Annotated in this window: 50 protein-coding genes and 2 pseudogenes (2 of these 52 cut by a window edge); 33 read left to right on the top strand and 19 right to left on the bottom strand. The window is 58.1% G+C overall.

The features are described 5' to 3' along the window. On the top strand, positions 1-22 hold the 3' portion of the coding sequence (locus BVU99_RS13760; RefSeq protein ID WP_025303158.1) for a TerC family protein. 1,523 nt of this gene lie to the left of the window's left edge; 22 of the gene's 1,545 nt are visible here — the last part of the coding sequence; its start codon lies beyond the left edge, outside the window; it ends in the stop codon at positions 20-22. A 16-nt stretch (positions 23-38) separates the two neighbouring features. Here BVU99_RS13760 and BVU99_RS13765 read toward each other — a convergent pair whose 3' ends face one another. From BVU99_RS13765 to pabB, 4 genes are all read right to left on the bottom strand, one after another. Continuing rightward, positions 39-1,625: an EAL domain-containing protein gene (locus BVU99_RS13765; protein ID WP_025303157.1), complete on the bottom strand. Its 1,587-nt coding sequence runs from the start codon at positions 1,623-1,625 to the stop codon at positions 39-41. Between the two features lie 268 nt (positions 1,626-1,893). Beyond that, positions 1,894-3,258 carry an L-serine ammonia-lyase gene (gene sdaA / locus BVU99_RS13770; RefSeq protein ID WP_043143577.1) on the bottom strand — a complete coding sequence of 455 codons (1,365 nt, stop codon included), beginning with the start codon at positions 3,256-3,258 and terminating at the stop codon, positions 1,894-1,896. A 446-nt stretch (positions 3,259-3,704) separates the two neighbouring features. Continuing rightward, positions 3,705-4,283, bottom strand: a complete 579-nt coding sequence (locus BVU99_RS13775; RefSeq protein ID WP_025303155.1) for a CoA pyrophosphatase — start codon at positions 4,281-4,283, stop codon at positions 3,705-3,707. After that, positions 4,280-5,653 (bottom strand): aminodeoxychorismate synthase component 1, encoded by a 1,374-nt coding sequence (gene pabB / locus BVU99_RS13780; RefSeq protein ID WP_043143602.1) that lies wholly within the window; start codon positions 5,651-5,653, stop codon positions 4,280-4,282. The genes BVU99_RS13775 and pabB overlap by 4 nt, the downstream gene beginning before the upstream one ends. Positions 5,654-6,178: 525 nt before the next feature. Here pabB and BVU99_RS13785 point away from each other — a divergent pair. Together BVU99_RS13785 and BVU99_RS13790 are read left to right on the top strand one after the other, a co-directional pair. Further along, positions 6,179-7,180 carry a glycosyltransferase gene (locus BVU99_RS13785; protein WP_099817281.1) on the top strand — a complete coding sequence of 334 codons (1,002 nt, stop codon included), beginning with the start codon at positions 6,179-6,181 and terminating at the stop codon, positions 7,178-7,180. A 70-nt stretch (positions 7,181-7,250) separates the two neighbouring features. Next, positions 7,251-7,490: a YoaH family protein gene (locus tag BVU99_RS13790; protein ID WP_025303152.1), complete on the top strand. Its 240-nt coding sequence runs from the start codon at positions 7,251-7,253 to the stop codon at positions 7,488-7,490. 34 nt (positions 7,491-7,524) lie between these two features. Here the strand turns inward: BVU99_RS13790 and purT are convergent, their stop codons facing one another. Further along, positions 7,525-8,703, bottom strand: coding sequence for a formate-dependent phosphoribosylglycinamide formyltransferase (purT, locus tag BVU99_RS13795; RefSeq protein ID WP_049209168.1), 1,179 nt, complete (start codon positions 8,701-8,703; stop codon positions 7,525-7,527). Positions 8,704-8,949: 246 nt separating this feature from the next. Here purT and cspC point away from each other — a divergent pair, with 246 nt between their 5' ends. The 5 genes from cspC (at position 8,950) to yebF (ending at position 11,879) form a co-directional block, all read left to right on the top strand. Continuing rightward, a complete protein-coding gene (cspC, locus tag BVU99_RS13800; RefSeq protein WP_004927572.1) occupies positions 8,950-9,159 on the top strand; it encodes a cold shock-like protein CspC in 210 nt (69 codons plus the stop codon). A 147-nt stretch (positions 9,160-9,306) separates the two neighbouring features. Beyond that, a complete protein-coding gene (dbpA, locus tag BVU99_RS13805) occupies positions 9,307-10,689 on the top strand; it encodes an ATP-dependent RNA helicase DbpA (RefSeq protein WP_043143580.1) in 1,383 nt (460 codons plus the stop codon). A gap of 88 nt (positions 10,690-10,777) precedes the next feature. Continuing rightward, positions 10,778-11,101, top strand: coding sequence for a YebG family protein (locus BVU99_RS13810; protein WP_025303149.1), 324 nt, complete (start codon positions 10,778-10,780; stop codon positions 11,099-11,101). 39 nt (positions 11,102-11,140) lie between these two features. Beyond that, on the top strand, positions 11,141-11,449 hold the full coding sequence (gene yqfB / locus BVU99_RS13815; RefSeq protein WP_004927562.1) for a N(4)-acetylcytidine aminohydrolase: 309 nt from the start codon (positions 11,141-11,143) through the stop codon (positions 11,447-11,449). Positions 11,450-11,519: 70 nt separating this feature from the next. Further along, on the top strand, positions 11,520-11,879 hold the full coding sequence (yebF, locus tag BVU99_RS13820) for a protein YebF (protein WP_049209172.1): 360 nt from the start codon (positions 11,520-11,522) through the stop codon (positions 11,877-11,879). A 56-nt stretch (positions 11,880-11,935) separates the two neighbouring features. On the opposite strand, the gene BVU99_RS13825 is transcribed toward yebF, so the two are convergent. The 5 genes from BVU99_RS13825 to mdtH all read right to left on the bottom strand — a co-directional run bounded on the left by BVU99_RS13825 (position 11,936) and on the right by mdtH (position 16,629). Then, positions 11,936-12,499, bottom strand: coding sequence for a lipoprotein (locus BVU99_RS13825; protein WP_025303147.1), 564 nt, complete (start codon positions 12,497-12,499; stop codon positions 11,936-11,938). Between the two features lie 152 nt (positions 12,500-12,651). Continuing rightward, entirely contained in the window at positions 12,652-14,292 is a 1,641-nt protein-coding gene (locus BVU99_RS13830) for an AarF/UbiB family protein (protein ID WP_089195965.1), read from the bottom strand. Positions 14,293-14,326: 34 nt separating this feature from the next. Further along, positions 14,327-14,974 (bottom strand): glutaredoxin 2, encoded by a 648-nt coding sequence (gene grxB, locus BVU99_RS13835; RefSeq protein WP_099817156.1) that lies wholly within the window; start codon positions 14,972-14,974, stop codon positions 14,327-14,329. Positions 14,975-15,101: 127 nt separating this feature from the next. Then, positions 15,102-15,350: a hypothetical protein gene (locus BVU99_RS13840; RefSeq protein ID WP_043143592.1), complete on the bottom strand. Its 249-nt coding sequence runs from the start codon at positions 15,348-15,350 to the stop codon at positions 15,102-15,104. 73 nt (positions 15,351-15,423) lie between these two features. Continuing rightward, entirely contained in the window at positions 15,424-16,629 is a 1,206-nt protein-coding gene (gene mdtH, locus BVU99_RS13845; RefSeq protein WP_043143594.1) for a multidrug efflux MFS transporter MdtH, read from the bottom strand. A 346-nt stretch (positions 16,630-16,975) separates the two neighbouring features. Between mdtH and rimJ the strand changes: the two genes are divergently transcribed. From rimJ to murJ, 4 genes are all read left to right on the top strand, one after another. After that, the gene (gene rimJ / locus BVU99_RS13850) at positions 16,976-17,560 is read left to right on the top strand and encodes a ribosomal protein S5-alanine N-acetyltransferase (protein ID WP_089196531.1); all 585 of its coding nucleotides are present in this window, start codon (positions 16,976-16,978) and stop codon (positions 17,558-17,560) included. Between the two features lie 9 nt (positions 17,561-17,569). Next, on the top strand, positions 17,570-18,217 hold the full coding sequence (locus tag BVU99_RS13855; protein ID WP_099817157.1) for a YceH family protein: 648 nt from the start codon (positions 17,570-17,572) through the stop codon (positions 18,215-18,217). Continuing rightward, positions 18,210-19,130: a Gfo/Idh/MocA family oxidoreductase gene (locus BVU99_RS13860; RefSeq protein WP_060447818.1), complete on the top strand. Its 921-nt coding sequence runs from the start codon at positions 18,210-18,212 to the stop codon at positions 19,128-19,130. Before BVU99_RS13855 ends, BVU99_RS13860 begins: the two co-directional genes overlap by 8 nt. A gap of 106 nt (positions 19,131-19,236) precedes the next feature. Beyond that, a complete protein-coding gene (murJ, locus tag BVU99_RS13865; protein ID WP_043143599.1) occupies positions 19,237-20,772 on the top strand; it encodes a murein biosynthesis integral membrane protein MurJ in 1,536 nt (511 codons plus the stop codon). A gap of 61 nt (positions 20,773-20,833) precedes the next feature. Here the strand turns inward: murJ and argS are convergent, their stop codons facing one another. Next, positions 20,834-22,564 (bottom strand): arginine--tRNA ligase, encoded by a 1,731-nt coding sequence (argS, locus tag BVU99_RS13870; protein ID WP_025303138.1) that lies wholly within the window; start codon positions 22,562-22,564, stop codon positions 20,834-20,836. An 830-nt stretch (positions 22,565-23,394) separates the two neighbouring features. Between argS and BVU99_RS13875 the strand changes: the two genes are divergently transcribed. After that, entirely contained in the window at positions 23,395-23,961 is a 567-nt protein-coding gene (locus BVU99_RS13875; protein WP_025303137.1) for a VOC family protein, read from the top strand. Here the strand turns inward: BVU99_RS13875 and BVU99_RS13880 are convergent. Next, positions 23,958-25,106, bottom strand: a complete 1,149-nt coding sequence (locus BVU99_RS13880) for a PatB family C-S lyase (RefSeq protein WP_043143038.1) — start codon at positions 25,104-25,106, stop codon at positions 23,958-23,960. The genes BVU99_RS13875 and BVU99_RS13880 overlap by 4 nt on opposite strands. 101 nt (positions 25,107-25,207) lie before the next feature. Here BVU99_RS13880 and cutC point away from each other — a divergent pair, with 101 nt between their 5' ends. From cutC to radC, 5 genes are all read left to right on the top strand, one after another. After that, entirely contained in the window at positions 25,208-25,966 is a 759-nt protein-coding gene (gene cutC / locus BVU99_RS13885) for a copper homeostasis protein CutC (protein ID WP_043143046.1), read from the top strand. Positions 25,967-26,260: 294 nt separating this feature from the next. Continuing rightward, entirely contained in the window at positions 26,261-27,460 is a 1,200-nt protein-coding gene (locus BVU99_RS13890) for a site-specific integrase (protein ID WP_099817158.1), read from the top strand. Then, positions 27,457-28,527, top strand: coding sequence for a PDDEXK nuclease domain-containing protein (locus tag BVU99_RS13895; protein ID WP_099817159.1), 1,071 nt, complete (start codon positions 27,457-27,459; stop codon positions 28,525-28,527). The genes BVU99_RS13890 and BVU99_RS13895 overlap by 4 nt, the downstream gene beginning before the upstream one ends. A gap of 392 nt (positions 28,528-28,919) precedes the next feature. Continuing rightward, entirely contained in the window at positions 28,920-29,969 is a 1,050-nt protein-coding gene (locus BVU99_RS13900; RefSeq protein WP_099817160.1) for a hypothetical protein, read from the top strand. A 338-nt stretch (positions 29,970-30,307) separates the two neighbouring features. Beyond that, a complete protein-coding gene (radC, locus tag BVU99_RS13905; RefSeq protein ID WP_099817161.1) occupies positions 30,308-30,817 on the top strand; it encodes a DNA repair protein RadC in 510 nt (169 codons plus the stop codon). Positions 30,818-30,880: 63 nt separating this feature from the next. Here the strand turns inward: radC and BVU99_RS13910 are convergent, their stop codons facing one another. Beyond that, positions 30,881-32,518 carry a hypothetical protein gene (locus tag BVU99_RS13910; RefSeq protein WP_197770122.1) on the bottom strand — a complete coding sequence of 546 codons (1,638 nt, stop codon included), beginning with the start codon at positions 32,516-32,518 and terminating at the stop codon, positions 30,881-30,883. 96 nt (positions 32,519-32,614) lie between these two features. Then, a complete protein-coding gene (locus BVU99_RS13915) occupies positions 32,615-33,802 on the bottom strand; it encodes a dsDNA nuclease domain-containing protein (protein ID WP_099817163.1) in 1,188 nt (395 codons plus the stop codon). 709 nt (positions 33,803-34,511) lie between these two features. Between BVU99_RS13915 and BVU99_RS13925 the strand changes: the two genes are divergently transcribed. Both BVU99_RS13925 and BVU99_RS13930 read left to right on the top strand, forming a co-directional pair. After that, positions 34,512-35,339: a DUF932 domain-containing protein gene (locus tag BVU99_RS13925; protein ID WP_099817164.1), complete on the top strand. Its 828-nt coding sequence runs from the start codon at positions 34,512-34,514 to the stop codon at positions 35,337-35,339. An 82-nt stretch (positions 35,340-35,421) separates the two neighbouring features. Beyond that, positions 35,422-37,491, top strand: a complete 2,070-nt coding sequence (locus tag BVU99_RS13930) for a ParB/RepB/Spo0J family partition protein (protein ID WP_099817165.1) — start codon at positions 35,422-35,424, stop codon at positions 37,489-37,491. 257 nt (positions 37,492-37,748) lie between these two features. Here BVU99_RS13930 and BVU99_RS13935 read toward each other — a convergent pair whose 3' ends face one another. Further along, complete coding sequence (locus BVU99_RS13935; protein ID WP_099817166.1) at positions 37,749-38,621, bottom strand: DUF4238 domain-containing protein; 873 nt, start codon at positions 38,619-38,621, stop codon at positions 37,749-37,751. Continuing rightward, entirely contained in the window at positions 38,608-38,913 is a 306-nt protein-coding gene (locus BVU99_RS13940; RefSeq protein ID WP_099817167.1) for a helix-turn-helix transcriptional regulator, read from the bottom strand. The genes BVU99_RS13935 and BVU99_RS13940 overlap by 14 nt, the downstream gene beginning before the upstream one ends. Before the next feature lie 616 nt (positions 38,914-39,529). Between BVU99_RS13940 and BVU99_RS13945 the strand changes: the two genes are divergently transcribed. From BVU99_RS13945 to BVU99_RS13990, 10 genes and pseudogenes are all read left to right on the top strand, one after another. After that, a complete protein-coding gene (locus BVU99_RS13945) occupies positions 39,530-40,291 on the top strand; it encodes a DUF2285 domain-containing protein (protein WP_099817168.1) in 762 nt (253 codons plus the stop codon). A gap of 110 nt (positions 40,292-40,401) precedes the next feature. After that, positions 40,402-40,563, top strand: a pseudogene (locus BVU99_RS13950) (DNA-binding protein); the annotation flags it as partial. Beyond that, positions 40,517-42,637, top strand: a pseudogene (gene trbE, locus BVU99_RS13955) (conjugal transfer protein TrbE); the annotation flags it as partial. The pseudogenes BVU99_RS13950 and trbE, both read left to right, overlap by 47 nt. Further along, a complete protein-coding gene (gene trbJ / locus BVU99_RS13960; protein WP_099817169.1) occupies positions 42,634-43,395 on the top strand; it encodes a P-type conjugative transfer protein TrbJ in 762 nt (253 codons plus the stop codon). The pseudogene trbE and the gene trbJ, both read left to right, overlap by 4 nt. Positions 43,396-43,405: 10 nt before the next feature. Continuing rightward, positions 43,406-44,785, top strand: a complete 1,380-nt coding sequence (gene trbL, locus BVU99_RS13965) for a P-type conjugative transfer protein TrbL (RefSeq protein ID WP_099817170.1) — start codon at positions 43,406-43,408, stop codon at positions 44,783-44,785. Positions 44,786-44,809: 24 nt separating this feature from the next. Then, positions 44,810-45,514: a conjugal transfer protein TrbF gene (trbF, locus tag BVU99_RS13970; RefSeq protein WP_099817171.1), complete on the top strand. Its 705-nt coding sequence runs from the start codon at positions 44,810-44,812 to the stop codon at positions 45,512-45,514. Then, positions 45,511-46,524 (top strand): P-type conjugative transfer protein TrbG, encoded by a 1,014-nt coding sequence (trbG, locus tag BVU99_RS13975; RefSeq protein ID WP_099817172.1) that lies wholly within the window; start codon positions 45,511-45,513, stop codon positions 46,522-46,524. Before trbF ends, trbG begins: the two co-directional genes overlap by 4 nt. Before the next feature lie 2 nt (positions 46,525-46,526). Beyond that, positions 46,527-47,825: a TrbI/VirB10 family protein gene (locus BVU99_RS13980; protein WP_099817173.1), complete on the top strand. Its 1,299-nt coding sequence runs from the start codon at positions 46,527-46,529 to the stop codon at positions 47,823-47,825. Beyond that, the gene (locus tag BVU99_RS13985) at positions 47,822-48,082 is read left to right on the top strand and encodes a DUF2274 domain-containing protein (protein ID WP_099817174.1); all 261 of its coding nucleotides are present in this window, start codon (positions 47,822-47,824) and stop codon (positions 48,080-48,082) included. The genes BVU99_RS13980 and BVU99_RS13985 overlap by 4 nt, the downstream gene beginning before the upstream one ends. A gap of 270 nt (positions 48,083-48,352) precedes the next feature. After that, entirely contained in the window at positions 48,353-50,131 is a 1,779-nt protein-coding gene (locus BVU99_RS13990; protein ID WP_099817175.1) for a hypothetical protein, read from the top strand. Between the two features lie 111 nt (positions 50,132-50,242). On the opposite strand, the gene BVU99_RS13995 is transcribed toward BVU99_RS13990, so the two are convergent. Then, the gene (locus tag BVU99_RS13995; protein ID WP_099817176.1) at positions 50,243-51,424 is read right to left on the bottom strand and encodes a HEPN/Toprim-associated domain-containing protein; all 1,182 of its coding nucleotides are present in this window, start codon (positions 51,422-51,424) and stop codon (positions 50,243-50,245) included. Positions 51,425-51,548: 124 nt separating this feature from the next. Here BVU99_RS13995 and BVU99_RS14000 point away from each other — a divergent pair, with 124 nt between their 5' ends. After that, entirely contained in the window at positions 51,549-52,358 is an 810-nt protein-coding gene (locus BVU99_RS14000; protein WP_099817177.1) for an integrase, read from the top strand. A 323-nt stretch (positions 52,359-52,681) separates the two neighbouring features. Here BVU99_RS14000 and BVU99_RS14005 read toward each other — a convergent pair whose 3' ends face one another. Then, entirely contained in the window at positions 52,682-54,502 is a 1,821-nt protein-coding gene (locus BVU99_RS14005; RefSeq protein ID WP_099817178.1) for an exopolysaccharide biosynthesis protein, read from the bottom strand. A gap of 437 nt (positions 54,503-54,939) precedes the next feature. On the opposite strand from BVU99_RS14005, the gene BVU99_RS14010 reads away from it, so the two are divergent. Both BVU99_RS14010 and BVU99_RS14015 read left to right on the top strand, forming a co-directional pair. Beyond that, positions 54,940-55,344, top strand: coding sequence for a hypothetical protein (locus tag BVU99_RS14010; protein WP_025303133.1), 405 nt, complete (start codon positions 54,940-54,942; stop codon positions 55,342-55,344). Beyond that, positions 55,341-57,302 (top strand): FKBP-type peptidyl-prolyl cis-trans isomerase N-terminal domain-containing protein, encoded by a 1,962-nt coding sequence (locus BVU99_RS14015; protein WP_099817179.1) that lies wholly within the window; start codon positions 55,341-55,343, stop codon positions 57,300-57,302. The genes BVU99_RS14010 and BVU99_RS14015 overlap by 4 nt, the downstream gene beginning before the upstream one ends. 36 nt (positions 57,303-57,338) lie before the next feature. On the opposite strand, the gene cmoB is transcribed toward BVU99_RS14015, so the two are convergent. After that, positions 57,339-57,671 carry the end of a tRNA 5-methoxyuridine(34)/uridine 5-oxyacetic acid(34) synthase CmoB gene (gene cmoB / locus BVU99_RS14020; protein ID WP_025303131.1) on the bottom strand. Its footprint extends 639 nt past the window's final position, so 333 of the gene's 972 nt are visible here — the last part of the coding sequence; its start codon lies off the right edge, out of view; the stop codon is at positions 57,339-57,341.

Here is a 57,671-nt window from a genome sequence, read left to right on the forward strand (position 1 = left end):
TGACGAGCCGACGCAGTCGTAACCCTCCCGCCGGGGGCTCAGGCCTCCGGCGGATCCTCTTCCGCTTTCCTGACGCGCGATTCGTACTGTTGCAACCACAGCGGGAAAACGTGGATCGGCATCGGCTTGGCGAAATAATACCCCTGCAGGGCATTGACCTCGCGTGAGCGCAGATAGTCGGCCTGTTCCTCCGTTTCGACCCCCTCTGCCACCAGTTTCAGCTTCAGCCTCTGCGCCAGCGTAATGATGGTGTCGGTCACCGTGGCGTTGACCGCGTCGGTGCCGATGGCCGCGGTAAACCCGCGGTCGATCTTCAACACGTCCGGGCTGAGGTTTTTCAGGTAGCTCAGCGAGCTGTGGCCGGTGCCGAAATCGTCGATAGCCAGCATGATCCCCATGTCTTTCAGCGTGCGAATCTGGTCATACTGGATCGCCGACAGCGCGGTGCGTTCGGTCAGCTCCAGCATCAATGAGGGCATCGGATGTGCCGGCAGCCAAATCTGGCGGATATCGTCGATGATGTTGAGCGTTTTAAAATGCTCGGCAGCAACGTTAATGCTGATGTAGAAGGACGGTCGTGGCGGGAACAGCTGCAGATTTTCCGTCACGGTGTTCATCAGATAGCGAGTGAGCGGAATGATGAGGTCATGCTGCTCGGCCAACGGAATAAACACGTCTGGCGAGATCCACCCCTGCCGCTTCTTTTTCCAACGCAGCAGCATCTCTACGCCGGCACAGCGCCCGGTATCGCTGTGAATGATCGGTTGGCAGTAAACGCGGAACTCCCGATGGGTAATGGCATGGCCAATGTGGTAAGACAGGCTCATGCGGTTAGCGGTGAGCAGGTAGACCACATAGGCCGCCAGCAGGCTGATCAGCAGCGCCAGCGGGATATGGCGCGGCAGTGCGGAAAACGCCAACATGCCGACCTGCGGGCCGAACAGCGAAATCGAGAACGGGTAACGCTCGGAACCGGCGGTGTAACGCAGATCGTTGGTCAGGGTGTCGCGGCGCAGGATTTCGCGGCGCCCGTATTCCAGGCTGCTGTCGGCTACGTTCAGCACCATGCGCTGAACATAAGGCTCCTGGGGTTCGAGTAAAAAGTTCGATAACAGCTCGATATTGAAGACGTGCAGCACGCCGCTGCTTCTATCGCCGGGGGAGGGTGTCCACATCACCAACGTGGGCAGTCCTTTGCTCACCGCCAACGAAGGGCGCAGCGCCAGCCTGACGTTGCTGTTGACGAAAATCGGCAGCACTGCAGCCAACTGATAATGTCGGGCGCCAAACAGACTGGAGCAGTAGATGATGCCATTTTTTACCAGCAGCATGGCGCGCAGCGCCTGATTTTGCGCGGCGCGAAAGCGCAGGGTCGATGAGACGTTCTCGCAGGGTTGTTCCAGCATGTCCATACTGCGTTCCGCCTGCAGCTGCGCGGGGGACAACAGCTGGTCAATTTTGCCGACGGTGCGGGTGGCCAACGTTTGCTGGCTCTGCTCGATGCTTTTGACCTCTTGATAGTAACGGGTATACAGCGATACCAACAGAATAGCCACGCCCACCGCTCCGGCCAGCAGCCAACGGTAGTAACGATATTGGGACGCGGCGAGGTGGGTCATCAACATCCGGTAAATCCTTGTTCGGTAATCCAGCTCCGAGTCACAGTCAGGCCACAGCTCCTTAAGTTGCGCTCGGCTAATTCTAGCCTGAGGTTATACAAGATTGATGGTAACTCAGTAAATTATTTCGATTTGGCAAAACAGAAGGTCAATTTGCAGGCTAACCGCTGGATCGATGAGAAAAATGCAGGATATTTTCTGGTGACATTGTCACTAAAAACGGTCAATGAATTGATTGCCCATAAAAAACCCCGCCGGGCGGCGGGGTTGTCTGTCAGTCGCATTGCACCTTGATTGCCAGGCCACCGCGTGATGTTTCTCGGTATTTGGCGTTCATATCTTTGCCGGTTTCGTACATGGTCTCGATCACCTTATCCAGCGAAACGCGCGGTTCGCTGGTGCGGCGCAGAGCCATGCGGGCGGCGTTGATCGCCTTGACCGAGGCGATGGCGTTGCGCTCGATGCACGGCACCTGTACCTGGCCGGCGACCGGGTCACAGGTCAGCCCCAGGTTGTGTTCCATGCCGATTTCCGCCGCCACACAGACCTGCTCAGGGCTGCCGCCCAGCAGTTCAGCCAGGCCTGCGGCCGCCATGGAGCAGGCCACGCCGACTTCGCCCTGACACCCGACTTCGGCGCCGGAAATGGACGCGTTCATCTTGTACAACGCGCCGATGGCGCCCGCTGCCATAAAGTAACGGATGTAGATATCCGGGCTGACGGACTCGATAAAGTGATCGTAGTAAGCCAGCACCGCAGGCACGATGCCGCAGGCACCGTTGGTCGGCGCGGTGACGACGCGGCCGCCGGCGGCGTTTTCTTCGTTAACCGCCAGTGCGAACATGTTGACCCAGTCGATCACGTTCATCGGATCGTTGGACAGTTTGTCCGACGCCACCAGCATGCGGCGCAACGCGGAAGCACGGCGCGGTACGCGCAGCGGCCCCGGCAGCACGCCTTCGGTGTTCAGACCGCGATCGATACAGGCTCGCATGGTTTGCCAGACGTTGCCGAAGTAGGTTTCGATCTCTTGCTTGCTGTGCAGCGCCAGTTCGTTCTGCATCACCATGCCGGACAGTGACAGCCCGGTCTCGCGGCAGTGGTCGAGCATTTCGCGCGCGGAGTTGAATGGATAAGGCATTTGCAGCTCTTGCTCGGCGTCCTTACCGAAGTTCTCCTCGTCGACGATGAAACCGCCGCCGATGGAGTAATAGGTCTTGCTGTACACTTCTCTATCGCCGGCGAAGGCGTGGATTTGCATGCCGTTCTCGTGCAGCGGCAGGTTGTCGCTGCGGAAGACCATGCCGCCGTCGCGTGGGAAATCGACTTCATGCAGGCCGTTGGCCAGCATCAGGCGTTGACGTTGTTCTACATCGCGAATAAAGCCAGGAATGCTATCGATATCGACGGTGTCCGGCATGTTGCCGGCCAGGCCGAGAATGATGGCGATATCGGTATGGTGACCTTTACCGGTCAATGAGAGTGAGCCGTAAACGTCTACGGCAACACGCGTGATAGAAGGCATCAGGCCTTTATTTACCAGATCGTCGACAAACTGTTTGCCGGCTTTCATCGGTCCAACCGTATGAGAGCTGGACGGGCCGATGCCGATCTTAAACATGTCGAAAACGCTAATCACGCTAAAACTCCTTAAAGAGACGTATTGTTATGGCTGCGGCGGTTAAAAACCGCGCAGGGAACAGCGATATTGTAAAAGGGCCGTGCGGGTTCGGCTGCCTTTTTCGCATGAAATTAAATAATCCGTGGTGTCGCTTTTTTTACTGATTACCCAGGGCGAACCCTTATGCGAGGTATCCGCTTTCGCCCAAGCTCCATTAGCGGTAATCGCGCCAGCTTTCCGTGCTGAACGCCGCCGGCTTAATCCCTGTTTCTACAGTGGTTTATCTCGGACGGTGGTATTTTACAGGTATTTCGTAAGGTTTAAGAGAGGGTTTACAGTTTTTTTAAAACCATTCAATCGGAACGGTAGTTGAAAAAGCGTTCAAATGAAGTGATTTCGATCGCTTTACCGGCAGCGGAGGCCGTCGGCCATGCCAGATTGCGAGTCAGATCACGTAATATGGGCTAAATACTGACCTGCTGCGCCAGACGCCGAATGATGGCTGCGGTCAGCCCCCAGATAAACTGGCTGTGATACCAGGAGAGGTAAATGCGGTGCGTATGGCCGGCGCGATGAATATCCAGCGGATAGTAACGCGACAGGGTCAGCGCTTCCCTCAAGGGCATCTCGAACACGTCCGCCACTTCACCCTCATTGGCGTGGAACTGCACATCCGGCGAGACCAGGCCGACGATGGGCGTGACCTGAAATCCGGTGCTGCTGTCGAGCGGCGCCATTTGGCCGAGGACGGTCACCGCCTGCGGTGGTATCGCCACTTCTTCCTGCGCTTCTCGCAGCGCCGTGACGATCGCCGACCCGTCTTCGGCATCGGTTTTACCGCCGGGGAAGGCCACCTGGCCGGCATGTTTGCGCAGCGAGTCGGCGCGGCGGGTCAACAGCAGCGTCGGCTCTGCGCGGCAGACGATCGGGATCAGCACCGCCGCCGGGCGCACATTGTGCGAGATCTGCGCCGCCTGGGGCAGCTGCAGTTGAAAACGGCTGATAAAGGCGTGCAGTGAGGCCGGTGTGTTCGATGGGATCACGACAGGGCACACTCCCCAAGCTGCGGCAGAATACGGCCAACCTTGTCAAAGGTCTCCTGGTATTCCGCCTGCTCCTGGCTGTCCGCCACGATGCCGCCACCGGCGGAGCAGTGGATGCGGCCGTTTTCGGTGACGAGCGTGCGGATGGTGATATTGGTGTCCATGGTGCCGCAGGCGCTTAGGTAACCGATACTGCCGCAATAGGCATTGCGGCGCTGCGGCTCCAGCTCTTCGATGATTTCCATCGCCCGCACCTTGGGCGCGCCGGTGATCGAGCCGCCGGGGAAGCAGGCGCGCAGCAGTTCGGCCGCCGAGGTCTGTTCCGGCAGGGTTGCGGTGATAGTGCTCACCAGGTGATGCACGGCGGGAAACGGCTCCACGGCAAACAGTTCCGGCACCCGTACGCTGCCAGGCTGGGCGACGCGGCCGATATCGTTGCGCAGCAGATCGACGATCATCAGATTTTCAGCGCGATCCTTGGGGGAATCGGCCAAACGGCGAGCCTGAGCGGCGTCCTGTTCCGCGTCCGCCAGCCGCGGCAGCGTGCCCTTGATCGGGCGGGTTTGGATGCGCTGCTGCTCCAGCCACAGGAAGCGCTCGGGAGAGACGCTCAGTACGCTGTTGTGCGGAAGGCGCAGGAAGGCCGAGAACGGCGCGCGGTTGCAGGCGCTCAATCGACAGAAAGCCTGCCACTCATCTCCCTGATAGTCGGCGGAGAACCGTTGCGCCAGATTAATTTGGTAACAGTCACCGCTGCGCAGGTAGCGCTGAATACGTTGGAATTTCTCGCCGTATTGCCGCCGGCTCATATTGGCGCGCCAGTCGCTCAGCAGCGTGAAAGGGCGTTCTGTCGGCGCGGTTTGGCTATTGAGCCAGCACCAGCGCTGTTCCACGTCGCCATAGCTGAGCAGCGTCAGGGTTTGCAGCCGGTGATCGGCGATCAGCGCCCAGTCATAAATGCCCACCGCCATGTCCGGCAAGGCGAGGTCGGCTGCGGCCAACTGCGGCAAGCTTTCCACCCGCCGCCCGAGATCGTAGCCGAACAGCCCCAGTGCGCCGCCCTGAAATGGCAGATCCGGGTTAAACGCCGGTTGCCAACCTTGCGCCACCAGGTGTTGCTGCAGCAGGGAGAATGGATCTTCCTTCGACTGAATAGTGACGCCGTCACTTTCTATTTTCGTGCTGGCGCCCTGGGTGGTGAGCGTAACGCACGGCTGCGCGACCAGGATGTCGAAGCGGTTATGCGAATGGTCGGCGAAGCCCGAATGCAGCAGCATCGCCCACGGGTGGGTTGAAATCGGGGCGAAAAGCGTCATCAGGGCACTGCGGCTGTAGGGCAAAGATTTTATGTTTGGGGCGGTTACGCTCATGAACGTCAATAAACCTGGCTGTGAGGACGGCGATATCTGGCGGCTAGTGTGCCATAGACGGCCATGGCATGCATGTTTTGCCATGCGAGACATGCAGCACACCTCACATAAACGGTAGTTCAATAAACCTGAAATAAGGCATTTTTTGCGCCATTGTTTATACTTCGATATGTTAAAAATTTAACGTCAAAATAACTGGAAGCATTTTTCACCGAGGGCGCAAGACCCGAGAAATATAAAGGCAACTCGTTAATTTCACACTTTTATTGTTGCTCGCTGTTATTAAGCGGGCGATGCGAAACGGTTTTGCCTGTGTTTTTTACGGTGGCCGTCTTGTGAAAGTTATTCCTTGTTGTGGAACGCTTTTCTTGTAGAAAGCATGAAAAGACAAACAAGATGAATCTTATTTAGCCTGCGGCGGAAATGTGAATGTTTGCGTCATATTTCGCTCGGGCGCTGAAGCGATTTCTATTTTTCAAAAAAATAAAATTATCATTTTGTTACATTATTATTGAAGAGCTGCCTATGTCGTTAATGCTGAGCGTCATCGTCCCGATGCACAATGCGGGGGAGTTATTGGAGCCGTTCCTGGTCTCGCTGCTGGCCCAGCGCGAGCAACGGTTGGAGGTGATCATCGTCAACGATGGTTCCACCGACGGTTCGGGAGAGATTGCGCACCGTTACGCGGCGGTGCATCCGCATATTCGCGTGATCGATCAAGCCAATGCCGGCGTTTCTAATGCACGTAATGCCGGGCTCGCCGTTGCCCGAGGTAAATATGTGGCGTTTCCGGACGCCGACGATTTATTGGCGCCCGAGATGTATTCCACGCTGTTGGAACAGGCAGAACGACACCAATTAGACGTGATGCAATGTAATGGTGAACGCTATTTTACCAGCCAAGACGAATTACAGCCGATTTTTCCCGAGGCGCGTTTACGCACTACCGACGTTATCACTGGCGTTCAGTGGTTCGAACGTGCATTGAAGTCGCGAAAGTTTATTCATGTTGTATGGCTGGCAATATATCGCCTCGATTTTATTCGCCAGCATCGGCTTTATTTTGAGCCGGGGTTGCATCACCAGGATATTCCCTGGACGACGGAAGTCATGTTTAATGCCAAACGGGTCAAATATTTAAGCACGCCGCTGTACCGGCAACGGGTGCACGACAAGTCGATCAGTAACCGTCGTCGCACCGGCAAAGCGAACGTAGAGTATCAGCGTCACTATATGAAAATCGTCGAAATGCTGGAGCGGCTCAACCGGCGCTATCCGGGCACTGTCGCCATTCGTCCCGCTTTCCATTGGCAAATCACCCGTGAGGCGTTGGGCATTTGTCACAGTATCCGTCGTGAGCCGGATCCGGCCGCCCAGAGTCAGATTACCGAAGAGTTCTATCAGCGCGGCATCGACAGAGCGATGTTCGCCAATACGCGCGGCCTGAAGCAGGGGTGGCATGTCATGCTGTGGCGGCATCGCCTGAAGCAGTGGCGCAGCGATAACGGCTGTTCGCAACCGGCCTGAGCCACAAGACGTTGGGATCCGTCGCGTTAGCGCGTATACTCGCTCTCCCTTTTGCCGGAGAGAACGACACATGCATGCAGGTATGCCATTACTGAGCCACGCGGAGCAGCAGGAAGCGGCGGATCGCATCCATCAGCTGATGGAACAGGGCATGAGCAGCGGTGAGGCCATTGCTCGCGTTGCGCAGGAAATTCGTGAGCAGCATCAGGGCGCTCAGGTTGCGGTGCTGTTCGATGACGAAGACGAGCAGCAGGATGCCGCACCGGAGGCGTCGCGGGATGACGATGCTGAAGAAGACGAAGACTATTGATGTTATCGGGGCCGCGCAAGCGGCCCCGTGAGTGTCAACCGTTGACCACCACTGCGGTGGCGGCCTGTTTCGCTTGTTCCACCGCCTGTTCCGTGGTGTCCGCCGTCGCCAGCGCTACACCCAGGCGGCGCTGGCCGGCGATTTCCGGCTTGCCGAACAGACGCAGCTGGTTGTGCCCGCGCAGCGCGTTTTCCAATCCGCTGAAGCGCACATCGGTGCTGGTGAGCTGTGGCAGGATCACCGCCGAAGCGGAAGGGCCGAACTGGCGGATAGCGCCGATCGGCAAACCGAGAAACGCGCGCACGTGCAGGGCGAACTCAGACAGATCCTGTGAGATCAACGTAACCATGCCGGTATCGTGCGGGCGTGGCGACACTTCGCTGAAGATCACGTCGTCGCCGCAGACGAACAGCTCCACGCCGAACAGGCCGAAGCCACCCAGGGCTTTCACCACCTTCTCCGCGATAGCCTGAGCACGGCTCAGCGCCGTAGCCGACATACGCTGAGGCTGCCAGGATTCGCGATAATCTCCGTCTTCCTGACGATGGCCGATCGGCTCGCAGAAATGCACGCCGTCCACGGCGCTGATGGTCAGCAGTGTAATTTCAAAATCAAATCTTACCAGCCCTTCGACGATCACCCGGCCACCACCGGCACGACCACCCTGTTGGGCGTAATCCCAGGCGCTTTGCAGCTGTTCGGGCGTGCGGATCAGGCTTTGGCCTTTGCCGGAGGAGCTCATCACCGGTTTGACGATGCACGGGTAGCCGATGTGTTCGACCGCCTGCCGGAAGGCGATTTCACTGTCGGCAAAGCGGTAGCTTGAGGTGGGCAGAGCGAGCTCTTCCGCCGCCAGACGGCGGATGCCTTCACGGTTCATCGTCAGGCGGGTGGCTTCGGCACAGGGCACCACGCGGTGGCCCTGGCGTTCAAGCTCGACCAGCATGGCAGTGGCGATCGCTTCGATTTCGGGAACGATATAGTCAGGCCGCTCTTGTTCGATAACGGCTTTCAGCGCGTCACCATCCAGCATATTGATGACGTGGCTGCGGTGCGCCACATGCATGGCGGGGGCGTCGGGATAGCGATCGACGGCGATCACTTCCAGACCGAGGCGCTGGCATTCAATGGCGACTTCTTTACCCAGCTCCCCGGAGCCGAGCAACATAACGCGGGTGGCGGAAGGGCGCAGGGCGGTTCCAATCGTTAACATAGTGTCGTACCTGGATCGGTGAAAGTAAGCGGATTGATGATCGGCGGGCAGTATATACGAAAACGATTGCGTTCACAGCCGCTGCGCCAGGTTTGTTGCTAACTGACTGTTTTTATAACAAACAGAAATATTTGCCCTGCATGAGCGATTATGCGTTAATAACCGACGGCGAAAGAAGGCCTACATATCACAGGGTTTTCGCGTCTCGTGCCGTTAAGGCAGGTTTATCAAGTAAAGGAAACACAAATGAGCAAGATCACTGGTCACGTTAAATGGTTCAACGAAAGCAAAGGTTTCGGCTTCATCACGCCTGCCGACGGTTCTAAAGACGTTTTCGTTCATTTTTCCGCTATCGTTAGCGATGGGTTCAAAACCCTGGCTGAAGGCCAGCAGGTTGAATTCTCCATCCAGGACAGCCAACGTGGCCCTGCTGCAGCCAACGTCGTTGCGATTTAACGACTGCGTTGCCAAGAAACCCGCCGCCGGCGGGTTTTTTTATGCCCGCACCCCGTAACGCCGCCCATCTCTGTTATCATTTACCCCTGATTCGGCGCCAACCTGCGGGCGCGCCGCCATTCCATTCGTCATATAAGAGTTATCGCCGTGAGCACAGTTTCTTTTTCTTCCCTGCCGCTGCCAGCCGAACAGTTGGCCAACCTCAACGAACTGGGGTACGCCGAAATGACGCCGGTACAGGCCGCCGCATTGCCCGCCATCCTGCAAGGGCGGGACGTGCGCGCCAAGGCGAAAACCGGCAGCGGTAAAACGGCGGCCTTCGGCATTGGTCTGCTGAACAGTATCGTCGTCGGTCAGGTCGCCACGCAGGCGCTGGTGCTCTGTCCCACCCGCGAGCTGGCCGATCAGGTGAGCAAAGAGCTGCGCCGCCTGGCGCGTTTCACGCAAAACATCAAGATCCTGACGCTGTGCGGCGGTCAGCCGATGGGGCCGCAGCTCGATTCGCTAGTGCATGCGCCGCACATCGTGGTGGGGACGCCGGGCCGTATCCAGGAACACCTGCGCAAGAAAACGCTGCAGCTGGACGAGCTGAAGGTGCTGGTGCTGGATGAGGCCGATCGCATGCTGGACATGGGGTTCGCCGACGACATAGACGATGTGATCAGCTATACGCCGCCGCAACGTCAGACGCTGCTGTTTTCCGCCACGTACCCGGCAGGTATCGAGCGCATCAGCGCGCGCGTTCAACGCCAGCCGCTGAGCGTCGAGGTGGACGATGGAGAAGCGCAGGCCTCCATCGAACAACGCTTTTATGAGACTACGCGCGATCAGCGCCCGGCGCTCCTGGTGTCGGCTATTCGCTATCATCAACCCGCGTCCTGCGTGGTGTTCTGCAATACCAAACGCGATTGTCAGACGGTGCTTGAGGCCCTGGAGGCCCGCGGCATCAGCGCGCTGGCGCTGCATGGCGATCTGGAACAGCGCGACCGCGACCAGGTGTTGGTGCGTTTCGCCAACCGCAGTTGCCGGGTATTGGTGGCGACCGACGTTGCCGCACGCGGGCTGGATATTAAAGAGCTGGAGCTGGTGGTCAACTACGAGCTGGCGTTCGATCCCGAAGTGCATGTGCACCGTATTGGCCGTACCGGCCGCGCCGGCATGAGCGGGTTGGCGATCAGCCTGTGCACGCCGCAGGAAATGGCGCGGGCGCACGCGATTGAAGACTATCTGCAGATGAGCGTCGACTGGTCGCCGGTGTCCGAGCTGAGCGGGGCGGCCAACGGCTCGCTGGAGGCGGAGATGGTGACTCTGTGCATCGACGGCGGCCGCAAGGCGAAGATCCGTCCCGGCGATATTCTCGGGGCGCTGACCGGTGATGCCGGGCTGACAGCGGCGGAAGTGGGCAAGATTGACATGTTCCCAGTGCATGCCTATGTCGCAATCCGCAAAGCCAGCGCGCGCAAGGCGCTGCAACAGTTGCAGCAGGGCAAAATCAAAGGCAAAAGCTGCAAGGTGCGGCTGCTGAAATAAGCCGAAGGCGGGCGGCGGTTTGCCTTCCCGCCACGATCTATTTATACTGTACATAATTACAGTAATTTGAGTATTTGAGGACGCACGCATGGCGGTTGAAGTTAAATATGTGGTGGTGAGAAACGGTGAGGAAAAAATGACTTTCGCGAGCAAGAAAGAAGCCGACGCCTACGACAAAATGCTGGATCTGGCGGACAACCTCGGGGAGTGGCTGCAGCAGGCGCCGCTGACTCTGGATGACGAACAGCGCGAAGGCTTGAGCTTCTTCCTGGCGGAGAATAAGGACGCGCTGGGTCTGATTTTGCGTGGCGCTTCGCCGGCGGAAACCCTCAAAAAACCGGCGGAAAGCAAAGCGAAAAAAGCGACATCTAACCCAAAAGAGGGATCTGCGTCAGAAAAGCAAGCAGCATAATGACTTATGTTGCGGTGTTGTGATGAAAAAGGATCTAAAATGAGCCGTGAAATAACTTTCTTCAGCCGCTTTGAGCAAGACATTCTGGCCGGGCGTAAAACCATCACCATTCGGGATGCCAGTGAGTCGCACTTCGAACCGGGCGAGGTATTGCGCGTAAGCCGCAATGAAGACGGCGTCTTTTTCTGTTTTATCGAAGTGCTGTCGGTAACGCCGGTGCGCCTGGATGCGCTGACCGAACGCCACGCACAGCAGGAAAACATGTCGCTCGGCGAACTGAAGCAGGTGATCAAGGAAATCTATCCGGGCCTGGATGCGCTGTTTGTCATCGAGTTCGTCAAACGGTAACTCTTTGCCGAAACCCTGTTGTGAGCCAGGGATGGGCGCCCGGATAGCGCTAATCACAACGGGAGGACATATGAAAAAAATGGGTTTGGCTATCGCCTTGTTGGCCATGATGGGAGCATCAACCGCGGTGTGGGCGCAGGATCAAGAGCAACGCACCGCCAAGGTGGGGCAGTGTGCAGGCCTGCAGCCGGCGGATATCGCCGCCCAGGTCAAGCGCGACTTCTTGCAGAACCGCATCACGCGTTGGGAGGCGGACAAAAAACTGCTGGGCACCGCAACCCCGATCGCCTGGGTGAGCCCGGATGCCATCACCGGCAAGGATCAGGTGTGGCAGGTACCGTTGACGGTGCGTGGCACCAAGGCAGATAAAACCTACAACGTGACGCTCAACTGCAACACCGGCGAAATCGCCTACAGTGCGCCGCAGTAATACTGTTTCGCAATAAAAAGCCCGCCTGGTGGCGGGCTTGATGCATCAAGACGAGGTCAGTCGCTGAACGGGATCACCAACTCACCCGGCTTCACTTCCAACCCCTTCGCCAGTTTTTTGGCCAGCGCTTCGGTTTTGCTGTTGTCAGGATTTAGCACATAAGCTGGCTTTTGGTCGAAGTAAGACTTCAGTGACTGGTTAAGATACGGCGTCAGCGCTTTCATTACCGTCTGCATTTTTTCCGGCTGCACGCTGTAATCAGTCAGCTCCATGTCCTTGAGGAAAATGGCGCCCTGCGCCCGGTCGTAAACCGGCTGCGCCTTCAGCGTCAGCTTCAGATCCGCGGTCTGCGGGCCGAGAATCGACGTGATATTGACCTTGGCGTCGCCGGAAAGGGTAACTTTACCCGGTTCGCTGCGGCCGATTTGGCTTTGCAGCTGAGTCAGCACGATATTGGCGTCCACCAAGCCGGGCACGCCGATCTGCTTCTGATAGTCGTTGTGTTTCTGCAGGTAATCATTCACTTCCTGCTCGCTCAGGGTGTACTGGGTCAGTTGATTGCAACCGGCCAATACGCCGGCGAACAGCAGGGCGGCTGCGCCCATCAGGATCTTCTTCATTAATGCCTCATTGCGACTGCTGGCGAAAAGTGCTGCAGATAATTGATTAATCATTATAAACGTTCCGCCTGCGCGTGAAAACGACAGGCGGCGATGTGCAAAGGATAGTGCGCGCAAAAGCGGGTGAGACCTATCGGATAACGCCGAAAGCATCAGCGCCGCAATCGTAGCGCCAAGAGAATTACGCCGGCCACGCAGGCCGCGCTCCCCAACAGCGGGAACAGCGGGATGCCCCACAGCCGCAGCGAAGAATGCATCAGATAAGGCGCCAGGCCCAGAGCAAAAGCGGCGGTGACGATGGCGATAGCCAGCGTGACGGCGGCGCGTTCCAGCGCTTTGCTCAATTGGCCGAGGTTCTTGACGTTGATCTCGGCATTGAGCTGCCCCCGCTTCAGGCGACGTACCAACAACCGCAGGGTTTGCGGCAGCTCCTCTCCGGCGTCGAGCGCTTCCCCGCCCAGGGCCAACAACCGCTGGCGCACGGCGTCGGGGGCATAGCGCTGCAGCACCGTTTGTTGCAGCATCGGCTTGAGCGTGGCGACGATGTCGAAGGCCGGATCCAATCGGTGCAGTACGCCGTCGGCGGTGATTAACGCCTTGAACAGCAGCACCAGATCGGGCGGCAGCGCCAGCTGGTGTTCACGCGCCATCACCAGCAGGTCGGTCAAGGCTTTGCCCAGCGTCAGGGTGGCGGCGGCCTGTTTGTCGAGAAAGTTTTGCGCCGCCAACTCCAGATCCAGCAGGTCCAACGGTTCGCTGTCCGACCAGGCGATCAGCGTGTTAACGATGCCTTCGGATTGGCGATCGGCGATGGCCTGCAGCAGCAGGAGCAACTGGTTGCGCCGCCGCTCGGACAGCTGGCCCACCATACCGAAGTCGATAAAACCGACGCGGTCACCGCTCAGCGCCATGACGTTGCCGGGGTGGGGATCGGCGTGATACAGCCGATGCTCCAGCACCATGCTCATAAAGGCGCGGGCGCCGCGTTGTGCCAGCAGCGGGCCGTCAAAGCCTGCCGCCGCCAATTGCTGAGGGTTCTCCGGCGCGGTACCGGGCAAGTATTCCTGCACTAACAGACGCGGAGACGACCATTGCCAATAGATTTTCGGCACGACCACGTCGGGTTCTCGTGCAAACATCTTGGCGACGCGATCGCAGTTATGCCCTTCGTGAGTCAAATCCAGCTCGTGATTGAGCGCCGTCGCCAGCGCTCGGACCATCTGCCGCGGCCGATAGCGTGCCAGCGTGGGGCTCTGCTGCTCCACGGTTTCCGCCAGCGAGGCCAGCAGCCGCAGATCGGCGTGGATGGTTTTCGCCAGGCCGGGCCGCAGCACTTTCACCACCACCTGTTCGCCACTGTGCAAGCGGGCGCGGTAAATTTGCGCCATCGACGCTGCCGCCAGCGGCGTGCGATCGAACTCGGCAAACAGGTGCTCGGGCTCGCCCCCCAGATCGGCAACGATCTGCGGCGCCAGTGTCTCCCATGGCAATACCGCCGCTTGGCTGTGCAGGCGATCCAGTTCGTCGGTCCAGGCCGGATCCAGGAGGTCAGAACGCGTGGCCAGGATCTGACCGAATTTGACGAAGGTGGGGCCCAGCGCCTCGAGCGCCTCCCGCAGCCGTTCAGGCAGGGTCTGTGCGTCCTGCAGGGCGGGCTCGCCGCGGACACCGCGCAGCAATGCCCCCAGGCCCAGCAAGCGCAGAACGTCTTGCAGACCATAACGAATCAGAACGGAGGTAATTTCCTTCAGCCGCGCCCGATCGCGAGCGGTGGCGAGCACCATTTTCAACATCAGTACGCCATGTCCTTTTTGTGACTCTCGAACGTTATTGTTCCATATCCAGTAGCAACGGCACCTCGCTGCGTTGCGCCATGCGGTTGCGGTAGGCTTCCACGTTATCCGGCAGCGCAACCCCGGCGACGATCGACAACGAACGTAGCAGCGGGAACAGGTGAATGTCGTCCTCGGACAGCTCGCCGTTCACCGCGACAGCGGAGACGATCAGCGGTGACAGGGTTTGCAGATCGGCCTCCAACTGGGCGATCAGATCGGCGCTGTTGGCGAGATGTTCGGCGAAATCTCCGATTGACGCCTGTTTTTTATCGATAAAGTACTGGCGCGCACTGGCGGTGGCAAACTCTTCGAAATCGGCGTGCGCAATACGCGGCAGCAGCAATTTTGCGCTGTAACCGCCGACCCGCTGCAGCCATTCGGCGATAGCCGGGTTGGTGCGGCCGGTCAGGACCGGCTTGCCGTCCAACCCATCGACATAGCGCACGATATCCAGGCTTTCCGGCATCGCTTCACCGTTGTCTTTAATCAGAATCGGCACCATTTTTTTGCCGATCAGGTTGAACGGGGTCGTCTCATCGTCGTTGAGCAACGTGACCAGGCGAATCGGCAAACGTTTCAGGCCGAAAATCATGCGGGCTTTAACGCAGAATGGGCAATGATCGTAAATGAACAGTTTCATGCTTGCTCCGGGTTGTCAGGTTTTAACAGCAATAGTTACCACAGCTTATCGAGGCTGTCTTGACGTGCGTGTGTTGGATGGTGCGTTATTGCGATATTGCCCGCGCACCGGCACGGGCTAGAGGGCGTTATTTCTTGGCCGGTACCGAGTTGAGCACATCGATCAGGTGAATGCGAGCTTCTTCGAGGTCGATTCTGTCACGTTCGTTGGCGGCGGTGACGACCTGCAGCTGCTTGATAATATCGTCCTTCAGGCCGGCGTCACTGGCGAGGATGTGGGCCAGTGCTTTTTCCACCAGGGTGGAACGCGCATAAATCATGCGCAAGTTCAGTATCATATGTTCGAGTAGTTGCGGTAATTTTGCTTCTTCGCTCATGCCGACGGGCTCCTGTGGGTGTTTTTACTAACAGGATAGCAGCTGTTGCCGATTCGGCCGGATTTCTATGGCGTTAACCGCCGCGCAGCATCATCGGGGCGCTGCGTCGTGGGCTGAACTGCCAGTACAGCGCCAGCAGCGTAGCGAAGCCTACTGCCCCAAGCAGCAACCAGGGCAGCTCCGGCATGTTCATCGTGCGTCCGGTATCGTACATCCAGCCGCCGCCGGTGTAACCCAACGCGCCACCCAGCGCCAGGCCAAGGCGACTGAAGCCCATATAGCTGCCGCGTGCACGCGGATCCGCCAGCGAAGCGCTTAGCGTTTCGCGCGCCGGCTCGGCGATAATCGATCCCAGATAGAAGCAGCAGATCAGTGTGAACACCCCCTGCAGGGTGGTGGCGAGGCCAATCGGCAGCAGGCTGAGCGTCATTAGCAACAGGCCCGCCATCAGGCGCTGCTCAAGCCGGAAGTGTTTTTCTCCCCAACGCGCCAACGGATAGAGCAGCGACAATGACAGCGCCGCTTCAATCGCATACATCCATTTTACTGCCGCCGGTGAACCGGCGATTTCGTTGACCACGATCGGCAGCATCAGCATCACCTGTACCGCCAGCATATAGTAACCGGTCAGCGTCAGGACATAGGTGAGGAAGCGGCGATCGCGCAGTACCCGCAACATGCCTTCCTTCATCGGTATACGCACGGTAGAGATGCGGTAAGCCGGCAGTAGCCAAGCGTTCCAGCCAGCGGCGAGCACGAAGATCGCCGCCCCAACCCAGCAGACAAAGTGGAAATCGTACTGCAGCAGCCAACTGCCGATCAGCGCGCCGACCACCGCCCCCGCGCTGTCCTGCATCATCAGCAGCGAGAAAAAACGGCCGCGTTCATGCGGGCGGGTCAACTTGATTACCAAAGCGGTGCGCGGCGGATCGAATAACGTGCCGCCGAGGGCGGACAGCGCGCAGGAGAACCACAGGATCCAAGGCTCATCCGCCATCGCCATGGTAGCGAAACCGGCGGCGCGCAGCAGCATGCCGGTGACGATCATCGGCTTGGCGCCGAAGCGATCGGCGATGGCGCCGCCAAAGATGCCGAGCCCTTGTTGCAGCAGCTGACGCAAACCCAGCGCGATGCCGACGATCAGCGCCGCCCACCCTAATTGATCGACAAAGCGGATCGAAATAAGCGGGAACACGACAAAGAAGCCTAAAACCACCAGCAGGTTGTCGAGCAACAGAAAATATTTACCCAAGCTGCGCGCTTGCGACACCAGAGACATGCATCACCATGAGCAATTAAGAGAGAGGGGGAAGGCAACCCCACCATTCTCTACCCAATTGCCGGGCGGCGACAGGGGCGGAGTAGATAATATTTTTTTATCGTCAAGGTGTTACCTGCACTGCAAAATGGGCGGAAAAACGCCGTAAAACGCGTGTTCGGCGATTTACTGAGCGACCGGGATTTTACCTCGGGGGCGGGCTACGGTTATATTGAATGCAGGGAAGTGCGGTTCTGAGGCGCTATTGGCTAAATAAAGTCATGGCATTAGATCGGCGCCGGATAATTCACCATGCGACTTCCCAATAAATACTTCTTATCGAACCGTTTTGACTGCGGGGGAAATGATGTTCGGCTACCGCTCTGCATCGCCAAAAGTACGTCTTACTACCGACCGGATGGTGGTCCGTTTAGTGCATGAACGGGACGCCTATCGTCTGGCGGACTATTATGCCGAGAACCGGACCTTTCTCAAACCCTGGGAGCCGGTGCGCGATGAAAGCCACTGTTATCCGTCCGGCTGGCAGGCGCGCCTGGGGATGATCGCTGAAATGCAAAAGCAGGGCAGCGCCTACTATTTTATCCTGCTCGATCCGGAAGAGCAGGAAGTCCGCGGTGTGGCGAACTTCAGTAACGTGTTGCGCGGTTCGTTTCACGCCTGTTTCCTCGGCTATTCGCTGGGGGAGAAATGGCAGGGGCAAGGGCTGATGTTCGAAGCCTTGCAGTCCGCCATCCGCTATATGCTGCGCCAACAGCGCATGCACCGCATCATGGCCAACTATATGCCGCACAACTATCGCAGTGGCGCATTGCTGACGCGTCTGGGATTCGAACGCGAAGGTTACGCCAAGGATTACCTGCTGATCGATGGCCAGTGGCAAGACCACGTTTTGACGGCATACACCAATAAAGAGTGGCTCCCCCCACGTTGAGGCCAAACGATGAAATATGAATTGAACGCCAAAGAGGCCCGGGTCATCGGCTGCCTGTTGGAAAAACAGGTGACGACGCCGGACCAATACCCGCTTTCGCTTAACGCCATTACCCTGGCCTGTAACCAAAAGACCAACCGCGAGCCGGTGATGGATCTGAGCGAGAGTGAGGTGCAGCAACTCCTCGATCTGTTGCTGCGCAAACATTTCCTGCGCACCCTCAGCGGATTCGGCAATCGGGTAGTGAAATACGAGCAGCGGTTTTGCAATTCCGAGTTTGGCCAGCTGAAACTTTCACCCGCCGAACTGGCGGTGATCGCCACTTTGTTGCTGCGCGGTGCGCAAACACCGGGCGAGCTACGCACCCGCACCAATCGGATGCACGAGTTCAGCGATGTCAGCGAGGTCGAGCAGGTGCTGCAACAGCTGGCCACGCGGGAAGATGGCCCGTTCGTGGTGCGCCTGGCTCGTGAGCCGGGCAAGCGCGAAAGCCGGTTCATGCATCTGTTCAGCGGCCAGATTGATGAAGCGCCGCCGGCGGCGTTCGAATTCGAGGAAGACAGCGAACTGAGCGCCAGGGTCAGCGCATTGGAAAACGAAGTGGCGGAGCTGAAACGGCAGCTGCAACACCTGTTGGCGAGGGATGCGAATGACTAAATTACGAGTAGGCGTGGTGGGATTGGGCAGTATCGCGCAGAAGGCTTACCTGCCAATCCTCGGCCAAGCGGCGGATTGGACGCTGGTGGGCGGTTTTTCGCCCAATCAGCAAAAAGCGCAGCCGCTGTGCGACAGCTACCGCATGGCCTGTTTCTCCCGGCTGGACAGCCTGGCCGAACAGTGCGACGCCGTATTTGTCCACAGCAGCACCGCCAGCCATTTTTCGGTCATTGGCGAGCTGCTAAACCGCGGCGTGCACGTTTACGTCGATAAGCCGCTGGCGGAAACGCTGGAGCAGGGCGAGCAGCTGCTCGAGTTGGCCGAGCGGCGAGGCAAAACGCTGATGGTGGGGTTCAACCGCCGTTTCGCGCCGCTTTACCGGCAGCTCAAGCTGGAAATGAACCAGCCGGCCTCTATCCGTATGGATAAACATCGGGCGGACAGCGTCGGTCCGCACGATCTGCGTTTTACCCTATTGGATGATTACCTGCACGTGGTAGACACTGCGCTGTGGCTGGCGGGCGGACGCGAGCAACTGTTGAGCGGCAGCTTACGGGCCAACGCCGCAGGCGAAATGCTGTACGCCGAGCACCACTTCGCCTGCGGCGACACGCAGGTGACGACCAGTATGCATCGCCGCGGCGGCAGCCAGCGCGAAAGCGTGCAGGCGGTGACCGACGGCGCGCTGTATCAGTTGACCGATATGCGTCACTGGCTGCGTGAAGATGTACAGGGTGAGTTGGAACAGCCGGTGCCGGGTTGGCAAAGCACGCTGGTGCAACGCGGCTTCGACGGGGCGGTACGGCATTTCCTTGATGCCGTCGCCAACCAGAGCGCGCCGGAAACCGGCGGCGAACAGGCGCTGGTCGCCCAGCGGGTGGTCGAGCGTTTGCTGCGGGATAACTCTATGTAACATATGGCGGTAGCTATTCTTTTCCGGATGCGTAAACTGAGCCGATTGTTTCACTGACGCCTGCTGTTGCAGGCGTTGATATTTACGGTACCTATCAGACAACCACATGAACCTACTCAAATCCTTGGCTGCCGTCAGCTCGATGACGATGTTTTCGCGGGTGTTGGGCTTTGCCCGCGATGCGATCGTCGCGCGCGTGTTCGGGGCCGGCATGGCAACGGACGCCTTCTTCGTGGCGTTCAAACTCCCTAATCTGCTGCGCCGTATCTTTGCCGAAGGCGCGTTTTCGCAGGCCTTCGTGCCGATCCTGGCCGAATACAAGAGCCAGCAGGGTGAAGAAGCGACGCGCACCTTTATCGCCTATGTCTCCGGGCTGTTGACGCTGGTACTGGCGGTGGTGACGGTGTTGGGGATGCTGGCCGCGCCCTGGGTGATCTACATTACTGCGCCGGGCTTTACCGACACGCCCGACAAATTTGCGTTGACCTCGGCGCTGCTGCGCATCACGTTCCCCTACATTTTGTTGATCTCACTGGCGTCGCTGGTGGGGGCTATTCTCAATACCTGGAACCGCTTCTCGATCCCGGCCTTTGCCCCCACGTTGCTTAACGTCAGCATGATCGGCTTCGCGCTGTTCGCCGCCCCGTATTTCCACCCGCCGGTGCTGGCGCTGGCCTGGGCGGTGGTGGTGGGCGGCGTGCTGCAGCTGGGTTATCAGCTGCCGCACCTGCGCAAGATCGGCATGCTGGTATTGCCGCGCCTCAAACTGGGTGATGCCGGGGTCTGGCGCGTGATGCGCCAGATGGGGCCGGCGATCCTCGGGGTGTCGGTCAGCCAAATCTCGCTGATCATCAACACCATTTTCGCTTCGTTCCTGGTGTCCGGCTCGGTGTCCTGGATGTACTACGCTGACCGCCTGATGGAGTTTCCGTCCGGCGTGTTGGGCGTGGCGTTGGGCACCATCCTGCTGCCGTCGCTGGCCAAAAGCTTCTCAAGCGGCAACCACGACGAGTATTCGCGCCTGATGGATTGGGGGCTGCGCCTGTGCTTCCTGCTGGCGTTGCCGAGCGCCATCGCGCTGGGTATTTTGGCCAAGCCGTTGACCGTCTCGTTATTCCAGTACGGCAAGTTCAGCGCCTTTGACGCGGCGATGACGCAACGCGCGTTGGTGGCTTACTCGGTAGGGCTGATGGGGCTGATCGTGGTTAAAGTGTTGGCGCCAGGCTTCTATTCGCGGCAGGACATTAAAACGCCGGTCAAGATCGCCATCATCACGCTCATCATGACACAGGTGATGAACCTGGCGTTTATTGGTCCGCTTAAGCATGCCGGTCTGGCGCTGTCGATCGGTTTGGCGGCCTGCCTGAACGCCACGTTGTTGTATTGGCAGCTGCGCAAGCAGAAGATCTTCCAGCCACAGCCGGGTTGGGCACTGTTCCTCACCAAGCTGGTGATCGCCGTGCTGGTGATGTCGGCGGTGCTGATTGGTGTGATGTGGCTGATGCCGGCCTGGGATCAGGGCAATATGCTGGAGCGTTTGCTGCGCTTGGCGGCGGTGGTCGTGGCCGGCGTGGTGGCCTACTTCGGCGTGCTGGCCGGGTTGGGTTTCCGCCCGCGTGATTTTGCGCGCCGCGTCGCCTGAGTCGAATGCAAGAATAAAAAAGGTCGCCTTGGCGACCTTTTTGCTTTCCGCGCAGTGCGGTTTACATACGTTCGACGGTTTCGATGCCGAGCGTGTCCAGACCCGTTTTCAGCGTTTTAGAGGTCAGCAGCGCCAGCTTCAGGCGGCTCTGACGCGCTTCTTCGCTGTCGGCGTTGAGGATCTGGCAGTGCTCGTAGAAACCGGAGAACAAGCCCGCCAGATCGTACAGGTAGCTGCACATGACGTGCGGCGTGCCTTCACGTGCAACGGTAGTGAGCACCTCTTCGAACTGCAGCAGGCGAGTGGCCAGTGCAATTTCACGCTCTTCGGTCAGTGTCAGCGGCAGCGTCAGGCTGCTTTCGTCGATCCCGGCGCGTTTGAATACCGATGCCACGCGGGTATAGGCGTATTGCATATAAGGCGCGGTATTGCCTTCGAAGGCCAGCATGTTATCCCAGTCGAAAACATAATCGGTGGTGCGGCTTTTCGACAGATCGGCGTATTTCACCGCGCCGATGCCGACCACGCGGGCCACGGTTTTCATTTCCTCTTCCGGCATGTCCGGGTTTTTGCCGGCGATCAGCTGTTCGGCGCGTTCGATGGCCTCATCCAGCAGATCGGAGAGCTTCACGGTGCCGCCTGAGCGGGTTTTGAACGGCTTGCCGTCTTTGCCTAGCATCATGCCGAACATGTGGTGTTCCAGCGAGACGGACTCCGGCACGTAACCGGCTTTGCGCACGATGGTCCAGGCCTGCATCAGGTGCTGATGCTGGCGGGAGTCGATGTAATACAGCACGCGGTTGGCGCCCAGGGTCTCGTAGCGATATTTGGCGCAGGCGATATCGGTGGTGGTGTAGAGGTAGCCGCCATCCTTTTTCTGGATGATGACGCCCATCGGGTCGCCGTCCTTGTTCTTGTATTCGTCGAGGAACACCACGGTGGCGCCTTCGCTTTCCACCGCCAGCCCTTTGGCTTTCAGATCGGCGACGATGCCCGGCAGCATAGCGTTATACAGGCTTTCGCCCATCACGTCGTCTTCGGTCAGCGTGACGTTCAGGCGGTTATAGGTCAGCTGGTTTTGCGCCATGGTGATGTCGACCAGCTTGCGCCACATTTTCAGGCAGTACTGATCGCCGCCCTGTAGCTTCACGACGTAAGCGCGCGCGCGCTCGGCGAACTCGGCGTCTTCGTCGTAATGTTTCTTGGCTTCGCGATAAAACTGCTCGAGATCGGACAGGCCCATATCGCTGGCGTTTTCATTCTGCATTTTTTCCAGGTAGGCAATCAGCATGCCGAACTGGGTGCCCCAGTCGCCGACGTGGTTGGCGCGGATCACTTTGTGGCCCAGAAACTCCTGGGTACGTGCCGCGGCGTCGCCGATGATGGTGGAGCGCAGATGGCCGACGTGCATCTCTTTCGCCACGTTCGGCGCAGAGTAGTCGATAACGATGGTTTGCGGTTCAACCGGGGCAATGCCCAGCTTCGGTGCATTCAGCACCTGGTCGGCCTGGCGGGCGACCCAGTCGCTGTTCAGGAAAATGTTGATAAAGCCGGGACCGGCGATTTCCACTTTACTGGCGACATCGCCGAGATCCAGCAGTTGCACCACTTTTTCCGCCAGCTGACGGGGCGGCATGCCCAGCTTTTTGGCGACTGACATCACGCCGTTGGCCTGGTAATCACCAAACTGCGCCTTGGCGGAAGGGCGGACCTGCGCTTCGCAATCGGCTGGCGCACCAGCGGCGATCAGCGCCTGGCTGACTTTATCTGAAAGAAGAACCTGAATATTCACCGGGTTACCTTAATGACGAACGAGGAGCTGAAGCCAGCCCCTGCGGGATTCAACGGTGGCGGGCGCGACGGGCGACCTCCACAAAACAGCCTGCAATTGTAACCGATCTGACGGAGCCCGTCAGCAGTTGGCGCGGCCGCTGCGATGAAACAGTTGCCGGGTGCGGCGCGTAGAATGCCTGAAGGTGAAAAGCAGAATGACCTGACCAGAATGTACGGAGGGGAAAGTTATGAGGCTAACGCTTTTTATTGTGACGCCTGGCATCCAGCGTGTTGGTACTGCGTGATTTAAAATGACGGTAGATGGCGTATACGGCGATAATTATCAACACCAAGGATATCGTCAGCAATAACATAATGGTCATCTCGAATTTAAATTTTCTCCAAAGTAGCTGAGTTGCGTTGGTGAATCAATTGCCTAGATTAAAATTAAGATAATCCTTAGTTTTTTATTAATTATTCTAATTTTATTGTCTTTGTTTACAATGGGTTGATTGTTGTTTTTTTATGGATTTGATAAGTAGCTAAAGTGTGATTAAGTGAAGCGATTCAATCGGTTTAACCCGTGAATCACGAATGGTTTTGTGAAAAATAACTTAAATCATAACGTCATGATGAAGGGTTATAATGACTTGCGAAAATTCTTAATTTTTATTTTTCTGTTGACTTGATAAGCTGCCTTCTTAATAAAAAGTTGGTTTTTTGCTCTCTCCGCACGCAACCGAAAATCATTCTGAATGACTGCTAAAAACCCTCTAAACGCTGGCGAGCGCTGTCGCCACCGTGTAAATTACGGCGTTTAACTTTGTGCTCCGTTGTTTTGAGGTTCCTATGACCACTCCCTTGCAGGCCATTGCCGAGCTTGACGATCTGAAGCTCGACCTGCCGCGTTTCGAGCAGGCGTTGCAACAATTTGCCGCCAGATTGCGGCTTGATCTGTCTGCCTTTATCGCCGATCACATCTCCCTGCGTTGTCACCAGAACGCTACCGCCGAACGCTGGCGCCAGGGATTGATGCAGTGTGGGACACTGCTGTCCGAATCGATGATCAACGGGCGGCCTATCTGTTTGTTTGATTTACAGCAGCCGCTGGCCGTGGGGCCGTGGCGCATAGATTGCGTCGAGCTGCCGTACCCCGGGGAGAAACGCTATCCGCATGAAGGGTGGGAACATGTCGAATTGGTGCTCAGCGGCGATCCGCAGACGCTGCATGCACGGGCGTTGAGTCACCTTGCTGATGAAGCGTTGTTGGCGCCGGGGATCAAGCTGAAGCAAAGTTCGCCAAAAGGCGAAGGCGAACGGCTGCCGAACCCGACGCTGGCCATCACCGATGGAACGGTTACGATCAAGTTTCATCCTTATTCCATTAGAGACATCGTCGCCAGCGAACAAGGCTAGCCAGCCAGTGCCGCACAGGCTTGCGCCATGCGATCGAGCGCTTCATCGAGCAGGGCCCGCCGGCAACCGAAGTTCAGCCGTACAAAGCGCCGATCGCCGAAATCCAAACCGGCGCTTAACCCAACGCCTGCGCGCTCGAAGAACTGATGCGGGTTATCCACCGGCAAAGCGCTGCAGTCGATCCAGGCCAAATAGGTGGCTTCGATCGGTAACAACGTCAATCCCGGCATAGCGTTGATGCGCTCTGTCAACCGATCGCGATTGGCGCGCAGATAAATTAACTGCTCATCCAGCCAGGGTTGCCCGTATTGATAGGCCGCCTGGGCGGCGACCAGCGCCAGCAGATTAACCTCCGGGACAATGCCGCTGCGTGCGCGTTTCAGTTTTTGTCTCAACGTTTCGTTGGGGACGATCGCCATCGAGGCGCCGAGCCCGGCGAGATTGAATGTCTTTGACGGTGACATCAGCGTCACGCTGCGTTGGGCCGCATCTTCATTCAGGGTGGCGAAAGGGATGTGTCGCACGCCGGGTTCAAGTAGCAGCTCGCAGTGGATTTCATCGGAGCAGACGATTAAATCGTGCTCGAGAGCGAACTGATGGTGCTGCAACAGTTCATCCCGGCGATAAACGGTGCCTCCGGGATTTTGCGGGTTGCACAGCAACAGGAGCTTCTCGTTGCCGCTGAGCTGCCCATGCAGCGCGGAAAAATCCAGCACCCAACGTTGGTTTGCCGCCGTTAGCGGCACCGAGAGGTGTTTACGCCCCGCGAATTTGGCCGCTTTGCGAAACGGCGGATAAATGGGAGAGGGAGCCAGCGTGCTCTGATGTTCTTCGGTGCAGGCGCGCACGCACAGGTTCAGGCCGCACACCAACCCAGGCAAGAAAATGATCCATTCAGGCTTGATGTGCCAACCGTAGCGCTCTACCATGCGGCGGATAAAAACCTCAAGAAGATCAGGGGATGGGTGGGTGTAGCCGAATACGCCGTGCGCTACGCGCCGCTGCAAGGCTTCTATCACCGCCGGCGACGAGGCGAAATCGCTGTCGGCGACCCAAAGCGGGAGGATGTCGCGGCCGCGATATTTATCCCACTTAACGCTGTCACTGTGACTGCGGTCTACCCATTGATCAAAATTGAATGCCATAGTTACAACCCTGAACCGGTTTATGCCTATGCATGAGCCTACGTGAGAAATGAAGAAATGAACAATTGCCGCCGTATGTTGGCCGTTATCTGGGGGTGACAATGATAAAACTGGAAGTTTGTTGCTTTAGCGTCGATTGTGCGCTGACGGCCGAACGGGCGGGCGCCGATCGCATCGAGTTGTGCGCCAGCCAGAGCGAAGGGGGATTGACGCCGAGCTATGGCACGCTGCGTCTGGCGCGCGAGCGGGTTGCGATCCCGGTGCATCCGATCGTTCGCCCTCGCGGTGGTGATTTTTGCTACGGCGCGGTGGATTTCGAGGTGATCAAGCAAGATATCCGCCACATCCGCGAGATGGGATTCCCCGGCGTAGTGGTAGGCATGTTGGACGAAGAAGGGCACATCGATCTGCCGCGCATGCGCGAAGTGATGAGGCTGTGCGAGGGGATGGCGGTGACGTTCCACCGCGCGTTCGACATGTGCCAGAATCCGATGGTGGCGCTGGAGCAACTGACTGAGCTGGGCGTGGCGCGCATTCTGACCTCCGGCCAACAGCAGAGCGCCGAACTTGGCCTGCCGTTGCTGCGTGATTTGCGTCAGGCCAGCCAGGGCCCGGTGATCATGGCGGGTGCCGGTGTGCGCCTCAGCAATCTGCACAAGTTCGTCGATATCGGCCTGCATGAACTGCACAGCTCTTCCGGCCATCTAGCGCCGTCGACCATGCGTTATCGCAAGGCGGGTGTCACCATGTGCTCCGATAACGAGTTTGACGAATTTAGCCATTATTGCGTGGATGGCGAAATGGTGGAGGCGATGAAAAACGCGCTGGCCTTGGTTGATCCCCTGGCGCAAAGCGCATAAACACGCAGCTAACCGCGTTTGATAACCGGTTTCCGGGCCGTAAGACCCCTTTGCGTGTCACCGAGCCCTCGGCGATCACGCAAGTACCAGGCCCCGGCGTTTTGCCGGGGCTTTTTTTATTTCACTATGACTCCAGCACGGTAGTTCGCTGGACTACGCCAAGACTCGACATAGCAGGTTTATCAACGGGTTAGGTTGATTCATCATATGCCGGTGCTTTACGAAACATGGCCCGGCTTCCTTTCGCGTGGCTCCCATGCAGCTCTTGGAAACCGGGCTTTCCGAGGAGTCATCATGGCGAAGATCAAACTCACCAAGACCGCAGTCGATGCGGCGCAACCCCAGGCGCAGGTTGTTGAACTCCGGGACACTGTGGTGCCCGGTTTCCTGTGCAAGATTACTCCAACTGGCCGCAAGGTGTTCATGCTGCAGTACCGCACAAACGCCGGGGAGCGCCGTAAGCCCGCATTGGGCCAGTACGGGGAATTGACTGTAGAACAGGCCCGTTCACTGGCTCAGGAATGGTTGGCCGAAGTGCGTAGGGGGGGCGACCCCAGCGCCGATAAGGCTGCTGCCCGTGCAGCGCCCACGGTCAAGGAGTTGTGCATCAAGTTTATGGAGGACTACTCCAAACAACGCAACAAGCCCAGCACCCAGCGCGGGTATCAGGGCGCCATTGACCGCTGCATCGTTCCGTTGCTGGGCCGTGTGAAGGTCCAGGATGTGAAACGGCCAGATGTGGCGACGGTGATGAAGAAAATGGCCCACAAACCCGCTGAGGCGAACCGTGCTTTCAGCGTGATGCGCAAGATGTTCAACCTGGCTGAAGTGTGGGGGTTCAGACCTGACGGTAGCAACCCCTGCCGTCACGTCCCGATGTACCCAAACGGGAGAGCCACTCATCTCATCAGCGACGAGGACATGGTTCGTATCTTCCGTCAACTGGATAAGGTGGAATCCGAAGGGCTGGAAAACTACGTCATTCCGTTGGCGATCCGCCTGCAATTCGAGTTCGCTGCTCGTTACTCCGAAATCGCCATGCTCCAGTGGCTATGGGTCGATTTGGAAAACCGGCGCGTGGTATGGCCCGACAGCAAGACTGGAGGCATATCCAAGCCCATGAGCGATGAAGCCTATCGCCTGCTTTCGGCCGCGCCGAGGGAGGAAGGTGTCCCCCATGTACTGCCATCCCCTAGTTGTCCCGGTAGCCATCTGACCGAGGGGGAGTACTACAGCGGCTGGTGCCGTGTGCTCAAAGCTGCGGGCGCGACGCATGTGGGTACGCATGGTATCCGCCATCGTTCGGCCACCGACATTGCCAATTCGGGCATTCCGGTCAAGGTCGGCATGGCGCTGACGGCGCATAAGACCGTGGTGATGTTCATGCGCTACGTTCACACCGAGGATGAGCCAGTTCGCCAGGCCGCGGATCTGGTCGCTAAGCGGCGCAAGACAATCACAGGCGCAAGCCATGTTGATGAGGTGGCAGAATGACCAGGCAGCGAAAGATCATTACTTCACCAACTGACTCCACGGTGCTGCTGGGTGACATCCGAGCGCTGATCGAATCGGCGCGCCAGCGCGCAGTCTCGGCGGTCAATAGTGAATTGACGATGCTCTATTGGCGTATCGGTCAACGCATCTATACACAGGTTTTGGCGGGACGGCGGGCTGAGTATGGCGAAGAGGTATTGCCCACTTTGGCGGCACAATTGGTGCAGGAGTATGGCGGTAGCTTCGCGGTCAAGAACCTGCGTCGAATGGTGCAGTTCGCCAGCACTTTTCCTGATGAGCAGATTGTCGTATCGCTGATACGACAATTGAGTTGGACACATTTCATTGCCCTGATCCCGCTGAAAGACCCGCTCCAGCGGGACTACTACGCGCAGATGGCCAGTGCCGAGCGCTGGAGCGTGCGAACGTTGCGTGAGCGCATCGACTCCATGCTGTATGAGCGTACGGCACTTTCCAAGAAGCCGTGCGAGACGATCGCAGAGGAACTGGCAACCTTGCGCGACGCACAGCGTATGTCGCCGGCACTAGTCATGCGTGACCCGTACATCCTTGATTTCCTTGACCTGCGGGACACTTGGCAGGAAGGCGACCTAGAAGCGGCGATCGTCCGCGAGATGGAATCGTTCCTGCTGGAACTTGGTGCGGGGTTTAGCTTCGTAGCCCGGCAGAAGCGCATCCTGATTGACGACGAGGATTTCCATCTCGATCTGTTGTTCTACAACCGAAAGCTGCGGCGGCTGGTTGCAATAGAGTTGAAGGTTGGTGAGTTCAAGGCGGCTTATAAGGGGCAGATGGAGCTTTACCTTCGGTGGCTGGACAAGCACGAACGGGAGCCGGAGGAAGCCTCGCCGTTAGGCATCATTCTTTGCACGGGAAAGAAGCGCGAGCAAATCGAATTACTGGAACTGGACAAGTCAGGCATCCACGTCGCTGAGTACCTGACGGCCTTACCACCGAGGGGGGTGTTGGCGGCGAGACTGCAGCAAGCAATGCAGCGGGCGCAATTGCAGATTGGAGCGCGTGGCGGCGAAGACCGTGAGCGATAAACCGATTGGGTGCGAGACTCTGGGGAACACCATCTTCACAGTATCCTTGGAGGCCAAGTGATAGCAACTGCGTTTTCCCATATCACGCTATTTTGACGTCGACAATTTCTACGGTTTATGAGATGCAGGCTCGGGCAGGAGCCTGTCACCCATCAGGGTAAAGTTGTTGACAGCAGTAGTCTTTCGAGCTGTACTGCTGCGAGTCCAGCTCTACATTTTTCCGAGCATTTGTGGAACATAAACGTGCGCCGCATATTGGGAGTTTGTTCATATTCTGTGCGGGTGCTACCCTGACTGCCTACCACTAAAGTCGCTGCAGAAAGGTAGACGTTGCAGTTAAGTCGCTGTAGAAATGGGGAAATATTCCCTCTCATCCTGCGAATCACTAGAACATGGCCAATAGCGAAGCCCGTATATTTATTGCCAAGCCATTCTCCTATTTTGATCTCAAGGGGGAATGCTGCTTCCCCGGCTCAGAGCTCATTCAATCCAATGCGCGGGAAGGCATTGTGACAGCCTTGGTGCTGGATGCGAACATCTGTCTTAACCTGGCTAACTACGCACGTGGGCAAAAGGACCCTATCAAAGAATCGATGTTTCGCCAATTCCTGTTGGCTGTTGAGTTCGTCAAAGTGGATGTCGTTCCTTACTTTGGTTGCATGGAACTAGCGTCAAATCGTGAGAGCGATCAGCTCGACACGGATAAGCTCTCCAGCATCGCTTCGAATGTCGCACGTGCTCTTGCGCAGAGTGAGGATTCCTTGGCGCGGGGGAGACAAGCTTCTGCCCGAATCGCGGACGGGTTGGAGATGACCGACAAGTCCTTGTCGGTGGCGTTTCCAATGCTGCGCTACGCTTATTGTTGTTTCCTGAAAATTTTTGAGATCCGTTCACGCGGATTCTTGAAGGCTCGTGCTGCAAAAAATTTCATCGAATTCTTTGATTGGTGCGAAGCCATGGAGTGTCATATAGGGCTGATTTCGCAAGCCGCGTTCGCCTTATTCGGGGGCGCGAAAGAAGCGGATAAGCTGTTGAGCCTGCGTGAAGGCAAGACACCGCTTGATGCTGCGTGGGGCGCTGCCTGGGACATCTGGCATTGCTGGATGGTGCAGAACTACTTTCCTGCGCTACCGGTGGACGGAAAGCCGCAACATGCAATCTTTGTCACCGATGATGCTGCAGCAGCCTTCATTGCTGGCCAGTGCTTGCCTCGTGCACTGTTTCTCAATGCCGGTGAACCGTTTTTGTCTGCATCTGTTTTGAGCTACAACTTTCCGTTCTATGCGGACAAGGGCGAACGCCTTAACGAGCTCTTGAGACAACGGGACTCACAGCGATTACGCCGCATATTATCCAATGTGAGCAACACCAATGAGTTTGATCACGCTCGTGTCCAGGTTGAGATTGAGAGGCTTGAGCAAGCCATCATGACCTCTTGGTGAGTCGGAGAGTCTGTGTAAGACAGGTTCCCTCGTTAAACATGTTGTCTTCACGCGCCTGGGCTGCGCACCATATCGTGGCCATCCAATTATGACCCCTGACCCCTACGGCCCTGATGGGCCTGCGCGCTTCGCTTGCTCAAAGATAGATATGAGCAGAGGGCAGCAGGGTGGGGGCGGTCTTGCTGTTCCCTTCACCTCATCACGGCGTTCTCGCCGTCAAGGGCTGCGCGTGCTTGCACGCTTGCGGCCTGGCTGCCGTCTCTGACCCCTGACTGCTTGCGCTGCGCCGTGCTCCTCACGGTTCCGGGCAATTCCGCCCGAGCAACCGGAGCACGATCATGTCGCAACTGTCCTTTTCCTTGTTCGATACCACGCTGATGGTGCGTGACACCCAGGGCCGCTATCTGCCGGCGACGGTAGACCAGATTCTGGAAGCCGCGCGCCAGGTCGTTGAGCAGAAGATGCAGCGTGGTACATCCTTCACGTCGCCAGCAGTGGTCAAAGAATATCTGTGCGCCAAGCTGGCTGGCTACGAGCGCGAAATCTTCTCGGTACTCTTTCTCGATTCACAGCACCGCCTGATCGAATACGTAGAGATGTTCCGTGGCTCCATCAGCAGCACATCGGTGCATCCGCGCGAGGTGGTCAAGCAGGCGCTGCGGCTCAATGCGGCGGCGGCAATCCTGGCCCACAACCATCCGAGTGGAAGCGCGGATCCGAGCGAGGCGGACCGCGCTCTGACCAAGAGGCTCAAGGAGACATTGGCACTGGTGGACGTGAACGTGCTTGATCATGTCATCGTCGCTGACGTCAACACCACGTCATTTGCCGAATGCAGCTTGCTTTGACTTCTGGGGGCATTGCCCCCTTTTGTTTCTTATGCGGCAGATAGTTTTCGATTTCAACAAGTCTTAGCCCTGTGACAGGGTCGTCTGGTACATTTTGCTCAACAACGGCTCCATCAATTTCTCCGTAGATTCCCATTCATCTTTATTGAGCATCCCGTACTTCTCTGTCAGGGTGACTTGATGATCGAAGAGAAAGTCGGTTGGTGTTTCTAAGCCGACAATGAGCTGCATGCCAGCGGGCAAGTCCTTTGCGATGAACTTGAGAACCGCCGGTAGATTGAAGTCGTCTTGAGCTTGCTGGTTGGGCGAGTCGATGACAACTGGGACGTCATATGTGCCCATCTTGCCTTGAATGGTCTGCCAGATAGCAGCGTAATAGGCAAGGATTGACCGCGGTCCGCCGCTGCCCGAAAGAGAGGGGCGTGATGCCAGCTGCATGGTTTTGGTTGCAACGGAGTGAAGCTGTAATGCGATGCGGCTAGCCGCATAGTGCTCACGGAACTCAGTCAAAATTGCCTTCGTGCGTTTGGGAGAACGCAGCTCGGCCATCTTCGTCTCGAGCACGTCGATAGTGAGAACCACTGAGTCGATAGAGTTTTGAATCTGCTTGCGTTCAGCCTCGAAAGCTGCAAATGCAGACTCTGCGCCCAGGCTTCCTACGACATCTTGGAACTTCAACTCACCTTTACGCGTGTCCAGCAAGCGGGAGATGCGTAGGTAGTTCTCGTTGAGTGAGTTTAGCTCCGTGAAGGCTTTCTGCGTCCGCTTTCGAACCTCTGTAGCATCCTCACGCAGTCGGGCGGCTAGCTCGCGTAGAACACGGGCGTCTTCTGCGAACTCCAGCAGGTCGAGGAAGGGTTTCTCGTGCTCGGCATGACAGGTGGGGCAGACTAGTGGCGCTGCGCCTTCTCTGAGGAGGTATTTTGTGTCACTGTCATATGCTGAAAGAGCGCTGTCGGCGAGCTGAATCTGATGGTCCAGATTCTTCAGAAGCTCTTGCTCGCGCACGGCCACATTGCGCAGTGCTTCCTGTCGGACGTTGAGTTCGTTGACTTCCTTGGTGAGCTGCTCAATCTCGACGACAAAGTTGTTGGCATTGACCTTTGGGCCTGATAACGGGACTGTCTTACTAAATCGCTCAATGGCGCGCTCGAGCAGGCGGTACTCGCGGCGGTGTTCTTCAAGAACCTTGGAGTACTGAGATCTTTCTGCGCTTGCCGTGTAGTACTCTGGTGGACATACGCCGGTGAAGTACTCAAGGATTGGCTTGAACGGTGCACTGAAGCGTTTCATGCCTCCGAACGTGTTCCAGTCAGATTGCCAACTGCCATCTTGGTTCACGTAGAACGGTGCGAAGAAGCACGCGGGGTCAGCGGAAACCACCTCTGCCTGTTTCTTGTCTGAGAACACCAGGTTGAAGTCGGTTATCTCGCAAAATCGCTTGGACCAATCGCCGAACTTTGAAGTTGAAATGAGAAGGTTGAACGTTTCGTCAAATAGCGCGCGCCGCCCATCTTGATGGAGGGCGAAGTAGTGTTTGTCATTAACCGAGAACTCAAGCAGCGAGGCTGCGTTCTCGTCCCACTGTTCGAGTTTTCCTTGCGGCTTCGCGCCAAGCGTCTCAAACAGACTCCGGATCAACGTCGTTTTTCCCGTGTGGTTCCTCCCCACCAGTAGGTTCTTGCTCGGATGGAATTTCACGTGTCGAGCTGTCTTCTCGCGATGAGAGAGCAGCCAAATGTTTTTGAATCGGAAGCGATGCATAGTCTTTTGTTCTCAGGCTTCGGACGAGGAGTCTCAGTTCTGGTCCACGCATTTCGTTATCGCTCTCATGACAAACCTCGCCATCAGGTCATAGTCGCGATGTCCGCAGAACTTGACCTTGAGCGCGGCAAGCGCGGCTTCTACGAAAGGCCGCAAGTTGGATGTCCATGGATTGGCTGCTATCCATTCGTCGCAGAAAGTGTCGATTTCGTTTGAGAGCTTGGTTCCCCCAATGAGTCGATCCTGCTGTGCACGTGCTGCAGCAATACGTACCGATGTGATAGTCATGAAGTCCAAACCCTCGGTTTGGAGTTGTTGCAGCCAGACGTCGAGCAACGCAAGGCGGTCTGGCACCGTCTCCAGCGCAGCCAGCGCTGCCAGGAACGCGTTTTTCGAGAAGCCACGCTCATTGACAAGTTCTTCGAACGATAAACAAGTGTCCGTGCGGCGGGTCAGTGGCGAAAGCTGCATCACCAATGAATCGACGAACGATTTTGCCTGGCCTGCATGCTCTGGGCTACGTTCGTTCAATAGCTCTAATGCTGCGGCAATAACCGGTGCGGTCAAGTTGTCGGGATGTATAGCGACCTTCTGCAACTTAACTCTTGTCAAATCTGGTGGAGGGGTGCTTGGTGACAGTGATGCGAAGGCATCTGTAAGCAATTGCACATGGTCGGGCGCAAGGTCTGCAAGCGAGCATGGCATCGTCGTGGCTGCAGAGCCTCCGTTGGCGAGCGGGAAGTCACAGCCTGCGTTAGAGATAAATACTCCTTCGACGGGCAATGCGTCAAAGGCGCTCAGGCTGAGATGCAGCTTGCCGAGAGCCGATTGTGGGACCTTCTCAAAAGTCGGTGCCTTCGCTGGTGCAACTGTCGTTTTAGCGGACTTCCTTGACTTGACCGACGGGGCCTTGGGGGCGATAGTGCCGGTGAGGACAGACCATGTCCAAGTGCCGGCATCTTTCTTCTTGACTTGGTAGACCTTAGCACGGGTTGGCATGGTCGCGGAGTCAAGTTCTGCGACGTCCTGGACGGACTCAAAAAGTAGGAGAAAGTCGGGTTCATTGGCCTTCTCCAACTCTATCATCCGGAAGACTGCCCACCAGCGAGGGAAGTCGACGCCCTTGGCCCCGTGCCCACCACCAGTTTCCGAATATTTAGGATTGTTAGCGACGAGCAAAAGCTCCGCCGTGCCATTAACTACGCCCAACGCATCCCCCATTTGCCCCCGTTATACGGAGAAATTCGGTTCTGAGCCAGCAATCATCGATGATTGTTGAGAATATGTAAAGTCTTGAAACGGCAGATTCGCTGTTGAATTGAGATAAGCGAGCTTGCAGAGTGACTGTTCCCAACATGGAATGTCATTGTGTCGCCTCGACCAGTTGAGTCCGTAGTCAATACAGTCACTCTGTAGCAATAAATAATACGCGAAATACTCCGTGCGTCTCCGCTCTGCGGACCACGCTGTTCCAGGTTCGCTATTCGCTCATCCCTCATCCCTGACGGGACTGGCTATCGCCAGCCTTCCGCATTCCTGACGCCTTCGGCCCGGCTTCCAGCTTCGGGCCTGCGCGCTTCGCTTGCCGTGCTATCAGCACATGGAGGCGGCCGTTGCCATGTCCAGCCGTCTTCCCTGACTCCATCACCTTGTCCGCGACTGTAGCCCGCTTCCGGGCGCCATCAAGGCGCGCGGGGCCGTGTCCTCGGCTACGCCTGCGGGCCGCACCAACCCCCACGCTTATCTCCTTGACAGCTCCCGTTCGCGCGCTCCTGACCGTCGCGGGCGATGAACTCAGGAAAGACGGTGGCAACAGGGCCAACCGGGTTCCTCGTGCCGACCGCACAGAACAGCCGACAGGCTGGGCTCCGAATCTTGGAATCCGGTGTGCGGTGTGAACAGCAACCCTTTTTTTGTCAGGAGAAAGATCATGCAACTCGCATCCCGTTTCGCTTCCCATTCCCCGGCGCTGCGCAGCGATTACCCGCTGTCTGACGACCAGATCCGCCGCGTGGCTCCGTCCATCTTTGCGGATGCCCCGCACGAAAGTCGTTCGCAGCGATACGCCTACATCCCTACGGCGGCGGTGTTGACCGAACTGCGCAAGGAGGGGTTTCAGCCCTTCATGGTGTGTCAGACCCGCGTCCGCGACGAAGGCAAGCGCGAGCACACCAAGCACATGCTGCGCCTGCGCCATGCGAGCCAGATCAACGGTGCCGAGGCCAACGAAATTGTGTTGTTGAACTCGCACGACGGCACCAGCAGCTACCAGATGCTGGCCGGCATGTTCCGCTTTGTGTGCAGCAATGGCCTTGTATGCGGCGACACCGTGGCCGATGTGCGCGTCCCTCATAAAGGCAATGTGGCCGAGCAAGTCATTGAAGGCGCTTTCGAGGTGTTGAGCGGTTTCGAGCGGGTGAAGGAATCCCGCGACCTGATGCGCGGTATCACCTTGGACAACGGTGAGTCGGAGGTGTTCGCCCGCGCTGCGCTGGCTCTCAAGTACGACGACCCGGACAAGCCCGCTCCTATCACGGAAGCGCAAATCCTGATGCCGCGCCGGTTCGACGACCGCCGCCCCGACCTATGGAGCGTTTTCAACCGTACGCAGGAAAACCTGACCAAAGGCGGTTTGTCCGGCCGTAGTGCCAACGGACGCCGCCAGCGCACCCGCCCCGTGCAGGGCATTGATTCCGATGTGCGCCTGAACCGCGCCCTGTGGTTGCTGGCCGATGGCCTGCGTCAGCTGAAAGCCTGAATCCCGAAGTGGCAGGGGTAGGCAGCAGCCCTTGCCGCTTTTTCTCAACGCCGCATCCCTGAACCAGATAGGAGTACGAACCATGAACGCAATGACCCAAACCGAAGCCCGCGCCCTCAACACCGCCGCAGCTATTCCGTTGGAAGCTGCCGACCCGACCAAGAACCTGATTCTGGTGCCGCTGTCGCGGCTAGTGCTGCGCCCTGTGGGCCGCAACGTGCGCAAGACTCCGCGCATGTCCATCCCCGAGCTGGCCGCATCCATTCAGCGTGTCGGCCTGCTGCAAAACCTCATCGTGATTCTTGCCGCCGATGGCGAGCATTACGAAGTGGTTGCCGGTGGCCGTCGCCTCGCAGCCCTCAAGCTGTTGGCGAAAAAGCACCGCATCGCCAAAGATTGGGAAGTGCCTTGCCTTCTGGTGGCCGATGGCACGGCACGCACCGCCAGCCTCACCGAGAACGTGCAGCGCGAGGACATGCACCCGGCAGACCAGTTTGAAGCCTTCGCGGGACTGGTGGCCGAAGGCCGCCCCATCGAGGACATAGCGGCGGATTTCTCCGTTACGCCGCTGGTGGTGCAACGGCGCTTGAAACTGGCGAATGTCTCGCCGCGCCTGATGGCCGACTATCGGGCCGATGCTGTCACGCTCGATCAATTGATGGCCTTGTCCATCACCGACGACCACGCCGCGCAGGAAAGCGCCTTCTACGATGCGCCGACATGGCAGCGCCAGCCGTCCGCTCTGCGCGAACGCCTCACCGAGCGCGAAATCGACGCCTACCGGCATCCGCTGGTGCGGTTTGTGGGGTTGGATGTGTACGAGCAGGCAGGCGGTGGCACCCGGCGCGACCTGTTCGCGGAAGGCGATGCGGGCGTGTATCTGCTTGACGCCGCATTGCTGGAGCAGTTGGCACAAGGCAAGCTGGCGGACATTGCCGCCGCTGTTCGCGCCGAGGGCTGGGCTTGGGTGGATGCCACGCCCGCCATGACTTACGCCGACCTGCATTCTTTCCAGCAGGCACCGAAGGAGCGCCGCAGCCCGAACAAGCGCGAAGCCCTACGCATCGAAAAGCTGCAAGCCAAGATGTGGGAGCTTGGAAATGTCATTGACGCCGCCATGGATGCAGGGGACGAGGACAAGGCCGAGACCTTGCAGGAAGAAGGTGAAGCCTTGGGCCAGCAGTTGCAAGCGCTGGAAGACGGCTTGCAGGACTTTAGCCCGAACGTAAAAGCCGCAGCCGGTGCTATCGTCACCATCGACCGCAACGGCAAGCCCATGGTGCATCGCGGGCTGCTGCGCGAGGCCGAAGCCAAGGCGCTGCGCACGCTGGAAAGGCTGCGGCAGGGGGGAGGCAGTGAAGGCACTGCCGGGTGTGGCGACGAAGGCGAGGACAAGAACGATGGCAGGTCGCCCAAGACCGCTGACATGTCCGATAAGCTGGCGCAGCAGTTGAGCGCCCACCGCACGGCAGCGCTGCAAATCGAAGTTGCCCGGCACCCGCAAGTGGCGCTGGCTGCCGTGGTGCATGGCATGGTGCAGACCGTCTTGCAGAGCCGCCACTACGGCCATAGCTTGCCGCTGGGCGTCAGCCTCAAAGTGCAAGACCGGTTGGAAGGCATGGCCCCGGACATGCCTCACTCTCCGGCCGCTGTGGCGCTGCGAGAACTGCAACAGGTGGCAGGCGAAGCCTTGCCCGAGGACAGCGCCGAACTGTTTGCCGCACTGCTGGTGAAGCCGCAAGACGAACTGGTCAAGCTGCTGGCCGTGTGTGTGGCTTCCACGGTGGACGTAGTGACACCTCGCGCCACGGCGCATCAGCCCGGCGCAGAACTGGCGCAGGCCATGGAGTTGGACATGGCAGCATGGTGGAAACCGACCAGCGAGGGCTACTTCCGGCATGTGCCGAAGGCCGCGATTCTGGAAGCCGTGGGCGAATTTGCTCCCTCGCACGTCACCCGGCTGGCGAAGTTGAAGAAGGGCGACATTGTCAGTGAGGCCGAACGGTTGACTGGTGGCACTGGCTGGATGCCTGCCATCTTCCGTGCCGAAAGTACGCAGCAGGCCGGGCAGGATGCGGCAACCGAAGCCGAAGCGCTGGAGAATGCCGCCGTGGTAGATGAGCAGTCGAAGGTCGAAGCACTGGCCGCGTGATCATTTATGTTAGCAAGCGCCTTGGTTTCGGCCAGGGCGTTTTGCTGTCCGATCAGCACCGGCCCCGAGCCGTTCCGCTTTGGGGCCGGTGGCAAAAAAATCCGGGCGCGGCGACGGCCGCGCCCGGATTTTCCCTCAACCGCCCTTGGTCAGGCGGCTGAGGGCGTGCGCGCAAGTAGCCTTGCGCGCGAGAAAACCTTGAAACCCCAAGCACGGCAACTGCGTGCCGGCAACATTCCAAGCCAGACCCGCTTTCTCTACAGCTTGGATAAAAGATCAACTGAGGGGCCCACGACAACTTGCGCCGCATTGTCGGCTTGAACGCCATTGATCGCTCTAACCTCTGCGGTGTTGGCGATTCGCCGAGCTACCGTTGTTGGCGTGATCGTACTTTGGGCTTGGGTCGCACACACAGCAAGCGACTTCGACAGCGGAACTGAAAAACCAAGCCCCAAGTTGGATTGTGGAAGCGGGGTATCACCAAGCACAAATGCTTCGCCAGAAGGAGCGTCCAACAAACACAATTCCAGCGTTTTTATAACGTCCGCGATCTGGGGTGCTGCCAAAAGCGCTTCCTGTTCGGGAAGCTCTGGTGACTGGGGTGAAAGAGCGTGCAAATCGGCTAGCTCGGAAGCCAATTGTTCTTCCGTTTTCTGAGCAAGCACCGTGTAGAAAGTATGCGCGTCCGTGTCATGGATACCGAATGTCGAGGCACGGCATGTGAATTCATCAAGAGACATGGAGTGAGCATCCGCGAGGAAGGCTCCGAACTCCTTTGCGAGCTTATGGCTGCGCGCCAGAACGTCTGGATGGCGGCTTGCCTGTAAAGCCAATGCTTGGCAAATTTGATCTCGATCACCGGGTGTTGGCATGTAGCCAGGTGTGTGTAGCTGCCGAAACAGTTGCGCATGCTTGGCTTCTACCGTGGAGAGTGTGTCTTCCAGCGTGTCCGATGGATTCCATTGATCATCAAAAACCGTGTAAAGCCAGTCGCGTTGCATGATCCTTTTTGGCGATACGCGCCTGATGATTGAGCCGAACTTGCCGTACAGATAGCCATCCGATCCTTTGAAACCACGTTGCCAATACTGAGGGACGTAGTGATGATTCTTTTTTTCAAACTTCTCCATGCTTTCCTTCTTGGTCTGTTATGAGCTGTTCAAGTTCCTGCCGGACTTGTGCCAGGAGCAGTTCCATCTTACGTGTGCTGTCGCCGGCATACGCCAGCGTCAGCAATGTGAGCGGATGCACGTCCATCACTTCGCACAACTCGGCCAATTTGTTGATCGTCGGGCTCTTCAAGTCCCGCTCCAGCGTACTCAGGTAAGTGCGGCTGGACACGTCGGAGAATGCCTCCTGGCTCAAGCCACGCGCTTTTCTTACTGTTCGTATCGCCACTGCCAATGAGTTCTTCGCTGTCACCTATGCTCTTCCCTCAAAAGCCAAGATGACAGCCCATTGAGCCCTATAGAGCTACAATCTATAGTGTTCATTTCGTGCGACTGTTTAGCTATTCCGTGCTTTTACGGAAATCCGTATCGGCGGATTTCCTCACACCCAGGGAAACGCATCCGTGTCTTTCCTGACTTCCGGCAATGCTCTTTCGTGTCTTTGCGGATTTGTGGCTTCACTCGATCTTGCCGATGGTCATTCAGCCGCTGGATTGGCCTCGGGTCGCCGGTCTCAGGAGTGATGCAGCACCCCGACCAGGTATCTCGCGTCGGGGCGCATTCTGACTATTTCTATCTCAGTCGATACACGGCCCATCTGAATCCACACTGTGTTGTGTGGCGCCACGCCTGCGCTCAAAATAGTCATGATCTCTGGCGTGTGCTGCGGCATGGTGTCCGATGCTGCAAGCCAATTTCCGGCGTTGCAGCCGTCGCATTAAGACAATCTCTGCCATGCCTTGGCGTCCTCGGTCTTGCCCCGGCAGACACAGCTTACCCCGATTCCGATGGCGGCTCGATGGCTACTCGATAGCTGCCGCGTGACGGTATAGAGCGACGTTCCTGCTTATCGACGGAGGGGCAGCGCCATGATGGGATCGAACACTGGGCAGTGGTATCCGACCGCAGCGTATCTGTACACGCTGCACCTCGATGGCCCCGCGCTGGCTTGGGAATACTTGCGCAGAAGCCCCCAATACCGGCTTGACTGGCTGCACCGTCATCGTCAGCCAGAAACGGCGCAGGCGTGGGGCCTGCGCTTTCTGGAAGATCCCGCCTTGGACGCACGCGATGCGCATCCAACTTGGCTTCCCCATCACGATACTGAGGTTCAGCTTCACCCTGACACCGATCCGCCGCCCACGGCGCAAGCCTTCGCGTTTTGGGGTGTCCCTGGGCACAAGCAACTGACCCACGACGGCAAGCGCCTGGTCCTCACATCGCACTGGCCGGGCCGCCGCCTGCGGCTCGCCCTTGGACCGGGCCTGGAGGACGGTATGGCTTATTTCTACGCCATTCGCGCGCTGGCCAAGCCCTACGCGCGCTATCGCACGCTCATTGCTGAACTTGAGGCCACGGCCATGGATGTCCTGCCTGCAGCAGCCCGCTCCCGGCCTACGGCCGCCGCGCTGATGGAATTGCATACCTTGCAAGCACTCGATGCTACCCAGGCAGGTGCGTCCCTGCGGGAGGTCGCCGATGGGCTGTTTGGCGCGGATGCCGTCGCGGCCGACTGGCACAAAGACAGCGCCTTGCGCGCCCGCGTGCGGCGGCTGGTGCGCCGTGGCGATGCGCTGATGCACGGCGGCTACCGCCGCCTGGCACAGCTTCCGCCGTTCCCGCTGCGCTAGGGGGACGTTTCGCGTCCCTTGCAGAACGTCCCTTAGCAAACAGCCTTGCTTTCTTGAAAGTACTTCCATCCGGCTGCGTGGTGTGGCCGGGCTTGATGGAGGACCACCCCATGCGACCCGCTCCCTTGCGGCCCCCTGTGACCGCTTCCACTGCTGCTGTCGCTGTGCCCGCGCAGCCCCAGCGCTATCTGACCAACGACGAAGCTGCAGAATACCTGCGGCTGTCGCCGCGCACGCTGGAGAAACGAGGCATCGGACAGCCATTTCGAGAGCGTCTACCACTTCACGTTGCAATATCTGCCGCCGCAGGAGTCCCGCGCCCACGCTGCGGGTTTGCTGTACGAGAACCGGCCCTCTGAAGGCGTGGACTGGCGCGAGCGCCTGACGGCCTTCGTGGCGGAGACGGATCGGGTCTTTGACCTTCTCGATGGTGTGTTGCCGGAAATCGCCTGGCTGGATGATGGGCAGACGCTGACCTACCTGCATGCGGCCATCTCGACGCGGCGCTATCCGCTGGCGATGCCCGAGGTGCCGTTCCACCTCGATGCGCTGCTGAGCGACTGCGCACTGGCCGGCGGCCTGGCACCGATGCTTGGCGACCAGCACCTGCGGGTGGTATCGGTGCGGGGATTCCCGACATCGACCTGGCCGGGAATGCTGGACGACCTCAACCGCATGGGCTTTGCGTACCGCTGGAGTACGCGCTTTCTTTGCCTGGACAAAACCGAGGCGGAAAAAGAACTCTCTCGCCTGCGCCGCCAGTGGTTCGCCAAGCGCAAGAACGTCATCGCGCTGCTGCGCGAAACCATCTTCCAGCAAGAAAGCCCTCTGGTTGATACCGACGCCAACAACAAGGCAGCCGATGCGGACGCGGCGTTGCAGGAGCTGGGCAGCGATCAGGTAGCCTTCGGCTATGTGACTGCGACCGTGGCGGTCATGGACACGGACGCCGCCGTGGCCGACGAGAAGCTGCGCAGGGTGGAACGTGTCATCCAGGGCCGGGGATTTGTGACCATTCCCGAAACACTCAATGCCGTGGATGCGTGGTTGTCCTCGATCCCTGGCCATGCCTACGCCAATGTCCGCCAGCCCATTGTCTCGACGCTGAACCTGGCGCACTTGATGCCAATGTCGGCCGTGTGGGCGGGCCCCGAGCGCAATGACCATCTCGATGGTCCGCCGCTGATCGTGACCCGCACCGAAGGCGCGACGCCGTTTCGGCTGGTCACGCACATCGGCGATGTGGGGCACACACTGGTGGCCGGCCCCACCGGCATGGTCAAGTCGGTCTTGCTTGCCACGCTGGCGATGCAGTTTCGCCGCTATCCCGGCGCGCGTATCTTCGCCTTCGATATGGGGCGCTCGATGCGTGCCACGATCCTCGGGCTGGGCGGCGAGCACTACGACCTCGGGGTGGATGGCGGGATCGCTTTCCAGCCGCTGGCGCGCATCGACAGCGAGGGCTACCCCACCTGGGCGGCCGAATGGGTCGAAGGCCGCTTGCTGCACGAAGGCGTAGCCGTTGGCCCTGACGAGAAGGCCGCCATCTGGTCGGCACTGGAAAGCCTTGCCGGGGCGCCGGTAGAGCAGCGCACGATGACCGGCCTTTCCGTGCTGCTGCAATCGAACACGCTGCGTCAGGCGCTCGCACTCTATGTGCTTGGCGGCGCGCACGGCAAGCTGCTGGATGCCGAGCATGACCGTCTGGGCATGGCCGACGTGCAGGGCTTCGAGATGGAGGAGCTGATGCACAGCAAGGCTGCTGTCATGGCCGTGCTGCATTACCTCTTTGCGCGCTTCGATGAACGCTTCGACGGGGCGCCCACGCTGCTGATCCTTGATGAAGCATGGCTGTTCCTCGATGACCCGGTATTCGCCGCGCGCATCCGCCAGTGGCTCAAGACGCTGCGCAAGAAGAACGTGAGCGTCATCTTTGCCACACAGAGCCTTGCCGACATCAAGGATTCGAGCATCGCGCCCGCGATCATCGAGAGCTGCGCCAGCCGCATCTTCCTTCCGAACCCGCAGGCAAGCGAGCCGCAGATCCGCACGATTTACGAGGGCTTCGGGCTGAACTCCCGACAGATTGAGATCATCGCCACTGCTACCGCAAAGCGCGACTACTACTACCAATCACGCCTGGGCAACCGTCTGTTCGATCTGGACCTGGGGCCAGCGACGCTCGCCTTTGCAGGGGCTTCCACGCCACAGGACCAACGCGACATTGACGCGGTGCTGGCATCCGCGGACACCCCGTCGTTTGCAGCCGCCTGGCTGCGCCATCGCGGCCTGCCATGGGCTGCGTCCTTGCTTGACCATTCCCCATTCCCAGGAGAAACGCCATGAACGCTCGCCATTCCCTCAAAAGAAAAGGCATTGTCCTTGTCGTAGCCGCCGCACTGTCCGCCGGTGCCGCCATGCCCGCCCACGCGCTGTTCGGCGGCCGCATTGTGTTCGACCCCACCAACTACGTGCAAAACACGCTGACAGCGATCCGCACGCTGGACCAGATCAACAACCAAATCCGCCAGCTTCAGAACGAAGCCCAGATGCTCATCAATCAGGCCCGCAATCTGGCGAGCCTTCCGTCCAGCGTGGTGAACCAGTTGCGCAGCAACCTGGCGACCACGCAGCGGCTGATCGCGCAGGCCAAAGGGCTGGCCTACGAGGTGGCGAACATGGACAAGGAGTTCCAGCGCCTGTACCCCGAGCAGTATGCGGCCACCGTCAGCGGCGACCAGATGCTCAGGGATGCGCAAGAGCGGTGGAGGAACACCCTCACGGGCTTGCGGACCACCATGCAGATGCAGGCCCAGGTGTCGCAGAACCTGGGCGAAGACGAAAGCGTGCTGGCTGACCTCGTGGGCCGGAGCCAGTCGGCGCAGGGCGCGCTGCAAGCCATGCAGGCCACGAACCAGTTGCTTGCCCTGCAGGCCAAGCAATCCATTCAGGCGCAGCGGCTCCAGCTTACGCAGGATCGCGCCGCCTCTCTGGAGCTGGCTCGGCAGGCCGCCGCCGCCGAGCGCGGCCGCGAGGTGACGCGCCGCTTCCTGGGGGCGGGCACGCCCTACACGCTGCAGTCCGTCCATTTCTACAGCCGCTGAGGAGGCCGCCATGAACGACGTGACGGTCATCGACCGCTTCCTGGATACGTTCTCGCGCTACATCGATTCAGGGTTCGGACTGCTGCAAGGCGAAGTCGCCTTTCTCACGGCCACGCTGATCGTCATCGACATGACCATCGCCGGCCTGTATTGGGCCATGAGCCATGCCACCGGCCAGGGCGAGGATGTGATTGCCAAGCTGCTGCGCAAAGTGCTCTACGTAGGCGCCTTTGCCTACATCATCGGCAACTTCAACTCGCTGGCCGGCATCGTGTTCCGCTCCTTCGCCGGCCTGGGCCTGGTGGCCTCCGGCTCGGCCATCACGATGGAAAGCTTCTTGCAGCCGGGCCGGCTGGCCAAGACCGGCATCGACGCCGGTGCGCCGATTCTGGAGCAGCTCAGCGAGCTGGCCGGCTTTCCCGAGGTGTTCGTGAACATCACGCCCATCGTGGTGCTGTTCCTCGCCTGGATGATCGTCCTCCTGTGCTTCTTCGTGCTGGCTATCCAGCTCTTCGTCACGTTGATCGAGTTCAAGCTGACCACGTTGGCCGGCTTCGTTCTGGTGCCGTTCGCGCTCTGGAACAAGACGAGTTTTCTCGCGGAAAAAGTGCTGGGCAACGTGGTGTCTTCGGGCATCAAGGTCTTGGTGCTGGCGGTGATCGTGGGCATCGGCTCCGGCCTGTTTGCCCAGTTTCAAATCCAGCCGGCTGAGCCTTCCATCGACCACGCCTTGGTCATCATGCTGGCCTCGCTCACCTTGCTGGCGCTGGGCATCTTTGGCCCCGGCATCGCCACGGGCCTCGTTTCCGGTGCGCCCCAGCTTGGTGCGGGCGCGATGGCTGGCGCAGCTGTCGGCGCCGCCGGCACGGCTGTGGCCATTGGCGCCGCCACGGCCGGCGTGGGCAGCGCAGTCATGGCCGGGGCGCGCATGGCCCCAGCGGCCGCCAAGCTGGCTGGCAGCGGCGCGCGTGCCGCCTCGTCGGCTGGCAGCAGCGCGAAGTCGGCGTTCCAGACGGGGTCCGCCGCAGCCGGCGGTGGTGCAAAGGGGGTGATGGCTGGCCTGGGCAATGTCGCCAAGGTTGGCGCACAAGCTGCCGGGCGCGGCGCCGTCTCTCAGGTTTCCGCTGCCGGGCAGCGGATTGCTGCACCGTTTCGCGCCGGCTGGAACGGCCCGGCACCTGACGCTGGCGCCTCCGAAGGCCAAGGCACTTCAGGCGAAGGCGCACCGGGCGGAGCCGATGTGCAGAAGAACGAACAGCCTGCCTGGGCCAAGCGGCTGCAGCGCCGCCAGCAACTCACCCAGGCCGCGACCACCGCCGCCCACACGCTGCGCGGTGGCGATGGCGGCGGTTCAGGGCAAGGCCCAAGCCTGCGCGGCACCGATGACTAAAGCCATTCACAAGGAGAACTAACCATGCGATTCAAACGTCCCCAGGTGCGCTATGCCGACAGTCCACAGCCCACCACCCCATACCAGTCTGCCGCTCTGGCATGGGATGAGCGCATCGGCTCTGCCCGAGTACAGGCGAAGAACTGGCGCCTGATGGCATTCGGGTGCCTGACGCTCGCACTGTTGATGGCCGGCGGCCTGGTGTGGCGCTCGGCGCAGTCCATTGTCACCCCCTATGTCGTGGAGGTGGACAGCGCAGGCCAGATCCGTGCCGTGGGCGAAGCCGCCACGCCGTACCGGCCCAGCGATGCCCAGACGGCGCATCACATTGCACGCTTCATCACACTGGTGCGCTCGCTGTCCATCGATCCCGTCATCGTCCGCCAGAACTGGCTGGACGCCTACGACTACACCACCGACAAGGGCGCTGCCGTGCTTAACGACTATGCGCGGGCGAATGATCCGTTCGCGCGCATCGGCAAAGAGTCGGTAACGGTGCAGATCACCAGCATCGTGCGCGCCAGCGACACGTCACTCAATGTGCGCTGGACGGAGCGCCGCTATGTGAACGGCGCGGCTGCAGGCTTGCAGCGATGGACAGCTGTGGTGTCCATCGTGTTCCAGCCGCCGCGCACCGAAGAACGCTTGCGCAAGAACCCCCTGGGTATCTACGTCAATGGCCTGTCGTGGAGCCGTGAATTGGATGTATCCGAAGGAGCGAAGTCATGAATAACCTTTTCTGTAAATCCGTTTTGCCATTGATTCTGCTGACCCTCGCGGGCTGCGCTACGCAGCGCAAACCGCCGCCCGTGATCTCTCTTGACGAGCCTGTGCAGGCGCAGCTGTTGCCTGAGCCTCCGGCGCCGCTGGGAGTGGTAGCCGTGCCCGAGGTGCTACCCATGCCGGCGCAACTGAAGCCGGTGCCTGCGCGAGACGAGTCCGCGTCAGTGGCGGAGCCCGCCGACGAGACCGTGCGTGTTTCGCGTGCCAATGCAGAGGCGCGCGTTGCGCCTACGCGCGAGGGCTACGTCAACGCGATCCAGGTATGGCCCTTCACGGACGGCGCTCTGTACCAGGTCTATGCCGCGGTGGGCCGCGTGACGGTGGTATCGCTTCAGCCGGGTGAAACGTTGGTGACGGTGGCCGCGGGTGACACGGTGCGCTGGCTCGTGGGGGACACGTCTAGCGGTAGTGACCATGGCAATGAGAAGGGGCGGCGTGTGAACGTGCTGGTCAAGCCCATCCGCTCGGGCCTCAAGACAAATCTGGTCATTACCACCGATCGCAGAACCTACCTGCTGGAGCTGACTTCGACGGAGAAGACATGGATGGCATCGGTTTCCTGGGTGTATCCGCGCGACTTGATGCTGGCGTTGCAGCGCCAGGCGCAGGCAGCCAGCGCCGCAGCGCCGGTGGATACTGGGCTGGCGCTGGAAAGCCTGCGCTTTCGCTATGCCATCAGCGGCAGCAATCCGCCGTGGAAGCCGCTGCGCGCTTTCGACGATGGCCAGAAGGTCTATATCCAGTTCCCTGCGCGTATCGCTCAGGGCGAGCTGCCGCCTTTGTTCGTCATTGGCGCACAGGGTGATGGGCAACTGGTGAACTATCGCTTCCGCTCGCCGTACTACATTGTGGATCGGCTGTTCGGCGCGGCCGAACTGCGGCTCGGAGGGGACAAGGGCGACATTGTGCGGATTGAACGCAATGACGGGGCTGCAGGCGCAGCGCGGAGGAACTGACCATGAGCCAGGACAACACTCCACAGGACGACATTCCCGACTTCGCCGCGCCACAGAGGGGTAAGGTGGCACCGGAGGCGGTTGCGCTGCGAGCCCAGCCGCGCCCGGTCACTCGCCTGAACCAGCGCACGCTGGCCATGCTCGCCGGAGGCCTGTCGGCCACCCTACTCGTGGCCACCATCTGGTCGTTGCAACCGCAGCGGCGCGGAGTCAGTGAGCAGACCGAGCTTTACAACGTTGATCGTGTCTCTAAGTCTGAAGGGCTGGATGGCCTGCCTGCCGACTACTCGAAGCTGCCGCCAGCCTTGCCGCTCGACGTCCCCGAGCTGGGGCCGCCACTGCCGGGTGACCTGGGGCCGGCCATCGTGAACTCACAGCAGCCCGCCGTGGCCACCTATGCGGCCCCCAGTCACGATCCCGCCGATGCCTTGCGCAAGGAAGAGGAAGCTGCTGCGGCTTCGCCGGTATTCTTTCGTTCGGGTAATTCAGGCCAGACCAGCCCCACAGCAGCGCAACTGGCGCCACAGGTGCCCGGCAGTGCAAGCACACTTGCAGCCTTCGAGCCGCTCGCCGCCGGGCCGGCTTCGGTGGCGCAGTCATCCGATCCGACTGCTACGCAAAATGGGCAGGAGCAGAAAGAAACGTTCTTGAAAGGCAGTCCTACAGGAACCCAGAATTCCGGTAGCCTGCAAATGCCAGCCTCGCCATACCAGGTCATGGCGGGAACGGTCATTCCAGCAGCTTTGGTGACGGGCATCAACTCCGATCTTCCGGGTGACGTGATCGCTACGGTGACAGAAACGGTCTACGATTCAGCCACCGGCCGCTATCCCTTGATCCCTCCTGGCTCACGCATCATGGGCAAGCACAACAGCCGGGTCAGCTATGGGCAGAGCAGGATTCAGGTGGCATGGAATCGCATCATCATGCCCGACACATCTTCACTGACTATAGACAACTTGGTGGGCACTGATCCGGCCGGGTATGCGGGGCTGGAGGATGGCGTGGACTGGCATTGGGATCGGATATTCGCGGGAGCAGCGCTGACGACCCTGGTGGGGGTTGGCGCCGAGCTGGCCGCCCCGGAAAACCGCCAAGACGGCAACCGCATCATCATCGCCGGCCGCGGCAGCGTGCAAGACACGGTGAACCAAGTCGGACAGGAAGTGACGAGACGTAATCTCAATATTCAGCCGACCTTGACGGCACGGCCAGGCTTGCCGGTGCGCATCATCGTCAACCGCGATCTCGTGCTGCGGCCGTACCAGCCGTTATTTTTCAACCGAGGAGCTTCGCAATGAGCGTGACCAAGAAACTGCGTCTTGGGCCGTTGCCCAAGACGGAAAGTATCAAACTGACTTTTGCATGCCCGGCCAGCTTGAAGGCTGACCTCGATCGTTACGCTGCACTACATTCGCAGACGTATGGTGAGGCAGTCGATGCAATGACGCTGATCCCGCATATGCTGGATGCTTTCATGGCGGGGGATCGGGGATTCAAGAAGGGAATTAGTCCCGAGGCATCGATGCCAAAGGAGGGGGAAAGTACCACGATGTGATCGACCACTGCAGTTCGGCTGTTTGTTCCGTAGAGGGTTGCCAACTCCGGATCTTCGCTCTCCAAGTGGTTGATGGGTTGCGGGATGGCCTGCAACTGCATAGCCGGGCACTACAGGTATGCAGGTGCTTAGGGTTATAAGCCGTCCTGTCCTCTGGGCGACGCCCTTGCATACTTTTCAAATATCATCAAATTTCGTAGTCTTACTCTATAGGAGCCAAGGCTAAGGTTGCTGTCCGATACCGGGGCGATAAACAATTAGGAGAGGTGAATGGAGGAGCAAGCTTGGTTCGAGATGGGGGATATTCGTCGCAGACGGTGGGATACAGCCGTTTGGATTCCTCTTAGACGTAACGAGACATTGGCTAATGAAGGCGACGATTCAACCGTGGGTAGCCTAGAGGAGTTTGACGGCGTTGGTGCGGTCGTCATCTATCCTGAATTTCGCGAGCTTGTGGAGGCGAGATTAGGCTGGCAGGACTTGGGGCTGATCGACACGAAGTCATATGCATCCAAGGACCATCCATACAAGCCGGCTGATGTGGTTTGGTACAACGATGGGCAGCCTATTGGCTTCTCGCTTGTGCTGGTCCACCGCGTCAGCGGAGACCATCCGAACCAATGGATAGTGCACCCTGATCTCGTCATCGCATTGGGGCTGTTACAGGAAGGTGATTCATTACTGAAGGTCGATGAAGGTTATGTCGAGGTCATCCGTCAGCGTCGTAACGCTGTGGGCGAAGTCGTTGCCATTGAGATCAAATCCGACTTTCTACGCGACTATCTGTGCGCTCGAGGTTTGGCTCTGCGACTAGTGCAGTTCCATCAGAGGAGCGAGATCGTAGAGAACATCGACCATCTAAGCTGGGGCGAGAATGGTGCTGAGATTGAAGAGCCTTTTGAGCGCCTCAGTCTGAAAATCCATGCGATTGGCCCCGATGGAGGCCCGCCAGGTGCCGGCTTAGCGGTGTTCAAAACTTGGCGCACTGATGTCGACCCAGAACAAGATGCTCAGGTCTTTGGTGCAGAGACGAATGAAAATACAGGTTATGAGGCTAGGACTTTCGTGCAGCCTGGAGGCCGCGTCGGCTACAGGGTCACTGGCGAGTTGTGGCGAGAGGCTTGGATCGAGCCCAGTGACCACAGCGTTAGAGTGCGAGGCGACAAGCCCGGGGACGGGCTGCGTTATGTTGTTGATGCGGCTGGCACCACGATGACTGCGACGGAGCTAAATCGCGAGGACATTGGCCGTTGGCTGTACTTCCGACCTCAGGTCATCGGGGTACTACTCAGCTATCGCGGTAGCGCGCTGTCTTGGTACACGGAAAGTACAGGCTCTGTGCAGTGTTCGCCAAACGAAGGAGTTCATTTCGGTATTGATGCTGCGGGTTTAGTCAATGTTTACGCAGAAGACATCGCAAATAAAGCCCAGTGGCAACAGCAGGTATGGTTTGGGCACAACGTGGCGCCAGCCGGGCCTGCTTGCGCGGAGTTGCTCGATGCGCAGATGAGGTGCGAACCAGCTAAAACTGAAGCCCCTGAAAACTATTTTCAACGGATGCTGGAAGCCCTCGACGGTGCTTTCGTCAAACTGCATGGCTCACCCCTCTTTCATGACCATCCCGACAAAGCTGGCATGCTGGACACAATACATCGCTTTCGCGGTCTCAATGGCCGCGCCGGCGTGCTGTCCTTGGCTAAGGACATCGCGAGGGCGACGGCGGATGCGATCGACGTAGCTCGGATGCGAGAACTTGTGCCACCAGGCACTAAGCCCGGCCTCGGCTCCTTGAAGCTGCTGGATGCCTATCTTGCTGCGAAAGTGGGGGACGTGAAGTCGCGGGAAATCATGGGGCCACTCGTAGGCGTTTACGATCTTCGTCTCGGCGATGCGCATCCTGCATCAAGCAGCATTGACGGAGCCTTTAAGTTGGCGCGGGTAGACCTAGATGCGGATGGCGTGGAGCAGTGCAAGCAACTACTTAGATCAACTGCTCTTGCACTGCAGGCGATCCTTGAGGCTGTTTGTCAGCCAGCCGCAGCATCGTAGCCAGAGGGGAGGTGGGCGTCGCCGGACTGAGTTTGCCGGTGGTGTGTTATCTAGCTGTCGGCTCCGCAAAGTATGTCGCTGGTCTTCCGGCACTCATGTCTTGCGAATTTGTCATAGATCTTCTTCGTCAAGATCGTCTAGAAGCCCATCTTTGATCTGCTTGTCAATGTGCTGAATGGCGGCGTCGACATCCAGGACGAGCTGGTGAACCTCATCCATCGTTAGTTGATGGATGATCCCGTCGAGGGTCTTGCCATTGCGATGAACAATGTCATGGCGTATTGCGATGGCCTTCACCAGCTTGTCCATGTGTAGCTTTGGAATATCGGTCAGCAGCACATTCTTGTACAGCTTGTTGACGCTTACGATATTGTGGAAGCTCTCTGAGTCGATGACATCAGTAATAAACGAATCCAATTTCTCAAGCCATGTGTAGATGTCGCTCAAGTCAAGATGGTTGCCCTTAAATTTTCCGTGCGCTTCAACGAATCTGCGTTTGATCGCTGGCTTCACGAATACCTGTTTCCTGAGGGTATCAGAGAGATAGGTTTCCATTGCAGAGATCACGGCGGCATAGAGCATGCGAGCCAGTGTTTTGTTATCAGGTGCAATCTGTGTTAACGCCGAGATGTCCTCAAGTGATGCTTTGAAGATGCCATAGAAAGTGGTGAAATCCTGTTTGAACTCAACCAAGTCATCGAAGGCATTTGTCCAGCCACCTGCTATCAGTTCGCTGATGTCAAGAACGCACTCAATATTCTTCGGAAGTACCTCAAGTAGTGCGATTGCGTAGCCCTCGTATGTTTGGCAAGGGAAGTTGTAGTCGCCAGCTCCGGGATTGTCACTGAAATAGTATCCATCGGCGCTCATCATAAAGTTGAGCAACGTGTCACCGAATTCCTTGTCGACCTCACCAAAATGAATTCTTTCTAACTTTTGCTCAACAATTTTTCGAAGCCTCTGTAGCCAGTCGGCAAGTGTCGATTCGGCTAGGATCGGCAACAGTTCTTTTGTCTTGCCATCAGGGTCAATGTCGATCATCTCCTCACAGTCAGATTTCATCTGTGCAAGTTGCTTATTGAACTCCCTCTGGAGGCTTGCCATGTTGTGGCCATCCAACTCCAAGCGTCGCCGCAGGGTTTCACCCGACATCACATACTTATAGAGGGTGTCGCCCGTCGTGGGATTCTTTTCAATCACTCGCTCCTTATTGCGAAAGAACCATGTACTGAAGTGATTTTGAGTGGTGAGGATGGTTTGTCCATCTAACTTGATATCGGCCCAACTGGACATTTAAAAATCTCTATGCAATAAGGAGGCTGTGCCTCAGTTATGAACGGTTTTTTGGTGCTATTTTTTATTGGCCTCATTGCCAATCTATGGCTAGTGACGAGCGTGGTCTACTATCGTAAAATATATGACGATCGAAACCTATCGACAATACCGATGGATGCTGGAGAGCACTCCTTTTAAGGGGAAATACGCCCCATATGAATGGGGGGCACTTCCTCAGGCTCTGCATATGGTCTGGTTGCCCTATAGTCAGATGTTCAACGAGTTCTCCGGAGAATTGGCAAACGCGCTGAACGAGCTCGTAGGTTACACGCATCAGTTGGCTGCTTGGCGCGACCTGCTGGCTCCGATGGCTCAACAGCAGCAACTGGATGCTGCCGTTGATTTCGTTGATCCGGTGGCTACTGTCGCGCTCAATCTGCCATATGTAATCCGTTCGCGCTTCATTTTCGCCTCTGCGCATCTGTGTCATCAAGCCAATCGCGCGAAGCAAGGGGCTATATGGAAGGACGAATTTCCGCTGGATGGGGAGGTTTGGTTCGATGCGGCAGACAAGTACGGGAAAGCTTGGAAGCGTTACAACACTTTCAAGACTCGACTGGAGAAAGTCGGAGCCAAGGACTACCAGGCGGCTACCCACGACTTCCGAAACGCCTACAACCATCGGTTCTCACCTCGGATCGTGCTCGGGATCTCCAATTTGGTGACGCGACAGGTAAACAAGGCTACAGGTGCCGTGACCTACGGCTTTGGGGAGACTCCGGCCCTGACGCTGCCGCATATCGTCGAACACCTGGAAATTCAGTGTGATCGCGCTCATCGAACATTTGAGTCTTTCCAAAAGTTGGTCAGGGAGCACGAAGCCGCGATCCGCCTCCACAACACCGCGTCCCTAGCTTCTGTGAAAGCGCCCTCCCATGTAAACGGTGTTTAAGGAAGACGCAGTGCCTTTGAGGCGCGTTATCCTGGAAGGTGAGTAATGCATTTCCGTTGGTGACGATGCCTCGAACGCGCAGCTTTGGGCCGTGCGTTCTTCGTTCTTGGAGACGAGAGGGTATCCGCCGTCTGCGAGCTATTGGCACTGATGCAGCATGCTCAGGCTTCCTATCGCGATGCTCCTATGTGGCACCTAGCCCACAATGACGTTCTTCTGTAAGGTGATCAAAGTAGGGCTAACTCCACGTCTTATATAGTCTTTTTTCTATCAATCTGCATTCGCCAATGCTTGACGTGGATCTTTTTTTATTTTGCGGATGATTAGTGCTGTGCATCGGGCGAGAAGTTGAAGACTTCGCCCGGAGTAATACCGCAGTTTAAAACGCGCACCGCATTATTGCCACTTCCGGGATTGACCAGGATATCGTGGATAGTGCGATTGTTGTTCATGACAAAACGCGCGTAGTAGAGGTTGCCGATGCGTATCCAGGGAATCGCTTCATTGCTCTCGACAGTGTCGGTATAATTATCGTTGTACGAGCGGGCCCAAATGCCAGTCGAAGCTTGCGCGGTAGATTGATCGCCGATAGAGGATGCGATGGCCCAGAATGTTCTCAATCCCATGCTCCGATGAATACGTTGACCCAAACCTTTATAAGCCGGGTTGTCTCCATTGGCGGTCAGGATATTGCTATCCGCCGTCAGATTCCCGTCAATAAACCAGCCAACAGGCTGTTTGTCAGCACCGATGGCGATCATGTTGCTGTTCGTCAAACAATTTAGCGGAGCCGCATGTAGCTGATAGCTGCGTTGCGCAATGCTCAGTGTGCCTCTAAGAATGTTGTAACCCGCTTCATTGTTCAGACTGCCGTTCGTCCACATTGGCATGACGGTGTTGCTGAATGAAAGTTGATACCCGCCGTTCGCTTCGAAGCGAATGGCCTGAGGGGAGAGTGAACCCTTCGGTCCATTAGCGGTAGCGAAGTTAACATTACTGATTTGCACTGGGGTGATATTTGATTGGCCAGTAGACTTTCTTAATACCAGGAACCCTCCAATGGTATCACCATAGTCATTAATATAAGAACCGTTGGCGATTTGAATATTGGCGGAGGAATCCGAGTCGATATCAATTCCGGTACCATTTCTGTCTGCCATGAAATTGCTCAGGCTAAGGCCGCCTAAATAGGAGGTTCCTTGTGTTGTAGTTTTGATAAAGATCTTTTTGCCATAAGAGAATACATTCACCATAAACGTATTGTCGTGGCGATCGAGATTGAAAGCACAAGAACCGGCTACGGCGATAGAGGCAGTCACCGCGTTTTCTGTCGGGCGCACGACGTTGGCATTGACGTGAACATTGGTAAATCTGTTGATGTCCCTGCTTTCATAAACCCTGTAGTCGCAGCGTACTGCCCAACCGTAGATATTCTCAAAGCTGTTGGCTTCTCCACGAGCTTCAACAAAATCATAGGCGCCTACATAACGGCAGTTGGCGACTGACAGAGCGCCGGTTGCGGTAATGGTGGCTCCGTATGGAACAAACGCCTCCGGCTGGGTGGCAGTATATTTCTGATCTGGATAGAGGAACGACCACCCATCAAAGACAACGTTCTTATCGCAGGCGAAACAAACCGTACCTGCCGGCTTTTTGATGATGAAAGCACTATCGTCAGCAAGGCCTGCCCGATTAGGGCCATTGTTTGTAAGACTTGCAGGGCCTTGAGCAATACCGCGGCGGGATCCTCTGACTGTGACGCCATTTGCGACGTTGATAGGTTGAGTGCTGGTCAGCAGATATTGAGCATTTTCCGAAGCATAGACCACTTTGTTTTTTAAACTCGCGGCATAGTTTAATGTCGCGCTGATTGCTGCGTCAGAGGCGGAAGTGCCACTAGGATCGGCACCGAAGTGATCGAAAGTCAGTTTCTGATCCAGTCGTTTCCAGCGCGCTCCTCCCGTTGTAACCACCACGGTACCGTTATTGTCCGCACTGTTTGTATCCGTTTTCGCATAATAGAATTCGCCGCCTCCGGTGAAGTGTCCAGCGGTGTGAGAAACTAAAAAGACAATCTGGTCATCTGTAACTGGCGTCAGATTACGCAATTCACTGATGTTATTAACACTAATCATATTGTTCATGAAATTTCTCCTGTTGGTTGGCAACACTATTCTCAATCAGGCTGGACGTTTCAAAAAGTCGATGAGGTTTGCTGGGTGCTGATACAGCGTGAAGTTCAGGCCGCGGAAAGTGGAGCATGGATTGGCCTGGTACCTTGTAAAGACGCAGCACCGTTTCAACGCTGTTATTCGGTCGGTGGCCCCATCTCTTCTTGCGCTCGCTATGCCCTGCTGATAAATTTGTGAGTTAAAATCCTTTAAATATCATGATATTAAATGATTTTTTGGTATTTATTTGCGTGGTGAATGATTTGCGCTCTGCCGCTCATTATCGCGTCTGCATTTTATACCTGCTCACCGCCGGTTTTATGGCCGGAACATCACAGCATCAATTGAGGAGAGCCGTCGGCGCAGCCACAGAACACGCCGACGGCGGACTTTACAAGGAGATAACGATAATGACCCGAACGGCACACTGTTTGACCGCTGCACTTTTGCTGACGTTGGCCCTGACCGGCTGCCAGACCGCCAAGCGGCCTGTTTCTACATTAAGTAAGCCGCCCAGCGCGGAAGAAGTTGCCGAGCAAGACAAACGGCAGCGTGAAGCTGAGCGCATGCAGCAGTGCCAGCGCGAACTGGATGCCATGCGCGGTATGGATAACGAAAAATACCAAAAATTCAAACGCGAGTTCGATACTTTGATGGGCGGCGCGGCGCAGTATGCCGGGGTACGCCAGCGGGTCAACACGGGCACGCAGGAAACCGTTGACGCCCTGTATCGTTATCGCACCAGCCGTCTGTGCGCAGACATCAGTTCTGCCATGATGACCGGCCTGGCTGAGCGCGGAGAACGCGCCCAATGACTCTCCGTGCGAGAAAGGCGCTACTGAGCCTGATGATAGCGTTGGCGTTTGCGCCGGCGGTGGTCGCTGCGGATGACGACGTGCCGGCGTTATTGCAGTTTGCCGAACGCTATCAGCGGCAAGATGCACCGGCAGCGGATACCGCAGTCACTCAATCCCAGGCCCCACAAAAGTCAGCATCCCGGCCGGTTCAAACGCGTGAGACGGCGGCGCATAAGAAGCAGCTGGCGCAGTGGCAAAAGGCGCTGCGCGAGAAAGAGGCCCGATTGGAGCAACAGCAGGCGGTAATTCAATCACTGCAGCAGGAGCTGACCGCGTTGCGCGTCGCGTCCACCCTGACGGCTGCCGACAAACCGTCACCGGCGCCCGATCTGAGCGCGTTGAGCAACTTCGCCAGCGGCGTGCGGCAGGCGCTGAACCTGACGCCGCAGGAGCGTAAGGCTCAGGCGCAGATCGCCGAAACGCAAGCGGCGTTAGCGCGGCAAAAGCAACAAACCGCGGAGCGCGATCGGCGTATTGCCTTGCTGGAACAGCGGCTGGCGGTGCTGCCTGGCCAGGCGGATAACGCCTGGCAGGAGAAATTGGCCGCGGTGCAGACCGCCCACGATAAAGCGCGCCAACGTTATGAGCAGGATAAAAAAGCGGCCGCCGCTGAGCTGGAACAGCAGAAGGCCGAGGCTGCCAGGCTGACGGGCGAACTGCAGCAGCAGCTGGCGAAACTGCAAAAAGAGCAGGTGGATCAACGGCAGCAGGGGGGGCAGCAAGAGCAAAGCCTGAAGACGGCGCTGGCGCAGCAAAAGGCGGAAGCCGCCAAGGCTGCGGGTGAACTTCAACAGCAGCTGGCGCAGGTGCAAAAAGAGAGGGATATCGTACGCCAACAGGCTGAGCAGCAAGAGCAAAGCCTGAAGACGGCGCTGGCGCAGCAAAAGGTCGAAGCCGCCAAGGCTGCGGCTGAACTTCAGCAGCAGCTGACTCAGCTGCAGAAAGAGCGTGATGGTCAACGCCAACAGGCTGAGCAACAAGAGCAAAACCTGAAGATGGCGCTGGCGCAGCAAAAGGCCGAGGCCGCCAAAGCGACGGGTGAACTTCAGCAGCAGTTGGCAACGCTGCAGGGAAAAAACAAAACGCAAACCGAGCAGGCTAAGGTGCTGGAACAGCGTCTGGCGGCGCTGACGACGGAAAACGCACAGACAGTGCAGCTACGAAATAAAGCGGCACAACAGGCGGATAAAACGGCGACGGAGCTGGCGGCCGCGCAACAGGCACAGCAAGCCTTGCGCGAGGAACTGGATGGGCTGAGATCGCGGGCTAAATGGCTGCCGGAGAGTCAGACGCTCAAGAAAAAGCCGGAGCAACAGAGCTACGCCGCCGGTGTCGCTTTGGGGCGCGATATTCAAACGATGCTGGCGGAACGTAAAAATTGGGGTATCACGCCCGACAAAACCGTGCTGCTGGCGGGCGTGATCGATACCTTCAGCGGCCATTACCAGTTGAGCGATGCGCAGTTGACCAGCGCACTGGCGGAGTCGGAAAAAGCGGTAAATGACGCCAGAAACCAGGCGGCGAAGACGCAGACCAGCAAGGGTGAGGCGTTCGTCGCCGAGTTTAAAAAGAAGAAGGGTACGCAGAAGTCGCCTGCCGGTTTCTGGTATCGCATCGATTATGCGGGTGATGAGGCCATTAAGGAAAACGCGCGGGTGGACATCGTGGTGAAAGAAAGTTTAACCGACGGTCGCGTGATTCAGGATATGGATCGCAGTGGGAAGGTGATGTCCCAGCCGCTCTCCGCCTATCCGCCGTTGTTCCGCGAGGCGATCGGCCACCTGAAAAATCACGGCTCGCTGACGATGGTGGTGCCGCCGGCGTTGGCGTACGGTGAAACCGGCTATGCGCCGCAGATCCCGCCGAACGCGACGATGGTCTATGAGCTGCGAATTGTCGATGTCAGTAACGGGTGAATTCGGGCCGGCGCAGGCCGGCCCGATTAGCGAGTACTAGGGTTTTTTGGCGGTCAGTACGGCGCGCAGGGGCGCCGGATAGCCTTCGACCGTTTTGCTGCGATCGTTCGGATCGAGGAATTCGGCCAGCGACTCGCTGGTCATCCAGTCGGTGCGGCGCTGCTCCTCGAGGCTAGTGACGCACATATCGGCGATCTTCACGTCGACGAAGCCACACTTCTCTAGCCAGCACTTCAGCGCTTCGGCGGAAGGGATGAAATACACGTTGCGCATCTGCGCATAACGATCGCCCGGCACCAGCACCTGGTGGCGATCGCCTTCCACCACCAGCGTTTCCAGCACCAGTTCACCTTCAGCCACCAGCTGATT

Origin of the sequence: Serratia sp. OLAL2 (assembly GCF_002752475.1) — a bacterium.
Classification (GTDB): domain Bacteria; phylum Pseudomonadota; class Gammaproteobacteria; order Enterobacterales; family Enterobacteriaceae; genus Serratia; species Serratia bockelmannii.

Excerpts from the sequence above, each read along its gene's own strand:
- BVU99_RS13765 (WP_025303157.1), bottom strand. The coding sequence starts at position 1,625 with ATGTTGATGACCCACCTCGCCGCGTCCCAATATCGTTACTACCGTTGG.
- pabB (WP_043143602.1), bottom strand. The coding sequence starts at position 5,653 with ATGAGCGTAACCGCCCCAAACATAAAATCTTTGCCCTACAGCCGCAGT.
- BVU99_RS13785 (WP_099817281.1), top strand. The coding sequence starts at position 6,179 with ATGTCGTTAATGCTGAGCGTCATCGTCCCGATGCACAATGCGGGGGAG.
- BVU99_RS13790 (WP_025303152.1), top strand. The coding sequence starts at position 7,251 with ATGCATGCAGGTATGCCATTACTGAGCCACGCGGAGCAGCAGGAAGCG.
- purT (WP_049209168.1), bottom strand. The coding sequence starts at position 8,703 with ATGTTAACGATTGGAACCGCCCTGCGCCCTTCCGCCACCCGCGTTATG.
- cspC (WP_004927572.1), top strand. The coding sequence starts at position 8,950 with ATGAGCAAGATCACTGGTCACGTTAAATGGTTCAACGAAAGCAAAGGT.
- BVU99_RS13810 (WP_025303149.1), top strand. The coding sequence starts at position 10,778 with ATGGCGGTTGAAGTTAAATATGTGGTGGTGAGAAACGGTGAGGAAAAA.
- yqfB (WP_004927562.1), top strand. The coding sequence starts at position 11,141 with ATGAGCCGTGAAATAACTTTCTTCAGCCGCTTTGAGCAAGACATTCTG.
- yebF (WP_049209172.1), top strand. The coding sequence starts at position 11,520 with ATGAAAAAAATGGGTTTGGCTATCGCCTTGTTGGCCATGATGGGAGCA.
- BVU99_RS13825 (WP_025303147.1), bottom strand. The coding sequence starts at position 12,499 with ATGAAGAAGATCCTGATGGGCGCAGCCGCCCTGCTGTTCGCCGGCGTA.
- BVU99_RS13830 (WP_089195965.1), bottom strand. The coding sequence starts at position 14,292 with ATGTTGAAAATGGTGCTCGCCACCGCTCGCGATCGGGCGCGGCTGAAG.
- grxB (WP_099817156.1), bottom strand. The coding sequence starts at position 14,974 with ATGAAACTGTTCATTTACGATCATTGCCCATTCTGCGTTAAAGCCCGC.
- BVU99_RS13840 (WP_043143592.1), bottom strand. The coding sequence starts at position 15,350 with ATGAGCGAAGAAGCAAAATTACCGCAACTACTCGAACATATGATACTG.
- mdtH (WP_043143594.1), bottom strand. The coding sequence starts at position 16,629 with ATGTCTCTGGTGTCGCAAGCGCGCAGCTTGGGTAAATATTTTCTGTTG.
- rimJ (WP_089196531.1), top strand. The coding sequence starts at position 16,976 with ATGTTCGGCTACCGCTCTGCATCGCCAAAAGTACGTCTTACTACCGAC.
- BVU99_RS13855 (WP_099817157.1), top strand. The coding sequence starts at position 17,570 with ATGAAATATGAATTGAACGCCAAAGAGGCCCGGGTCATCGGCTGCCTG.
- BVU99_RS13860 (WP_060447818.1), top strand. The coding sequence starts at position 18,210 with ATGACTAAATTACGAGTAGGCGTGGTGGGATTGGGCAGTATCGCGCAG.
- murJ (WP_043143599.1), top strand. The coding sequence starts at position 19,237 with ATGAACCTACTCAAATCCTTGGCTGCCGTCAGCTCGATGACGATGTTT.
- BVU99_RS13875 (WP_025303137.1), top strand. The coding sequence starts at position 23,395 with ATGACCACTCCCTTGCAGGCCATTGCCGAGCTTGACGATCTGAAGCTC.
- BVU99_RS13880 (WP_043143038.1), bottom strand. The coding sequence starts at position 25,106 with ATGGCATTCAATTTTGATCAATGGGTAGACCGCAGTCACAGTGACAGC.
- cutC (WP_043143046.1), top strand. The coding sequence starts at position 25,208 with ATGATAAAACTGGAAGTTTGTTGCTTTAGCGTCGATTGTGCGCTGACG.
- BVU99_RS13890 (WP_099817158.1), top strand. The coding sequence starts at position 26,261 with ATGGCGAAGATCAAACTCACCAAGACCGCAGTCGATGCGGCGCAACCC.
- BVU99_RS13895 (WP_099817159.1), top strand. The coding sequence starts at position 27,457 with ATGACCAGGCAGCGAAAGATCATTACTTCACCAACTGACTCCACGGTG.
- BVU99_RS13900 (WP_099817160.1), top strand. The coding sequence starts at position 28,920 with ATGGCCAATAGCGAAGCCCGTATATTTATTGCCAAGCCATTCTCCTAT.
- radC (WP_099817161.1), top strand. The coding sequence starts at position 30,308 with ATGTCGCAACTGTCCTTTTCCTTGTTCGATACCACGCTGATGGTGCGT.
- BVU99_RS13915 (WP_099817163.1), bottom strand. The coding sequence starts at position 33,802 with ATGGGGGATGCGTTGGGCGTAGTTAATGGCACGGCGGAGCTTTTGCTC.
- BVU99_RS13925 (WP_099817164.1), top strand. The coding sequence starts at position 34,512 with ATGCAACTCGCATCCCGTTTCGCTTCCCATTCCCCGGCGCTGCGCAGC.
- BVU99_RS13930 (WP_099817165.1), top strand. The coding sequence starts at position 35,422 with ATGAACGCAATGACCCAAACCGAAGCCCGCGCCCTCAACACCGCCGCA.
- BVU99_RS13935 (WP_099817166.1), bottom strand. The coding sequence starts at position 38,621 with ATGGAGAAGTTTGAAAAAAAGAATCATCACTACGTCCCTCAGTATTGG.
- BVU99_RS13945 (WP_099817168.1), top strand. The coding sequence starts at position 39,530 with ATGATGGGATCGAACACTGGGCAGTGGTATCCGACCGCAGCGTATCTG.
- trbJ (WP_099817169.1), top strand. The coding sequence starts at position 42,634 with ATGAACGCTCGCCATTCCCTCAAAAGAAAAGGCATTGTCCTTGTCGTA.
- trbL (WP_099817170.1), top strand. The coding sequence starts at position 43,406 with ATGAACGACGTGACGGTCATCGACCGCTTCCTGGATACGTTCTCGCGC.
- trbF (WP_099817171.1), top strand. The coding sequence starts at position 44,810 with ATGCGATTCAAACGTCCCCAGGTGCGCTATGCCGACAGTCCACAGCCC.
- trbG (WP_099817172.1), top strand. The coding sequence starts at position 45,511 with ATGAATAACCTTTTCTGTAAATCCGTTTTGCCATTGATTCTGCTGACC.
- BVU99_RS13980 (WP_099817173.1), top strand. The coding sequence starts at position 46,527 with ATGAGCCAGGACAACACTCCACAGGACGACATTCCCGACTTCGCCGCG.
- BVU99_RS13985 (WP_099817174.1), top strand. The coding sequence starts at position 47,822 with ATGAGCGTGACCAAGAAACTGCGTCTTGGGCCGTTGCCCAAGACGGAA.
- BVU99_RS13990 (WP_099817175.1), top strand. The coding sequence starts at position 48,353 with ATGGAGGAGCAAGCTTGGTTCGAGATGGGGGATATTCGTCGCAGACGG.
- BVU99_RS13995 (WP_099817176.1), bottom strand. The coding sequence starts at position 51,424 with ATGTCCAGTTGGGCCGATATCAAGTTAGATGGACAAACCATCCTCACC.
- BVU99_RS14000 (WP_099817177.1), top strand. The coding sequence starts at position 51,549 with ATGACGATCGAAACCTATCGACAATACCGATGGATGCTGGAGAGCACT.
- BVU99_RS14005 (WP_099817178.1), bottom strand. The coding sequence starts at position 54,502 with ATGAACAATATGATTAGTGTTAATAACATCAGTGAATTGCGTAATCTG.
- BVU99_RS14010 (WP_025303133.1), top strand. The coding sequence starts at position 54,940 with ATGACCCGAACGGCACACTGTTTGACCGCTGCACTTTTGCTGACGTTG.
- BVU99_RS14015 (WP_099817179.1), top strand. The coding sequence starts at position 55,341 with ATGACTCTCCGTGCGAGAAAGGCGCTACTGAGCCTGATGATAGCGTTG.